Annotated in this window: 46 protein-coding genes, 1 tRNA gene, 1 rRNA gene and 1 pseudogene; 22 read left to right on the top strand and 27 right to left on the bottom strand. The window is 68.7% G+C overall.

Annotation, left to right across the window (positions count from 1 at the left end; genetic code table 11):
* Positions 1–120: 120 nt before the first annotated feature.
* On the bottom strand, positions 121–1332 hold the full coding sequence (locus tag MHN84_RS28340) for a low temperature requirement protein A (RefSeq protein WP_241207796.1): 1212 nt from the start codon (positions 1330–1332) through the stop codon (positions 121–123).
* A 104-nt stretch (positions 1333–1436) separates the two neighbouring features.
* On the opposite strand from MHN84_RS28340, the gene MHN84_RS28335 reads away from it, so the two are divergent.
* Complete coding sequence (locus MHN84_RS28335; RefSeq protein ID WP_241207791.1) at positions 1437–2153, top strand: 2-C-methyl-D-erythritol 4-phosphate cytidylyltransferase; 717 nt, start codon at positions 1437–1439, stop codon at positions 2151–2153.
* Here the strand turns inward: MHN84_RS28335 and MHN84_RS28330 are convergent.
* Complete coding sequence (locus MHN84_RS28330) at positions 2119–2796, bottom strand: 2-C-methyl-D-erythritol 4-phosphate cytidylyltransferase (protein ID WP_241207790.1); 678 nt, start codon at positions 2794–2796, stop codon at positions 2119–2121. The two genes, MHN84_RS28335 and MHN84_RS28330, sit on opposite strands and share 35 nt — an antisense overlap.
* 92 nt (positions 2797–2888) lie before the next feature.
* On the opposite strand from MHN84_RS28330, the gene MHN84_RS28325 reads away from it, so the two are divergent.
* Entirely contained in the window at positions 2889–4187 is a 1299-nt protein-coding gene (locus MHN84_RS28325; RefSeq protein WP_241207789.1) for an acyl-CoA dehydrogenase family protein, read from the top strand.
* A gap of 4 nt (positions 4188–4191) precedes the next feature.
* On the opposite strand, the gene MHN84_RS28320 is transcribed toward MHN84_RS28325, so the two are convergent.
* The 4 genes from MHN84_RS28320 to MHN84_RS28305 form a co-directional block, all read right to left on the bottom strand.
* Positions 4192–5337: a thiolase family protein gene (locus tag MHN84_RS28320; RefSeq protein ID WP_241207788.1), complete on the bottom strand. Its 1146-nt coding sequence runs from the start codon at positions 5335–5337 to the stop codon at positions 4192–4194.
* Between the two features lie 64 nt (positions 5338–5401).
* Positions 5402–5809 (bottom strand): Zn-ribbon domain-containing OB-fold protein, encoded by a 408-nt coding sequence (locus tag MHN84_RS28315; RefSeq protein WP_241207787.1) that lies wholly within the window; start codon positions 5807–5809, stop codon positions 5402–5404.
* The gene (locus MHN84_RS28310) at positions 5810–7018 is read right to left on the bottom strand and encodes a thiolase family protein (protein WP_241207786.1); all 1209 of its coding nucleotides are present in this window, start codon (positions 7016–7018) and stop codon (positions 5810–5812) included. It lies immediately after the preceding gene.
* Positions 7019–7033: 15 nt separating this feature from the next.
* Entirely contained in the window at positions 7034–9274 is a 2241-nt protein-coding gene (locus tag MHN84_RS28305) for an acyl-CoA dehydrogenase (RefSeq protein WP_241207785.1), read from the bottom strand.
* 116 nt (positions 9275–9390) lie between these two features.
* Here MHN84_RS28305 and MHN84_RS28300 point away from each other — a divergent pair, with 116 nt between their 5' ends.
* Genes MHN84_RS28300 through MHN84_RS28290 form a run of 3 tightly spaced genes read left to right on the top strand, consistent with a single transcriptional unit; the run spans position 9391 to position 12251 of the window.
* Positions 9391–9969, top strand: a complete 579-nt coding sequence (locus MHN84_RS28300; RefSeq protein WP_241207784.1) for a TetR/AcrR family transcriptional regulator — start codon at positions 9391–9393, stop codon at positions 9967–9969.
* Positions 9970–10008: 39 nt separating this feature from the next.
* Positions 10009–10455: an SRPBCC family protein gene (locus MHN84_RS28295; RefSeq protein WP_241207783.1), complete on the top strand. Its 447-nt coding sequence runs from the start codon at positions 10009–10011 to the stop codon at positions 10453–10455.
* Positions 10452–12251, top strand: coding sequence for a sulfatase-like hydrolase/transferase (locus MHN84_RS28290; protein ID WP_241207782.1), 1800 nt, complete (start codon positions 10452–10454; stop codon positions 12249–12251). The genes MHN84_RS28295 and MHN84_RS28290 overlap by 4 nt, the downstream gene beginning before the upstream one ends.
* On the opposite strand, the gene MHN84_RS28285 is transcribed toward MHN84_RS28290, so the two are convergent.
* On the bottom strand, positions 12234–12884 hold the full coding sequence (locus MHN84_RS28285; protein WP_241207781.1) for a TetR/AcrR family transcriptional regulator: 651 nt from the start codon (positions 12882–12884) through the stop codon (positions 12234–12236). The genes MHN84_RS28290 and MHN84_RS28285 overlap by 18 nt on opposite strands.
* A gap of 123 nt (positions 12885–13007) precedes the next feature.
* Here MHN84_RS28285 and MHN84_RS28280 point away from each other — a divergent pair, with 123 nt between their 5' ends.
* Positions 13008–13280: a WhiB family transcriptional regulator gene (locus MHN84_RS28280; RefSeq protein WP_241207780.1), complete on the top strand. Its 273-nt coding sequence runs from the start codon at positions 13008–13010 to the stop codon at positions 13278–13280.
* Between the two features lie 6 nt (positions 13281–13286).
* Here the strand turns inward: MHN84_RS28280 and MHN84_RS28275 are convergent, their stop codons facing one another.
* Positions 13287–14180, bottom strand: a complete 894-nt coding sequence (locus MHN84_RS28275) for an alpha/beta fold hydrolase (protein WP_241207779.1) — start codon at positions 14178–14180, stop codon at positions 13287–13289.
* A gap of 166 nt (positions 14181–14346) precedes the next feature.
* On the opposite strand from MHN84_RS28275, the gene MHN84_RS28270 reads away from it, so the two are divergent.
* Positions 14347–14589, top strand: a complete 243-nt coding sequence (locus MHN84_RS28270; RefSeq protein ID WP_241207778.1) for a hypothetical protein — start codon at positions 14347–14349, stop codon at positions 14587–14589.
* An 82-nt stretch (positions 14590–14671) separates the two neighbouring features.
* Here the strand turns inward: MHN84_RS28270 and MHN84_RS28265 are convergent.
* A tRNA-Leu gene (locus MHN84_RS28265) sits at positions 14672–14756 on the bottom strand.
* Positions 14757–14792: 36 nt separating this feature from the next.
* Between MHN84_RS28265 and MHN84_RS28260 the strand changes: the two genes are divergently transcribed.
* Complete coding sequence (locus tag MHN84_RS28260; protein ID WP_241207777.1) at positions 14793–15173, top strand: hypothetical protein; 381 nt, start codon at positions 14793–14795, stop codon at positions 15171–15173.
* Complete coding sequence (locus tag MHN84_RS28255; protein ID WP_241207776.1) at positions 15170–15514, top strand: DUF3817 domain-containing protein; 345 nt, start codon at positions 15170–15172, stop codon at positions 15512–15514. The genes MHN84_RS28260 and MHN84_RS28255 overlap by 4 nt, the downstream gene beginning before the upstream one ends.
* A 1-nt stretch (position 15515) precedes the next feature.
* On the opposite strand, the gene rdgB is transcribed toward MHN84_RS28255, so the two are convergent.
* The 11 genes from rdgB to clpS form a co-directional block, all read right to left on the bottom strand.
* Entirely contained in the window at positions 15516–16124 is a 609-nt protein-coding gene (gene rdgB, locus MHN84_RS28250; RefSeq protein WP_241207795.1) for an RdgB/HAM1 family non-canonical purine NTP pyrophosphatase, read from the bottom strand.
* Entirely contained in the window at positions 16121–16903 is a 783-nt protein-coding gene (rph, locus tag MHN84_RS28245) for a ribonuclease PH (protein ID WP_241207775.1), read from the bottom strand. Before rph ends, rdgB begins: the two co-directional genes overlap by 4 nt.
* Before the next feature lie 100 nt (positions 16904–17003).
* Positions 17004–17777, bottom strand: a complete 774-nt coding sequence (locus tag MHN84_RS28240) for a cyclic nucleotide-degrading phosphodiesterase (RefSeq protein ID WP_241207774.1) — start codon at positions 17775–17777, stop codon at positions 17004–17006.
* A gap of 58 nt (positions 17778–17835) precedes the next feature.
* Positions 17836–18666 carry a glutamate racemase gene (gene murI / locus MHN84_RS28235; RefSeq protein WP_241207773.1) on the bottom strand — a complete coding sequence of 277 codons (831 nt, stop codon included), beginning with the start codon at positions 18664–18666 and terminating at the stop codon, positions 17836–17838.
* A complete protein-coding gene (locus MHN84_RS28230) occupies positions 18663–19349 on the bottom strand; it encodes a rhomboid family intramembrane serine protease (RefSeq protein ID WP_241207772.1) in 687 nt (228 codons plus the stop codon). The genes murI and MHN84_RS28230 overlap by 4 nt, the downstream gene beginning before the upstream one ends.
* On the bottom strand, positions 19340–20302 hold the full coding sequence (locus MHN84_RS28225) for a cysteine synthase (protein ID WP_241207794.1): 963 nt from the start codon (positions 20300–20302) through the stop codon (positions 19340–19342). Before MHN84_RS28225 ends, MHN84_RS28230 begins: the two co-directional genes overlap by 10 nt.
* Positions 20299–20571 (bottom strand): MoaD/ThiS family protein, encoded by a 273-nt coding sequence (locus MHN84_RS28220; RefSeq protein WP_241207771.1) that lies wholly within the window; start codon positions 20569–20571, stop codon positions 20299–20301. The genes MHN84_RS28225 and MHN84_RS28220 overlap by 4 nt, the downstream gene beginning before the upstream one ends.
* 38 nt (positions 20572–20609) lie before the next feature.
* A complete protein-coding gene (locus tag MHN84_RS28215) occupies positions 20610–21026 on the bottom strand; it encodes a M67 family metallopeptidase (protein WP_308192997.1) in 417 nt (138 codons plus the stop codon).
* Between the two features lie 10 nt (positions 21027–21036).
* Entirely contained in the window at positions 21037–22071 is a 1035-nt protein-coding gene (locus tag MHN84_RS28210) for a P1 family peptidase (protein ID WP_241207770.1), read from the bottom strand.
* Positions 22071–22655: a DUF2017 domain-containing protein gene (locus MHN84_RS28205; RefSeq protein WP_241207769.1), complete on the bottom strand. Its 585-nt coding sequence runs from the start codon at positions 22653–22655 to the stop codon at positions 22071–22073. Before MHN84_RS28205 ends, MHN84_RS28210 begins: the two co-directional genes overlap by 1 nt.
* A 7-nt stretch (positions 22656–22662) precedes the next feature.
* Positions 22663–22965 (bottom strand): ATP-dependent Clp protease adapter ClpS, encoded by a 303-nt coding sequence (clpS, locus tag MHN84_RS28200; RefSeq protein WP_241207768.1) that lies wholly within the window; start codon positions 22963–22965, stop codon positions 22663–22665.
* A 53-nt stretch (positions 22966–23018) separates the two neighbouring features.
* On the opposite strand from clpS, the gene MHN84_RS28195 reads away from it, so the two are divergent.
* The 3 genes from MHN84_RS28195 (at position 23019) to MHN84_RS28185 (ending at position 27920) form a co-directional block, all read left to right on the top strand.
* On the top strand, positions 23019–24362 hold the full coding sequence (locus tag MHN84_RS28195) for a nicotinate phosphoribosyltransferase (RefSeq protein WP_308192996.1): 1344 nt from the start codon (positions 23019–23021) through the stop codon (positions 24360–24362).
* A gap of 4 nt (positions 24363–24366) precedes the next feature.
* On the top strand, positions 24367–26361 hold the full coding sequence (locus tag MHN84_RS28190; RefSeq protein ID WP_241207767.1) for an ATP-dependent DNA helicase: 1995 nt from the start codon (positions 24367–24369) through the stop codon (positions 26359–26361).
* Between the two features lie 110 nt (positions 26362–26471).
* A complete protein-coding gene (locus MHN84_RS28185) occupies positions 26472–27920 on the top strand; it encodes a neutral zinc metallopeptidase (protein ID WP_241207766.1) in 1449 nt (482 codons plus the stop codon).
* 26 nt (positions 27921–27946) lie between these two features.
* Here the strand turns inward: MHN84_RS28185 and MHN84_RS28180 are convergent, their stop codons facing one another.
* Positions 27947–30577 (bottom strand): glycosyltransferase family 1 protein, encoded by a 2631-nt coding sequence (locus MHN84_RS28180; RefSeq protein ID WP_241207765.1) that lies wholly within the window; start codon positions 30575–30577, stop codon positions 27947–27949.
* 206 nt (positions 30578–30783) lie between these two features.
* On the opposite strand from MHN84_RS28180, the gene MHN84_RS28175 reads away from it, so the two are divergent.
* Complete coding sequence (locus MHN84_RS28175) at positions 30784–32877, top strand: alpha-1,4-glucan--maltose-1-phosphate maltosyltransferase (protein ID WP_241207764.1); 2094 nt, start codon at positions 30784–30786, stop codon at positions 32875–32877.
* A 4-nt stretch (positions 32878–32881) separates the two neighbouring features.
* Positions 32882–35104 carry a 1,4-alpha-glucan branching protein GlgB gene (gene glgB, locus MHN84_RS28170; RefSeq protein WP_241207763.1) on the top strand — a complete coding sequence of 741 codons (2223 nt, stop codon included), beginning with the start codon at positions 32882–32884 and terminating at the stop codon, positions 35102–35104.
* Positions 35105–35196: 92 nt separating this feature from the next.
* On the opposite strand, the gene MHN84_RS28165 is transcribed toward glgB, so the two are convergent.
* The 3 genes from MHN84_RS28165 to MHN84_RS28155 all read right to left on the bottom strand — a co-directional run bounded on the left by MHN84_RS28165 (position 35197) and on the right by MHN84_RS28155 (position 37759).
* On the bottom strand, positions 35197–36102 hold the full coding sequence (locus tag MHN84_RS28165; RefSeq protein WP_241207762.1) for a tetratricopeptide repeat protein: 906 nt from the start codon (positions 36100–36102) through the stop codon (positions 35197–35199).
* 25 nt (positions 36103–36127) lie between these two features.
* Positions 36128–36514: a DUF3817 domain-containing protein gene (locus MHN84_RS28160; protein WP_241207761.1), complete on the bottom strand. Its 387-nt coding sequence runs from the start codon at positions 36512–36514 to the stop codon at positions 36128–36130.
* Between the two features lie 63 nt (positions 36515–36577).
* Positions 36578–37759, bottom strand: coding sequence for an acetyl-CoA C-acetyltransferase (locus MHN84_RS28155; protein ID WP_241207760.1), 1182 nt, complete (start codon positions 37757–37759; stop codon positions 36578–36580).
* Between the two features lie 93 nt (positions 37760–37852).
* Here MHN84_RS28155 and mce point away from each other — a divergent pair, with 93 nt between their 5' ends.
* Positions 37853–38326, top strand: a complete 474-nt coding sequence (gene mce, locus MHN84_RS28150; RefSeq protein WP_241207759.1) for a methylmalonyl-CoA epimerase — start codon at positions 37853–37855, stop codon at positions 38324–38326.
* Positions 38327–38338: 12 nt separating this feature from the next.
* Here mce and MHN84_RS28145 read toward each other — a convergent pair whose 3' ends face one another.
* A complete protein-coding gene (locus tag MHN84_RS28145) occupies positions 38339–38629 on the bottom strand; it encodes a hypothetical protein (RefSeq protein WP_241207758.1) in 291 nt (96 codons plus the stop codon).
* A complete protein-coding gene (gene nucS, locus MHN84_RS28140) occupies positions 38629–39300 on the bottom strand; it encodes an endonuclease NucS (protein ID WP_241207757.1) in 672 nt (223 codons plus the stop codon). The genes MHN84_RS28145 and nucS overlap by 1 nt, the downstream gene beginning before the upstream one ends.
* A gap of 46 nt (positions 39301–39346) precedes the next feature.
* On the opposite strand from nucS, the gene MHN84_RS28135 reads away from it, so the two are divergent.
* The 7 genes and pseudogenes from MHN84_RS28135 to MHN84_RS28100 all read left to right on the top strand — a co-directional run bounded on the left by MHN84_RS28135 (position 39347) and on the right by MHN84_RS28100 (position 48738).
* Positions 39347–40960, top strand: coding sequence for an adenylate/guanylate cyclase domain-containing protein (locus MHN84_RS28135; protein ID WP_241207756.1), 1614 nt, complete (start codon positions 39347–39349; stop codon positions 40958–40960).
* Between the two features lie 106 nt (positions 40961–41066).
* The gene (locus tag MHN84_RS28130; RefSeq protein ID WP_241207755.1) at positions 41067–42161 is read left to right on the top strand and encodes an acyl-CoA dehydrogenase family protein; all 1095 of its coding nucleotides are present in this window, start codon (positions 41067–41069) and stop codon (positions 42159–42161) included.
* 1 nt (position 42162) lies between these two features.
* On the top strand, positions 42163–43356 hold the full coding sequence (locus MHN84_RS28125) for an acyl-CoA dehydrogenase family protein (RefSeq protein WP_241207754.1): 1194 nt from the start codon (positions 42163–42165) through the stop codon (positions 43354–43356).
* A gap of 5 nt (positions 43357–43361) precedes the next feature.
* Entirely contained in the window at positions 43362–45707 is a 2346-nt protein-coding gene (locus tag MHN84_RS28120) for a CoA transferase (protein WP_241207753.1), read from the top strand.
* Between the two features lie 55 nt (positions 45708–45762).
* Positions 45763–46694 (top strand): annotated as a pseudogene (locus MHN84_RS29785) (LysR family transcriptional regulator).
* A 56-nt stretch (positions 46695–46750) separates the two neighbouring features.
* Positions 46751–48235: a DNA-3-methyladenine glycosylase 2 family protein gene (locus MHN84_RS28105; RefSeq protein WP_241207751.1), complete on the top strand. Its 1485-nt coding sequence runs from the start codon at positions 46751–46753 to the stop codon at positions 48233–48235.
* The gene (locus tag MHN84_RS28100; RefSeq protein ID WP_241207750.1) at positions 48235–48738 is read left to right on the top strand and encodes a methylated-DNA--[protein]-cysteine S-methyltransferase; all 504 of its coding nucleotides are present in this window, start codon (positions 48235–48237) and stop codon (positions 48736–48738) included. The genes MHN84_RS28105 and MHN84_RS28100 overlap by 1 nt, the downstream gene beginning before the upstream one ends.
* Before the next feature lie 73 nt (positions 48739–48811).
* On the opposite strand, the gene rrf is transcribed toward MHN84_RS28100, so the two are convergent.
* Positions 48812–48924, bottom strand: a 5S ribosomal RNA gene (rrf, locus tag MHN84_RS28095).
* Positions 48925–48931 lie beyond the last annotated feature (7 nt).

Genomic DNA, 48931 nt, shown 5'->3' with positions numbered 1-48931 from the left:
GACACCTCCGGGGCGTGTCAGGAGGTCCGCGCGCGTCAACATACGGACCCCAAAGAGATCGGTTACAGATCCCTTCCTGACACCTCCGGAGGCATTTGAGAAGGACTAACTCGATCTATATCAGCGGTTCTCCAGTGCGCGGGAGACCGCGGCGGCAGTGTGCCGGTGGCCCCGCAGCTCGTGCGCCACGACCGAGACGACCGGAGCGAGGGTGACGACGAGCAGGCAGTTGGCCATCGACACCCCGGCCGCCGCCAACACCACCGCCGCCGCCAGTACGGCTGCGGTCACCAGCATCACCGCGACGTGGAACAGCGCGAGGGTGCGCGTCAACACCGCTCCCAGCACGTAGATCATCAGCAGGTACACCCCGACCGGCACGACGACGGTCAGCACCGTGGCCACCGATCCGAGCTCCGTGTGGTGCTCGACGTAGTACGCCGCCACGTGCAGACCGGCGCCGGTGGCCACGATGGCTCCGAACACGATGATGTGCAGGTAGCCGAACCAGAACGAGCGCTCGCGGCGCACGTGCAGGATCTCGGCCTGCGGCAGCGCGAAGTAGGTCCACCACATGCCGAACGTCAATCCGATGCCGGCCACCGCGACGAACGCCGCATCGAACGTCCAGCCCTGTGCCTCCACCACGGCGGTCAGCGAGGCGACCGTGCCGACCACACCCTCGCCGAGCGCGATGATCGTGAACAACCCGTACCGCTCCACGATGTGGTGGGCGTGCCACGGCGTGCCACCGCGAGTCGACTCCGCCAGCACCGGGCCCATCAGCTCGACCAGCACCAGCGCGATGACGATCACGGCGGTGACGGCGAGCGATGTGTGGACGAAGATCGCGACGATCCAGCCCACCTGCGCGAGCGTGATCCACAGCGCATACGTCAGGCACGCGCCGCGGTGGGCGGGGTCCTGGCGCGCCGCGCGCAGCCACTGCGTCACCATCGCCACGCGCATCACGACGTAGCCCGCGACGACCACGGCGTTGTCCACGTGACCGCCGTGCTCGATCGAGCTGTACAACGCCGGAATCCCGAGCGCCAGCACGATCACCCCCACCATCTGCAGCATGGTGGTCAGGCGGTACACCCAGTCATCGGTGTCGAACGCCGAGGCGAACCAGCTGAAGTTGATCCACGCCCAACTCACCGCGAACGTCGCGAAGAAGAACGCTGCGAGCCCGGCGAGGACGTGGCCTGCGGCCAGCAGATGGGCGAGCTGCGAGGCCGCGATCCCGAACGCGACGACGAAGGTCAGGTCGAAGAGCAGCTCGAGCGGCGTCGCGGCGCGATGGGACTCGTGCGGATCGCGACCGATCATCTTCCGGGCGCGATGCGCCGCGGAGCTCGGCGCGTGCGGCTGTTCGGTCACCGGCTACCCCCTTCCGGGCTGGGTGTGGACCGTACCGGAGATACTGTGCCTCCATGGATTCCGACGCGGTGGCCGTGGTCCTGGCCGCGGGCAGCGGCTCCCGCGTGGGTGCCGACGGCAACAAGGCCTACCTGAGGCTGGACGGCCGCAGCATGCTGGTGTGGTCGCTGGACACGCTGGCCCGCATGCCCGAGGTGGCGCGCACCGTGCTGGTGTTCCGGCAGGGCGAATCGGACCTGGCGCGCAGCACCGTGGCCCGCGAATTGCCCGGCGCTGCTGTCGAGTTCGTGGAGGGCGGACCGACCCGGCACCAATCCGAGCTGAATGTGCTGCGCCACCTGGCCGGTGACATCGAATCCGGTGCCGTCGACGTGGTGCTGATCCACGATGCCGCCCGCCCGCTGGCCGACGCGGGCATGTTCGCCACGGCGATCACTCTGGCCCGCGGCGTCGGCGGAGCGCTGCCCACCGTCGCGGTCACCGGTCTGGCCCGCGTGCGAGACGGCGTGGTGCGACCGCTGACCGAGGCGGTGGTGCGGGTGCAGACCCCTCAGGCGTTTCGCGCGCGCGAGGTGCTCGCCGCCTATCGGTGCGCCGAGCGCGACGGCTTCGAAGGCACCGACACCTCGTCCTGCGTGGAGCGCTACACCGACGTCGCGGTGCACACCTTCCCCGGCAGCGCGGCGAACCTGAAGGTGACCTATCCGGGCGACGTCGCGGTGGCCCATCACCTGCTCACCGCGCAGAACCGGACTGCCGGCTCGCCATGACGGCCGCGAGATAGTCGGCGTCGCGAGGCAGCTCGACACCGAACGCGTGAGGGTCGCCGGTGACGAGGTGGAGCGTGGCGTGGGCGGACAGCACAGCGTCGAGGTCGTCGAACCGGTCGGCCGCGACGCCGGACACGGCGCGTCGCAACACGTCGGCGGCGAACCCGCGCGGGTACTGCACCACCTCCAGTTCCGCGCGATCCAGTGTCGCCACGATGACGCCGTCGTCGTCGACGGCCTTGATGCTGTCGGTGACGGGCCGAGCGGGCGCCACCCACTGCGCGCCGTCATGCAGCGCCGCCACCAGCCGGTGCACCACCTCGGGGTCCACCAGCGGCCAGCCGACATCGTGGACCAGAACGTCCCCGGCGGCAGCAGCCTGCTCCAGCGCCGCCGCAACACAGCCCGCGGCGTCCCCGGGCGCCGCCGCTGCAACCACTGATACCTGCGAAAACCCTTGCGCATCAAGCAGTTCGCCGACCGGCTCCGCCAGCGCGGGCGCGGCAGCGACCACGACGGTGGCGACCTCGGCCAGCGCTCGCACCACCCGGATCAGTGCGGACTCGCCCGCGATCGGCGTCAGCACGGTATCGGCCCGATCGGCCACAGACGCCGGCACGGGAACGATCGCGGTCAGGTCCACGCGGCCGAGGCTATACCGAATGACCCGAAAACGCTCCGCCGCCAGCACCACGCGGACAGGGTGAGGTGAGCGCACCGCGACGAGGAGGCCGCATGTGGGATTTCGCTACCGACCCCGATTATCAGGAGCTGCTGGATTGGGCGGACGCCTTCGTCCGCGACGAGGTCGAGCCCCTCGATCTGGTGTGGCCGCACCTGCAGTACACCCCGCTGACTGCGGCGCGCCGCACCGTCGTCGACGACCTCAAACGCCGGGTGCGCGCGAAAGGGCTGTGGGCGACGCATCTGAGTCCGGACCTCGGCGGGCAGGGCTACGGCCAACTGAAGTTGGCGCTGCTCAACGAGATCCTCGGGCGCTCGGCCTGGGCACCGGTCATCTTCGGGTGCCAAGCCCCCGACACCGGTAACGCGGAGATCCTCGCGCACTACGGCACGCCCGAACAGAAGGAGCGCTACCTGCGGCCACTGCTCGACGGCGAACTGTTCTCGAGCTACTCGATGACCGAACCGCAGGGCGGCGCGGACCCGACGCAGTTCACCACCCGCGCGGTTCGCGACGGGGACCACTGGGTGATCAACGGCTGGAAGTACTTCTCCTCCAACGCCGCCACCGCGTCGTTCCTGATCGTGATGGTGGTGACGAACCCGGATGTGAGTCCATACCAGGGCATGTCGATGTTCTTGATCCCAACCGACACCCCCGGAGTGGACATCGTCCGCACCGTCGGCCTGCACGGTGAACCCGACGGTGAGGGCAGCCATGCGCTGATCCATTACCGCGATGTGCGCGTGCCGGATTCAGCGCTGCTCGGCGGCGAAGGACAGGCCTTCGTGATCGCCCAGACCCGGCTGGGCGGCGGCCGCATCCACCACGCCATGCGGACCATCGGGCTGGCCCGCAAGGCCATCGACATGATGTGCGAGCGCGCCCTGAGCCGCCGGACCGCGGGTGGTCTGCTGGCCGACAAACAGACCGTGCAGGCCTACATCGCCGACAGCTACGCACAATTGCTGCAGTTCCGCCTGCTGGTCCTCTACACGGCATGGCAGATCGACAAGTACAACGACTACAAGGTCGTACGCAAGGACATCGCGGCGGTGAAGGTCGTGATGCCGACGGTGCTGCACGACATCGCCTGGCGTGCGATGCAGGTGCACGGCGCACTCGGGGTCAGCAACGAGATGCCGCTGCTGTCCATGGTGACCGGCGCCGCGGTACTGGGACTGGCCGACGGTCCGACCGAGGTGCACAAGACCACGGTGGCCAAACAGGTGTTGCGGGCCTACTCCGCCAGCGACGACGTGTGGCCGTCAGAGTGGTTGCCGCGCAAGCGTGACGCGGCGCGGGCGCGATTGGCCGAACACCTCGAACGCGACATCGGCAACCAGTGAACGATCACGCCACGAGTTCGACGACGGTGGCGTTGGCGGTGCCCCCGCCCTCACACATCGTCTGCAAACCGTAGCGAATGTCGTTGTCGCGCATGTGGTGGATCATCCGCGTCATCAACACCGCGCCCGACGCGCCCAGCGGGTGACCCAGCGCGATGGCACCACCGAGCGGGTTGAGCCTGGCCTCGTCGGCGCCGGTGTCGGCCAGCCACGCCAGGGGCACCGGCGCGAACGCCTCGTTGACCTCGAACACCCCGACGTCGCCAAGGTCGAGGCCGGCCTTGTGGAGGACCTTCTCCGTCGCCGGGATCGGCGCGGTCAACATCAGCGTCGGATCCGCCCCGGTCACCGCGCCGGCGCGATAGCGCACCAACGGCGTCACACCCAGATTCACCGCGTACTCCGCGGTCGTCACCAACAGGGCGGCCGCCCCGTCGGAGATCTGCGAGGAGTTGCCGGCGTGGATCACCCGGTCGTCGGTGAATGCCGGCTTCAGCGCCGCCAGTTTTTCCACGGTGGTGCCGCGCCGGATACCCTCGTCGGCGGTGACGACGTCGGTGCCGGTGAAGACCGGCACGATCTGGTCAGCGAAGGCACCGTTGTCCTGGGCGGTGGCGGCCAGGTCGTGCGAGCGCGCGGAGTATTCGTCGAGTCGTGCGCGCGACAGGTTCCACCGGCGGGCGATCATCTCCGCCGAGAGGCCCTGGTTGAACGAGAAGTCGTCATATCGGGCAAGCACTTTGGGCCCATAGGGCATGCCGCTGGCGCGCGCTGCACCCAGCGGAACCCGGCTCATCACCTCGACTCCCCCGGCGACCACCAGATCCTGCTGGCCTGACATCACGGCCTGCACCGCGAAATCCAGCGCCTGTTGGCTGGATCCGCAGGCCCGGTTCACCGTCGTGCCGGGTATCCGCTCGGGCCAGCCCGCCGCCAGCACCGCGAACCGCCCGATGTTGCTCGACTGGTCACCGACCTGCGACACGCAACCCCAGATGACGTCGTCGACGAGCTCGACATCGACCGCCGTCCGTTCGAGCAGTTCGTTGAGCACGAGCGCCGACAGATCTGCCGCGTGTTGCTCGGACAATCCGCCGTTGCGCTTACCGACAGGTGTGCGCACCGCTCCGACGATGACGGTCTCGCGCATGGACTCCGCTCCCCTCTGGGCGAGGACACCGCCCGTGCGAGTTCGGCTCGAAATTACACGGCGGTCAGGCCGGTTCGTAGCGCAACATCGTGATGTCGTGCTCGGGGTAGTCACAGAACACCGGACGGACCCGCATGCCAATGGTGATGTCGGCCGGCTCGACGTGGACCAGCTCGGTCGAGAACCGCGGTCCCTCATCCCATTCCACGATCGCCAGCAGCTGGGGAACTGCGCCGGCGAAATGCGGTCCCACGGGTCGGCGCGCGACCGTGTAGGTGTACAGCGTTCCCATTCCCGAGATCTGGCGCCATTCCAGATCGTCGGCGAGCGTGCGCGGGGCCCGCACACGCGGGTAGAACACATACGACTGAGCCGACGGCGAGTACTGGATCACCACCCGGCGTTCGGCCAGCGCGTCCCAGAAGGGTGCCGTGGTGGGCGTCTTCACCGGCATCGGCCGCTCGAGGTTCATCTAGTCTCCCTCCAGTACGAGGGTGGTCTGCTCGGAGAGGATCCCGCCGTTGCCGGACACGAACGCCCGGTGGCAGTCCGCCACCTGCGCCGCCCCGGCACGACCCATGATCTGCCGGGCGGCATCGCACACGTGGTGCATCCCGCCTGCGTTGCCCGCCTGGCCGAACCCGAGTTGGCCGCCGGCGGTGTTGACCGGAAAGTCGCCACGGAAGGTCAGGTCGTGCTCGGTGACGAACTGCATGCCGGCGCCCTTGGCGCAGAAGCCCGCGTCCTCGAGGCTCAGCAGCACCGTGATCGTGTAGCAGTCGTAGATCGAGACCATGTCCATCTGCGCGCGGCTCAGACCCGACATCGCGAACGCGGTCTCTGCGGCGCGGATCATCGGTGTGTGCAACAGGTCGTCGGCATAGGTGGGTGTCTTGTGCGGGACCTGCTCGCCGAACCCTTTGACCCACACGGGCCTCCGGGTCGCACGGGCGGCCACCTCGGCGCCGGTCACCACCACGGCGGCCCCGCCGACGCAGGGCATCACGATCTCGAGCATGTGCAGCGGATCCGCGATCACCGGGCTGGCGAGCACATCCTCGATCGACAGCGGAACGTCCCGCCAGATCGCTCCGACGGTGTGGTTGGCATTCACCCGCTGGTCGACCACGATCTTGGCCACGGCGCGTTCGTCGTAACCGTAGATCGACGCATAGCGCTGAGCGACCTGACCGTATGGCCCGTTCTGTCCGACGTTGCCGTACGGGATCTCGAACTCGGCTTGCGGGGAACCGTACTGATTGCTCGACGCACCGAAGAACACCGCATCGGTCAGCGGCCGCGGCCGCCGCAGCGAAGTCGGCGTCAGATATCGCGCCGGGATCGCACAGACGACGACGTCACAGATGCCGAGCTCGATCGCCGCGGCCGCGCGCCACACCATCGCCACCGCGCTGGCCCCGCCGAGATCGACGAGCTCGGCGAAATTCGCACGCACGCCCAGGTATTCGGCGATCGTCGACGGTACGAAGATCTCCGACTCGGCGAGATTGGTGGTGACGATGCCATCGACGTCCTCACCGGACAAGCCCGCGTCGGCCAGCGCCGCCGCGGCCAATTCCGCCCACTGCTCGATCATGAAGGGAGCCACGCCCGCCGACTTCAGCCGCTCGGGTGGCAGCTCGACGTAACCGACGATGGCCGCCTCGCCACGTAGACCCATGTGCGCTCCTGTCGATCAGGGTCGGGGTAGCCCGAGAATGAACTGGGCGATGATGTTGAGCTGGATCTCTTTGGTGCCCCCACCGATCAACTCGGCAGGCAGGTGGAAGTACTGCTCGATCAACGGCACACCGTCGGCTTCGCCGCTCTCCAGCAACCCTGCGGGAGCCGATAATTCGAGGGTCGCAGCGAAGGTTCGGCGCAACATGACGTTCATCGCGACCTTGGCGATGCTCGATGCCGGACCGGGTTCCTGCCCGTCGAGCAGCCGCATCAACTCGCGCACGGCCAGCACCTTGATCGCGATCGCGAACGCGTCGGCGTCGCCGAGCGCGGTCAGCACCTGGACGTGCTCCGGCCCGCCGCGGCCGGCCAGGTCACGCAGGATGGCGGCCCGGTCGTCCTTGATGTAGGCGCTGATCGCCACCCTCTCCTGGGCCATGGTCGCGATGGCGAGACGCCAGCCGTCTGTGGGGCCGCCCAGCAGCCGGTCGTCGGGCACGAACACATCGGTGAGGAAGACCTCGTTGAAATGTGCCTCACCGGTCGCCTGGCGGATCGGTTGCAGATCGATGCCCTCGGAACGCATGTCGACGATGAAGTAGCCGATGCCCCGATGCTTGGCGGCGTCGGGGTCGGTGCGCGCCAGCAGCGCCCCGTAGTCGGCGGTGTGCGCCGAGGACGTCCAGATCTTGTGTCCGGTGATGCGCCAACCGCCGTCGACCTTGGTGGCGCGCGTCGTGAGCGCCGCCAGATCAGAACCCGCACCGGGTTCGCTGAACAACTGGCACCAGCCCAGTTCGCCCCGCAGCGTCGGCGGGATCAGTTCCTGCGCCACATGCTCGGGCGCCGCGCTGATGAGCGAGGGCACGATCCACTCGGCGATGCCCAGTGAAGGACGCACCAGCGTGGGCCGCTTCGCGAACTCCTCGTCGAGGATCAGCTGTTGCCGGGTGGTGGCATCGACACCCCATGGCCGGGGCCAGTGCGCGGCGATCAGTCCCGCATCGGCGAGCAGGTTTCGCTGCGGCCCTGTGGCGAGATTCGGGTAGTCGCCCTGCCGTCCGGGCTGATCGTTGCGCAAGGCGGCGGCCTCGTCGAGCACCCCGGCCGCGAAAGCGCGGAAGTCGGCGTCGAGGTCACCGAGTCCTACCGAGATGTCCCGGTTCTCGGTGCGTGTCAGGGCGCCGAGCTGATACGCATGACGGCTGATCGGGCCGACCGAGGCGGCCAGGCTGGTGGCTTTGCGCCAGTACAGGTGCAGGTCGTGTTCCCAGGTGTAGCCGATCGCGCCGAACATCGTGAGCGCGTCGAGCACCAGGCCCGGGGCGGGCCCGATCGACATCAGAGCGGCCGCCGCACACGCGATCCTGTTCTGCGTCAACGACTCTGATGCCGAGCGGGCGGCATCCCAGGCGGCCGCGGTCGCGAGTTCGCTGTGGACCAGCAGCATGGCCGCCTGGTGCTGCAGCGCCTGGAACGCACCGATCGGCTTGCCGAACTGTTCGCGGGTGCGCAGATGCTCGGTCACCGCGGTCACGCACCACCCGATGAGCCCGGACGCGGCCGCCGCGGTCAACGCGAGCGACAGGCATTGCGCTCTGAGGTCGTCGATTCCCGTGAGACGGCTACGCGCCGGGCAGGCGTAGCGGTCGAGCCGAAGCACGCCCACGTCGACGGTCTTGTCGGTGCCGTCGAGCGGCGTGACGTCGGCGCCCGCGGCCGTCGGATCGACGAGCAGCCACAGCGTGCGGCCCGCCGAATGCGCGGTCACGAGGACGACCTGCGCCGAGCAGATACCCGGGACGGCCGTCGTCGTGCCGCTCAGCGACCAGCCGTCGTCGGTGGCCGTCGCCCGCAGCACGTCGCGGTCGACGACTACTGCCGCGGAAGTTCCCTGCGCGAGCCGGCTGATGAGCTCGCGTGCGGCCGGCTCGTCGTCGGCGAGCGTGGCGATCGCGCCCGCGACGACCGTGGCAAGAACCGGGCCAGGGAGCATCGCGGTGGCGGCGGCCTCGACGACACAGGCGGCGTCGGTCACCGAGCCCCCTCCGCCACCGAGCTGCTCGGGCAGATGTACGGCGTGGAATCCGTTGGCGGTGAATCGATCCCACCATTCTGGCAGGCTGCCGGCGGTGAGCGAGCCGAAGGCGGCGCGCGTCTTGTCGATCGGCGCATGCCGCGCCGCGAAGTCGGTGACTGCAGCGGCGAGCTGCGCCTGTTCCGGGGTCAGGCCGATCGACGGTGCCGGTGTCACTGCCCTCACCCCTCGTCGACGTCACGTTTCACGAGACGCAACGTCTCGTCTTGTGGGACACTACGGGCACGACCCCAGCCTGTAAAGACGACGGGAGGTCGGACAGGAGGACGGCCATGGCCACGACGACGGCGAACGCACCACGGCGACGCAGCGAGAAGTCACGCCAGGCGATCGTCACGGCAACGCGGGAACTCCTGCTGCTGCGCGGCTTCGACAGACTGACCATCGAGGCGGTGGCGGCCCGCGCCGGCGTCGGCAAGCAGACCATCTATCGCTGGTGGCCGAGCCGGCACGCCCTGGCCGCCGATGTGATCCTCGCCGACGCCGACCGCATCCTGCGCCCGGTACCCGCCACCGCAGACGTCGTGGCGGACGTCTGCGTGTGGGCCGTCGAACTCGCCGCGGCACTGACCACGGCTCGGGGGAACGCGATGTTGCGTTTCCTCACCGTCGCCGGCATCGAACATCCCGAGACCGCGCAGCGGCTGCGGGCGGGGTTCACCATCCCCTTGCATGACGCCGTCCGTGATCGTCTCTGCGGCGCCGGCTTCGGCGAGTCATCGGTCGCCGATGCCACCGACGCCATCGTCGGCGGCATCGTCCACGCCGTGCTCACACAAGGACGGGCATTCCCTACCGACCGCGCGGAGTCGCTCACGCGAATGGTGCTCGCCGGGCTCACCGCACGCTGATCTCCCACGCCGGCGGGCGCCAGCGACGATGATGAACCCATGACCGAGCTCAGCCGCGAGCGGACGGTCGCCGCGCCCGCAGCCCAGGTGTGGGAGCTGCTGGCCGATTTCGGCGGCCTGGCCCGGTGGGCCTCCGGCGTCGACCACTGCTGCATGCTGCGCGACACGGACGGACCGCCACGGGTGGGTTCACAGCGTCGCGTGCAGATCGGTCGCAACGCCGTACTCGAGACGATCAACGAATTCGCGCCGCCTCTCGCGCTGGGGTACACGATCGATGGCGTCCCCCGGCGCTTCTCGGCGGCCCACAGATGGGTGCTGCACCCACGCGACGACACAACCGTGGTCACGGTGACCTGCTCGGTCTCCACCACCACCCCGCTGATTCGCCCCGTCGCCGAACGCGCGCTGGCCCGTCACCTGGCTCAGCGTTGCGAAGCGCTGCTGCAGTCCTTGGCCCGCACAACCGAGAGGATCCCGTCATGACACCAGGGCGCCCGGACATCGTGATCGTCATGACCGACGAGGAGCGGGCGGCGCCACCCTACGAACCAGCCGAACTGGGCGCCTGGCGCCGCGAGATGCTGCCCGGTCGCGCCTGGTTCGATGCCCACGGCGTGCAGTTCCTCCGCCACTACACGGGTTCACTCGCGTGCGTGCCGAGCCGGCCGACGATCTTCACCGGGCAGTATCCCGATCTGCACGGCGTCACCCAGACCGACGGGATCGGCAAGGCGCACGATGACTCCCGCCTGCGGTGGCTTCGTCCCGGTGAGGTCCCGACGCTCGGCAACTGGTTTCGCGCAGCCGGTTATGACACCCACTACGACGGCAAGTGGCACATCTCGCACGCCGATCTCGTCGACCCCGAAACAGGTGGCGCGCTGGCCACCAACGACTCCCACGGCGTGGTCGACCCGCACGCCGTTGCGCGGTACCTGGAGGCTGATCCCCTTGCCCCGTATGGCTTCTCCGGGTGGGTGGGCCCAGAGCCCCACGGTGCCAAGCTGTCCGACGCCGGCATTCGCCGCGACCCGCTGATCGCCGATCGCGTGGTGGCATGGCTGGAGGACCGCTATGCACGGCGACGACGCGGCGACGCGGCCGCCCTGCGCCCGTTCCTGCTCGTCGCGAGCTTCGTCAACCCGCATGACATCGTGCTGTTCCCCGCGTGGTCGCGGCGCAGTCCGCTACGTGCGTCCCCCCTCGATCCCCCACCCGTACCGCCTGCACCCTCTGCCGACGAGGACCTGTCCGCAAAACCCGCGGCCCAGATCGCTTTTCGGGAGGCCTACTACTCCGGCTACGGCCCCAGCAGGGTGATCGAGCGCACCTACGAACGCAACGCGCAGAGCTACCGCGATCTGTACTACCGTCTGCACGCCGAGGTCGACGACCCGATCGACCGGGTCCGCCGCGCGGTCACCGACGGTGGCTCCGACGACGCGGTACTGGTACGCACCGCCGACCACGGTGATCTGCTGGGTGCGCACGGTGGGCTGCACCAGAAGTGGTTCAACCTGTACGACGAGGCCACGCGCGTCCCGCTGGTCATCGCCCGCGTCGGGCGCCGGTCGACGACAGCTCGTACCGTGAGCGCGCCCACGTCCCACGTCGACCTGGTGCCCACTCTGCTCGCCGCCGCCGGCGTGGACGTGCCGGACACTGCCCGGGCACTCGCCGAGTCGTTCACCGAAGTGCACCCGTTGCCCGGCCGGGACTTGATGCCGGTCGTCGACGGCGCCGACGCCGACAGCGACCGCGCGGTGTACCTCATGACACGCGACAACGTCCTGGAAGGCGACACCGGAGCGTCGGGCGTGGCCCGCATGCTGAGGCTGACGTCTGCCGTGCCCCGACCGCTGCGCATCCGGATCCCGGCCCACACCGCCGCCAACTTCGAAGGCCTGGTGCTGCGCGTCGACGAGGACATCGCGCCGAACGGGGCAGGCCACCTGTGGAAATTGGTCCGCTCCTTCGACGATCCCGCCACGTGGACAGAGCCGGGAGTGCGGCAGCTGGCGACGACCGGCATCGGCGGGCCCATGTACCGATCGGACCCGCTCGACGACCAATGGGAGCTCTACGATCTGGACGCCGATCCCACCGAGGTGCACAACCGGTGGACCGACGACGGCCTGCTCGAGCTGCGTACCTACCTCAGGACCCAGCTCAAAACCGTTCGCGCCGAGGCAGTCCCGGAAAGAAACCAACCGTGGCCGTATGCCCGGCGTCGGCCGCCGGAACGTCGGCGTCCGGGTCGTCTACTCCGTCGGCGCTGAACCGTCCGGCCGCTCCGACTCCGGCACGAACAGACCGTCGCGCAGCAGTGTGTCGACAGCCCGTTGCCACCGTTCGAGCTGTACCGGTTGCGTCAGCGGCGCGGGAAGATGCCGATCGATGTGCGAGCGGAGGCTGATGGCACCCAGGGCCAGCACGATGCCGTTGATCGCCGCCCAGGTCACGTCGACGTCCGGGCGCACCTCGCCGCGGTCCATGCGCTGCTGCCACCGCGCCACACCCACGCCGATCAGAGCGTCGAAGAGCCGGACTCCGACGGGGCTGCCGTCGACCAGCGCCCGGCTCAGATAACCGGCCACGTCTGGATAGTCGGCCATGATCGCGGTGACGCGTCCGCCGATTTCCGCGACTGAATCGACAGGGGGTTCCGGCAGCGGTCGCGCCATCGACGACACCACGAGTTCGAGGACGAACTCGTCGACAGCAGCGATCAGACCTGCCTTGGTGGCGAAGTGATGCTGCACCAGACCGAGTGACACACCGGCGGCGGCGGCCACCCCCCGCATCGTGGTCGCGCCGGTCCCGCTCTGGGCGAAACTACGCAGCGCGGCCTGCCGAATTCGCTCGATGTTGCGGGGCTCGTCGGATCTTCCGCCGCGCGAGTCAGAGGCCACGACGTAACCGTAGACAACTGCGCCCACGGGCGGGTGCCACCATACAAATGTATCGTCATTGCCATACATGCGTATCGTCGTCAGCAACGGGGAATACGTGAGGGCGAGAAAAGGGGTGTGGCCATGAATCCGTTGTCGATCGAGGAAGTGCCGTGGACCGCGCCGTGCACGCGCGATCCCGACCGGTGGACCACCGCCACCGACGAGGGCGCCAAAGAGTTGTGCCGGTCGTGCCCGCGCAGGTGGCAGTGCGCTCGTGAGGCGTGCCTCACGCCGGGAGCCGTCGGTTTGTGGGCGGGCATCGTGTTGCCCGAAGGCGGCCGCAACCGGCAGTTCGCGCTCAAGCAGCTGCGTTCACTCGCCGAGCGCAACGGACACCCCGTCCGTAAACGCTGAACCCGATCACCTCAGGTCGGAGGACTCCAGGGAGGGGGAATCGACCGGCTCGTCAGGTTCTGCGGTGGCCCCGATGAAGTCGTCGATCAGTTCGATGACGGCGTCGGGCTCCTCGACGTGCGGGAAGTGCCCGACCCCGTGGAGCACCTCGAGCCGGCAGGCCGGCCGGAGCTCTGCCAGCGCATGCCCGTGCTCGACGGGGATGATCCGGTCGTCGTCGCCCCAGATCACCAGAGTCGGCAGCTCTGAGGTGAGGTACAGCCTGTTCAACGCGCTGACCGCCTGGCCGCGATAGTCGACCACCGACCGCAGAGTGCGCAGGAATGCCTGCCGGGTCTGCGCCTCCGACAGCGATGCGTACGCGCTCCACATCTCGGCGCCGCGTGGCGAGCGAATGCTGTGCGCCGAGAACCAGCCCCGGATGGCGTTGCCCACCCGCACCACCGGCGGAGGCGCGATGACCGGCAGGAGTAGCTCCGCCCCCGGCGCGGACAACAGCCGCAGTGTCCATCCAACGTCCTGACCCAATCCGCCGCTGCTGATCAGAATCAACCGGCGGCAGTACTCGCGATGCTGGTAGGCGAACTGCATAGCGACCCCGCCGCCCAGCGACTGACCGACGACGGTGGCGTGAGAGACGCCGAGCTCGTCGAGAAAATCGCGCAGACCCACAGCGAAGGCACCCAGCGAGTAGTCGCTGCGGGGTTTCGCGGACTGGCCGTGGCCCAGCAGGTCGGGGGCGATGACGCGGTATCGCTTGGCCAACCGCGGGATGACGGACCGCCAGGTGTCCGAGCTGCCCGCCATTCCGTGGATGAGGAGCAGCACCTCCTCACCGCTGCCCTCGTCCCGGTAGGCGAGCCGATCGCCGTGCAGATCCATGAACTTCACGTCGCTCATGAGAAGAAAGTTCCCCTGTCCGCGGGCATCATGCGACCCGTCGTCGCAGAACACACTCTCATGGCGCAGGGGTGACCACAGTCACGCTAAGTCAGGTTTTCCCACATTGACGAGCGGGTAACTTTCCGTCGACACGCTGGGATGCCGGCAGCCGGAGGAGGAAGTCATGGCCACGAGGCCCGAAAACGTCAGTAAAGACGACCCTTTCAACGAGGCCGTGGCCACCACCGGGCTGTTCCTGCTGATCTCGGCGATCATCGCGCTCGCGTTCGCTCTCGGCAGCTGGAGTCTGTCGGAGCCGTTGTTCGCTTTGCTGTCCGGAGCCGTCGCGTTGCTCAGTTTCGCAGCCAGCATGTTCTGCTTCACGTCCCAGGCGAGTGAGCCTGCGCCGGTCGAGGTCTCTGCCTGATTCGGCCGGCTGAGTCCCTGGTGTGCGTACAGCGCTGAGTTCGGGGTGATTCGACGCTCTGGACGCACACCAGCACCAGAGTTGGTGCGCGAGGGGGGACTTGAACCCCCACGTCCTAAGGACACTGGAACCTAAATCCAGCGCGTCTGCCATTCCGCCACTCGCGCATGAGCCTGACGATCGTAACGCGGTACCGTTGAGCGGTGTCCACTACGCGGCGTAGGAGGCCGGCGCTCATCCTGCTGACGATCGCTGCTGCCTCGGGCTGCCTCGCGTTGGCGTGGTGGCAGTGGACACGCTTCGAATCGACCTCCGGCGACTTCCAGAACCTGGGGTACGCGCTGCAGTGGCCGGCGTTCGCCGGCTTCTGCATCTACGCCTACTACAAGTTCGTCCGCTACGAGGACGCGCCGCCCGCCCCGCAGAACACGCAGACGCCCACTGAGATCCCGGCGGGCCTACTCCCCGAGCGACCGAAGGCAGCGCCGATCGAAGCCGATGTGACGCTGCGCGAATACAACGCATATCTCGCAGAACTCGCCAGAAGCAATGGCGACGACAAGACGACAGGAACCGGTACGTGACCGCACCCGAATCCCCCTCGCCGCTCGCATCCGTCGAGACCGTCCGCAAAGCCCTGACGGGCTACCGGGTCATGGCGTGGGCGACCGGTGTCTGGCTGATCGCCCTGTGCTACGAGATGGTGATGAAGTACGGCTTCGGCGACGACTCGCTGGGCTGGATCGCCGTCGTGCACGGCTGGGTGTACTTCGTGTACCTGCTCTTCACGGCCAACCTGGCGGTGAAGGTCCGCTGGCCAATCGCCAAGACCGTCGGCATCCTGCTGGCGGGCACGATTCCACTGGTCGGCATCATCGTCGAGCACTTCCAGACGCAGAACATCAGGGCCCAATTCGGGCTCTGACTCAGACCAGCGCGCGCAGCGACGGCAACAACGCGGCCAGCGCGCGCCCTCGGTGCGACGCCGCGTCCTTCTCCTGCGGAGTCAACTGGGCAGCTGTGCGCTCCGAACCGGCCGGCAGGAAGACCGGGTCGTACCCGAAACCCCCGGCGCCGCGCGGTTCGGGCGCCACGGTGCCACGCCACTCGCCGCGCACCACCACGGCGTCGGCGTCGCCGGGACCGTGGACCAACGCACAGGCCGAGACGAACGCCGCCCCGCGGCGCTCGTCGGGGACGTCGGCCAGCTGACCGAGCAGCAGCGCGGTGTTGGCGGCGTCGTCGCCGTGCCGGCCTGACCACCGCGCGCTGAGCACGCCGGGCATGCCGTTGAGCGCGTCGACTTCGATACCGGAGTCGTCGGCCACTGCAGGCAGGCCCGTCGCGGCGTGAGCGTCCCGCGCCTTGGCCAGCGCGTTGTCCTCGAAGGTCGCGCCGGTCTCGGGGGCCTCGTCGAACGCAGGAACGTCGGCCAACGACAGCAGTGACAGACCCCTCACCCCCGCGGCATCGAGCACCCGCTGGAGTTCGGTCAGCTTCTTGGGGTTGCGAGTGGCAACCAGCAGCCGGGTCAGCTTCCGAACGCCTTCTTCGCGGGCTCGCCCGTTTCCGGCAGCGTTCCCGGATACGGCAACTCCAGCGCCTCACGCTGGATCACGAACAGTTGGTCGCAGGCCGCCATCGCCGCGTCGAGCATCTTGTCCAGAGTCGAGCGGGGGAACGTAGCGCCCTCCCCGGTGCCCTGGATCTCCACCAACGTGCCGGTGTCGGTCGCGACGACGTTCATGTCCACCTCGGCGCGGGAATCCTCGGTGTAGGGCAGGTCGACCCGGATGCGGCCGTCGACGACGCCGACGCTCACCGCGGCGATCGCACACGACAGTGGCCGCGGGTCCTTCAGCTTGCCGGCAGCGGCCAGGTAGGTCACCGCATCCGCCAGGGCGACGTAGGCGCCGGTGATGGCCGCGGTGCGGGTGCCGCCGTCGGCCTGCAGCACGTCACAGTCGATCGCGATCGTGTTCTCCCCCAGCGCGGCCAGGTCGATGCAGGCGCGCAGCGAGCGCCCGACCAGCCGGCTGATCTCCTGGGTGCGGCCACCGACGCGGCCCTTCACCGACTCCCGGTCGGACCGGTCGTGCGTGGCCGCGGGCAACATCGCGTACTCCGCAGTCAGCCAACCCTGACCGGAACCCTTGCGCCAGCGCGGAACACCCTCGGTGACACTCGCAGTGCACATCACCCGCGTCTGTCCGAACTCGACCAGCACCGATCCCGCCGGATGCGTGGTGAAACCGCGGGTCAAAGTGACCGGGCGGAGCTCGTCGTCGAGCCGGCCGTCTTCTCGTCTGGACACGGGCCAACCCTAGCGGGTCGTCATGACAGCGCCGAGATCGACGTACAGGCGGGCACGTCTCGCACTTTCCCACCCGAACGTCGGTTTGGGCGGAAGAAAATCAGGCGCGGGTGATGTCGAACGCCTCGTTGGCGACGACCGCGTGCACCGGCCCGTCGAACTCGGCCTTGGCCTCGCTGATGACGTCTTCGCGCGACGTCCACGGCGGGATATGGGTCAGCAACAGTTCGCCGACGCCCGCGTTGGCCGCGGCGCGACCCGCTTCGGTGCCCGACAGGTGCAACCGCGGGGGACGGCTCGGATCGTGCGTCCAGGACGCCTCACACAGGAACACATCCGCGTCGCGCGCCAGGTCGATGAGCGCGTCGCAGTAGCCGGTGTCCCCGCTGTACACCAGCGTGGCGCCGGACGGATCGGTGATGCGCATGCCGTAGGACTCCGTGGGATGACACACCAGGCGGGGCACGATCGTCAGCGACCCGATCTCGACGGCCTGGTTGTCCACGAAATGCCGGATGTCGAAGATGTCGCTGAAGTCGTCGATCTCCCCACCCTCGGGCGACGACGCCGCTCCCAGCCGCGCCCAGGTGTTGGCTGGCCCGTACACGACCCCCCGCTCTGTGGCCGGGCTCGGGTGATACCGCCGCCACACGAACAGCCCGGGCAGATCCAGGCAGTGATCGGCATGCAGATGCGAGAGCAGGACGTGCACCGAATTCGGGTCGGCGTAGCGCTGCAGCGCACCGAGGACCCCTCCGCCGAAGTCGAGAACCAGCGGCGGTGTGTCGGGTGCGGTCACTAGATAACCGGACGCGGGCGAATCGGGACCGACCACACTGCCGGAACACCCCAGTACGGTGACTCGCACGCCCACTAGCTTGCCATGCCCGCCAGCGCCACGCGGAAAACATCGCCGCTTTGCGCGACCGAGATCATGTCCTGCTTCGGGCGTGACCGTGCACATGGCGCACACCGTCGAGGGTGGGCCCCAAGAAGCGCGCCGCCAACCGCGTGAACGCCTCCGGATCGCCCGTCGCCTCGAACACCCGGCGCGGCGCGGGACCCCCGTCAACGGGGTGCGGGCGCAGCAGATCGCGCTCGGTGAGCACCCGCAGCAGGTCCTTTGCTGTCTCTTCGGCGCTCGACACCAGTGTCACGTCCTGGCCCATCGCCAGCTGGATCAGGCCCGACAGCATCGGATAGTGGGTACAGCCCAGCACCAGCGTGTCGACCTGTGCCTGCTGCAGCGGTTCCAGGTATCCCTCGGCCAGGCCGAGCACTTGCCGACCGCTGGTGACGCCACGCTCCACGAAGTCGACGAAGCGCGGGCACGCCACCGAGAACACCTCGAGATCGCGGGCGGCGGCGAAGGCGTCCTGGTAGGCGCCGGACGCGATGGTCGCCGCGGTGCCGATGACCCCCACCCGGCCGGTGCGCGTGGTGCTGACCGCGCGCCGGACTGCCGGCAGGATCACCTCGACGACCGGGATCGGCGCATACCGCTCCCGCGCGTCTCGCAGGCACGCCGACGACGCGGTGTTGCACGCGATCACCAGCGCCTTGATGCCCCGCTCGGCGAGGTTGTCGCCGATCGCCAGAGCATGCTCACGAATTTGCGGCACCGTGAGCGGACCGTAGGGACCGTTGGCCGTGTCACCGACGTACAGGATCTCCTCGTCGGGCAGCTGATCGATGATCGCGCGGGCCACGGTCAGACCGCCGACCCCGGAATCGAAGATGCCGATCGGCAACTCCGCGCTCATCGGGAGAGGTAGGGCGGAGCGGGGGCGCCCTTGCCGACCGCGCGCGTGCGCCGTTCCGGGCCGGACAACAGGTACGCAGCGAGCACCCCGGCGAGCGCACCGCTGAGATGGCCCTGCCAGGAGACGCCGAGCGTGCCGGGCAGGACGCCGAGCAGCACACTGCCGTAGAAGAAGAGCACGACGATCCCGACGACGATCTGCCACACCTTGCGGGTGAAGAAGCCGAACACGATCAGGAAGGTGAGCCAGCCGAAGATCAGGCCGGACGCCCCGATGTGGTTGGTCTCGCAGCGCACCCCGACGTAGGGGCACTGGGCGCCGACGTTGCCGATCAGCCAGGTACCGAGCCCGCCGACCAACCAGATGATCGCGGTGGCGAACACGAAGCGAGACAGCCCGGCCAACGTCATCAAGAACCCGAGCACCAACGCCGGAACGGTGTTGGCCATCAGGTGTTCCCAATTGGAATGCAGCAGTGGGGCGAACAGGATGCCCGCCAGCCCGTCTGTCTCCAGTGGTCGAATCCCGTTGCTGTCCAACCGATGCCCGCTCACTGCATCGAAAGCCTCGATGACCCAGAGCAATACGACGAACGACACGATGGTGACCCCGCCGACGAGCCAGGCGGGGCGCTCCCGCCCCGCGGTCGGGCCGGGACCTCCACCGGTGCCCGTCACGCCCATAGTTGCCCTTCCAGCGCATCTTCTGCGTCGTCCAGGCTACCGGCGTACGCACCGGTCGACAGATATTTCCACCCGGCATCGCACACGGTGAACGCGATGTCCGCGCGCTCCCCCGCCTTGAGGGCCTTGCTCGCCATACCCAGCGCCGCGTGCAGGATCGCACCGGTGGAGATACCCGCGAAGATGCCCTCCACCTGGATCAGCTCACGGGTACGGCGCACCGCGTCGTAGGAGCCGACCGCGAAGCGGGTGGTCAGCACGTCGGGATCGTAGAGCTCCGGGATGAAGCCCTCGTCGATGTTGCGCAGCGCGTACACACCCTCCCCGTACCGCGGTTCGGCCGCGACGATCTGGACTCCCGGCACGTTCTCGCGGAGGAAGCGGCCCGTACCCATCAGCGTGCCGGTGGTACCGAGGCCCGCCACGAAGTGGGTGATCTCGGGCAGGTCGGCCAGCAGTTCGGGCCCGGTGCCCTCGTAGTGCGCGGCGGCGTTGGCCGGGTTGCCGTACTGGTAGAGCATGACCCAGGAAGGATTCTGCGCGGCAAGCTCTTTGGCGTGCGCGACGGCGGTGTTGGAACCGCCCTCGGCCGGAGAGTAGATGATGCGCGCGCCGTAGAGTTCGAGCAGCTGGCGGCGCTCGATCGAGGTGTTCTCCGGCATCACGCAGATCATGTTGTAGCCCTTGAGCAGGGCCGCCATCGCCAGCGAGATGCCCGTGTTGCCGCTCGTCGGTTCGAGGATCGTCGCGCCGGGGTGCAGGCGGCCGTCACGCTCTGCCTCTTCGATCATGCGCAGCGCCGGGCGGTCCTTGATAGAGCCCGTCGGATTGCGGTCTTCGAGCTTGGCCCACAGCCGGACGTGCGGATCGCCATCCCAGGCCGGCGAGAGCCGCGGCAACCCGACCAGCGGCGTGCCGCCGAGCGCTTGGAGCAGGGAGTCGTACCTCATCAGCCTCCCGCCACGGCAGGCAGGATCGTCACCGAATCCCCGTCGGAGATCGCCGTGTCCAGGCCGCCGGAGAACCGCACGTCCTCGTCGTTGACGTAGATGTTGACGAACTTGTGCAGCTTGCCGTTGTCGACGAGGCGCTCGGTGATCCCCGAGTAGTTGGCTTCCAGGTCGTCGATCACCGCCTGCAGGGTGGCACCGGACGCCGACACCCGCTTCTCGCCGCCGGTGTGGGTGCGCAGGATCGTCGGGATGGACACGGTGACGGACATGGCGAGACTCCTCGGTTGGGGGATCGGGTCTGGGCTGGCTACTGGTACTGCTCGACTACGGTGACGGGTTCTTCGGTGACCACACCGTCCACGATGCGGTAGCTGCGCAGCTCGTGCTCGTCGGGGTCACGCGTGGACACCAGTACGTAGTGGGCGTCGGGCTCGGAGGCGTAGGAGATGTCGGTGCGGCTCGGGTAGGCCTCGGTGGCGGTGTGCGAGTGGTAGATGACGATGGGTGCCTCGTCGGCGTCGTCCATGGCTCGCCAGACCTTGAGCTGTTCGCCGGAGTCGAACCGGTAGAACGTCGGCGAGCGCTCGGCATTGACCATCGCGATGAACCGCTCGGGCCGATCGGAACCCTCGGGTCCGGCGATCACCCCGCACGCCTCGTCCGGGTGGTCGGCGCGCGCATGGTCGACCATCGCCGCCACCAGGTCAGCACGAATCGTCAGCACCCGCTCTCCTTCATTCGAACGCTCCGGGCAACAGCCCGCGGTAGGTCGGTATTCCGGCGACCTCACCGGCGGCCAGCACTCCGGCCAGCACCGCGCTGGCCAGCACATCGGCCGCGGCGGCGCCCACCGCCGTCATCAGTGGCACCTCCGGGGACATCGATGCCGGGATCGTCGGGTCGGGTTCGACGTCGACGGCGCCGGTGGCCAGCGCGAACACCGTGTCGCCGTCCAGCGGAGTGTGGCACGGCCGGATCGTGCGGGCCAGGCCGTCCTGCGCGGCGACGGCGACGCGGCGGCAGGCCGCCTTGCTCAGCGCGGCATCGGTGGCCACCACGGCGATCGTGGTGTTGAGCGGACTCAGCTCGCCGTGCCGGTCGGCGTAGGCGGCAATCTGGTCGGCGGGCGGCGCCACCAGGCCGAACTCCTCGATGTGGCCGGCCTGCCACGGCAGTCCGGTGTCCGGGTCGACGACGTCGCCGGCGGAGTTGACGACGACCAGCGCGCCGACGGTGACGCCGATGTCGAGGGTCACCGACGCGGTTCCGACCCCACCCTTGAGCACCCCCGCTCGCGCGCCGACGCCCGCGCCGACGGTGCCGATCGCGACCTCGGACGTCGCCTCGGCCGCCGCGCGGTAACCGAACTCCGCGGTCGGCCGGCACTGCCAGCCGCCCACCGGCAGATCGAAGATCACCGCGGCGGGCACGATCGGCACCACCCCGCCGCCGCCGGCACCTGTCAAGGCCACGCCGCGCTGCCGCTCCTCCAGCCACGTCATGACACCGTCCGCGGCGGCCAGCCCGAACGCGCTGCCGCCGGTCAGGACCACCGCATCCACGTGCCGCACCGAATTGCTCGGGTCCAGCAGGTCGGTCTCACGGGTGCCCGGCGCGCCACCTCGGCCGTCGACCGCGCCAGTCGTGCCGGGCGGCGTCAGCACGACGGTGGTGCCGGTCGCCCACCCGGAACCGAGTTCCGCGTCGGGGTCGATCGCGTGGTGGTGTCCAACGCGGATGCCGGCGACGTCGGTGATCGTGCCCGGCATCAGCGACCCGTGCCCATCAGGCTCACCACCAGGTAGTCCTGCAGCACGGTCAGCCACTGGTACACATCGAGGTGCCCGGCCATCGGATGGTCGCCGGGAAGCCGGTCGGGCCCTTCGGGGCCGATCTCGAGCATCGTGCCCAGCGCCAGGCGTACGTCGTTGACCGCCGACGCCCATGCCTGGGCATCGTCTTCGGACAGCTCGAACTTTCCACCACCGGGGGGCATCGTGGCGAGCAGACGTTCCGCGGCCGCACGCTTGGCGTCGATGATCTCGGGCTCGTGCAGGCTGCGCAGTGCGCTGTTCAGACTCTCGGCCGGACCCGAACCGGCGGGATGCTCGGTCGCCGGCTTGTAGAAGTCCGGCAGCAAACGCTTCATCGTATCGTCCTGCGGCGCAGTCGAATTGCCTGTCCTGATGCCGGTGATCTCGGCGAGTTCGTCGACCGGTGCCGAGGCGGCCCGCTCGTCGAGCATGTCGCGAAGCGACGTCACCAAACTGGACAGCAGGTCGGCCTCGTGGGCGGCCAGCGCCGACCGGAACCTCGGGCCGTCACCGCCGTCGACCCTCTTCCATTTACGCACAGCCGGGTCAGCGGTCCTGCTGCAGCGTCGCCCACAACCCGGCGGCGTGGAGCTTGGACACGTCGACCTCCATGGATTCCCGGGTGCCGGCGGAGACCACGGCCTTGCCCTCGTTGTGCACCTGCAGCATCAGTTTGGTGGCCTGCGGCTCGCTGTAGCCGAACAGCTTCTGGAACACGTAGGTCACGTACGTCATCAGGTTCACCGGGTCGTCCCACACGATCGTGACCCACGGGGTGTCCGCCGCCGCGTCGGAGCTCACCTCACGCTCTTCGCGGGTATCCGGTCGTGCCTTCGCCGGCGTCACCATGCCGGCAAGAATACCGGGACCGCGCCCCTGCCCCGAACCGATACGGTTGGGCGGTGACCTCGTCGCCGGAGAACCCGTCTGCGCGCCCCTCACCGGCCCTGCTGACCGACAAGTACGAGCTGACCATGCTCGCGGCCGCACTCAAGGACGGCACCGCCCACCGCCGCACCTCGTTCGAGGTGTTCGCCCGGCGGTTGCCCGACGGCCGGCGCTTCGGCGTCACCGGCGGGACGGGCCGTTTCCTGGAAGCGTTGCCGCAGTTCAGGTTCGGCGAGGCTGAACTGGCCGCACTCGAAGAGTTCTGCGACGCCGACACGCTCGCCTATCTCGCCGACTACCGCTTCAGCGGGGACGTCGACGGCTACCCGGAGGGCGAGCTGTACTTCCCGGGCTCCCCGGTGCTCTCCGTGCACGGCACGTTCGCCGAGTGTGTGCTGCTCGAGACGCTGGTGTTGTCGATCTTCAACCACGACACCGCGATCGCCTCCGCGGCGGCGCGCATGGTCAGTGCCGCGCAGGGCCGCCCGCTGATCGAGATGGGGTCGCGCCGCACACACGAGGCCGCGGCGGTCGCCGCGTCGCGGGCCGCCTACCTGGCCGGGTTCACCGGATCGTCGAACCTGGAGGCCGAGCGCACCCACGGCGTACCCGCGCTCGGCACCAGCGCCCACGCGTTCACCCTGCTGCACTCGGCGGCCGGCCAATCCGCGTCCGACGGGGAGAAGGCGGCGTTCCGCGCGCAGGTCGACGCACTGGGGGTCGGGACCACGCTGCTGGTCGACACCTACGACATCACCGCCGGCGTCGCCAACGCGATCGAGGCCGCCGGCCCCGAACTGGGTGCCGTGCGGATCGACTCGGGCGACCTGGGCGTGCTGGCCCGCCAGGTGCGGGCCCAGCTCGACGGGCTCGGCGCCACCGGCACCAAGATCGTCGTCTCCGGCGACCTGGACGAGTTCGCGATCGCCGCGTTGCGGGCCGAACCGGTCGACCTGTACGGGGTGGGCACGTCGGTGGTGACCGGGTCGGGTGCGCCGACCGCCAGCATGGTCTACAAGCTCGTCGAGGTCGACGGTCTGCCGGTGGCCAAGCGCAGCAGCCACAAGGAGTCCCACGGCGGCCGCAAACGGGCCGTGCGGCTGGCCAAGGAGTCCGGCACGATCGTCGAGGAAATCGTCCACCCCCACCAGGAGGAGCCCGACGTGCCGTCCGATCTGGTGGCCCGCCCGGTGACGACGCCGATGGTGCGCGACGGACGCACCGTCGCCGATCTGTCGCTCGCGGCTGCCAGAGAGCGCGTGGCGCAGGGCCTGCTGAGCCTGCCGTGGGACGGGTTGAAGCTGTCGAAGGGCGAACCAGCGATCCCGACCCGGATGATCGCCCCGCGCGGACGGTAGGACGGTGAGCACCCGGCCCGGCGAGGTCGCCGAACTTCTCGCCGCCGCCGTCTCCACCCTCGGCGGCGCACATCGCGAGGGACAGGTCGCGATGGCCGAGGCCGTTGCCCAGTCGTTCACCACCGGGGAACACCTGGCCGTGCAGGCCGGCACGGGAACCGGCAAGTCACTGGCTTATCTGGTGCCCGCGATCGCGCACGCACTGGCCGACGAGCGGCCCGTGGTCGTGTCCACCGCGACCATCGCGCTGCAACGCCAGCTCGTGGACCGCGATCTGCCCCGCCTCGCCGATTCGCTGACGCCTCATCTCCCCCGGCGCCCGGAGTTCGCGCTCCTCAAGGGCCGCGGAAACTACCTGTGCCTGAACAAGATTCACAACGGATCCGGAACCGAGGTAGGTGATGATCAGCCTCAAGACCAGCTGTTCAACCCTGCGGCGTCCACCGCACTCGGCCGCGACGTCGCCCGGCTCACCGAGTGGTCGTCGGAGACGCAGACCGGCGACCGCGACGACGTGGTGCCCGGGGTGCCCGACCGCGCCTGGGCGCAGGTCAGCGTCTCCGCGCGCGAGTGCATCGGGGTGTCGCGATGCCCCTTCGGCACCGACTGCTTCGCCGAACGGGCGCGTGACCGGGCCGCCGACGCCGACGTCGTGGTGACCAATCACGCGCTGCTGGCCATCGACGCGATCGGGGACGCCAACGTGCTTCCCGAGCACGACCTCCTCGTGATCGACGAGGCCCACGAACTGGTGGACCGTGTGACGGGGGTGGCGACGGCCGAGCTGTCGGCGACATCGCTGGGGGTGGCGCAGCGCCGGGCTGCGCGGGTGGTCGATGCCGAGCTCGCCGAACGCTTCGAGGCGGCCGCCGCCACGCTGTCGTCGGCGCTGTTCGACACCCGGCCGGGCCGCATCGACGTTCTCGACGAGGAGCTCGGCAGCTATCTGAGCGTGCTGCGCGACAGTGCGAGCCGGGCCCGCACCGCGGTCGAGACGGCGCCCAACGATCCGAAAACCACCACCGCACGCGCCGAAGCCGCGACCGCGCTCGGCGATGTCGCCGACACGGCTGCCCGGATCCTCGCCTCGTTCGTGCCCGCGATCCCGGATCGCACCGACGTCGTCTGGGTCGAACACATCGAGGACGCCCGCTCGGGCAATCGCACACTGCTGCGCGTCGCCCCACTGTCGGTCGCCGGGTTGCTGCGTGCGCGCCTGTTCGGGCCCACGACCGCGGTGCTCACCTCGGCGACGTTGACGGTGGGCGGAGACTTCGACGCGATGGCCGCGGCGTGGGGGCTCGCCGACACGCCGGACGCCGAGGTCCGCTGGCGCGGACTCGACGTCGGCTCGCCGTTCGATCACGCACGGTCGGCGATCCTCTACGTCGCCGCGCATCTGCCGCCGCCCGGGCGCGACGGCGTCGGCTCGGCAGAACAGCTCGATGAGATCGCCGGCCTGATCGAGGCGGCCGGCGGTCGCACCCTGGGTCTGTTCTCGTCGATGCGCGCTGCGAGAGCCACGGCCGAGATCATGCGCGGCCGCCTTGTGACCCCGGTGCTGTGTCAGGGCGAGGACAGCACCGCCGCGCTCGTCGCGCGCTTCGCCGCCGACGAGCAGACCTCGTTGTTCGGCACCCTCTCGCTGTGGCAGGGCGTCGATGTCCCCGGCCCGTCGCTGTCCCTGGTGCTGATCGACCGGATCCCCTTCCCCCGACCCGACGATCCGCTGCTGACGGCTCGCCAGCGTGCCGTCGCCGCGCGAGGCGGCAACGGCTTCATGGCGGTCGCCGCCAGCCACGCGGCGCTGCTGCTGGCCCAGGGCGCCGGCAGGCTGCTGCGCCGCGTCGACGACCGCGGGGCGATCGCCGTCCTCGACTCCCGGATGGCGACCGCCCGCTACAGCGGCTATCTGAGATCGTCGCTGCCGCCGTACTGGGCGACCACCGACGGTGACGCGGTGCGCGCGGCGCTGCGGCGGCTGCACGGAGGCGACTGACCCGAGGTTGATCGACTACCCGGCAGCGGACGAGCCGGGTCACTATTCTCGACCTCGCAGGTGGCCGGCGTCTTCGCGGCGGGCCGCGGTACGACCCGAAAGGCGGCAGCATGGGTCCGTCGACGACACCGCGTTCGATCCTGGGCGTCGTGACGGCGGTCAGTGCCGTGCTGTGTGTCGCCGCCTGCGCGACGAGCGTGCAGGGCAACGCCGTATCGGTGTTCAGCGATCCGTTCTCGGTCGCCGGGATGCCCGCCACCGACGGACCGACGGGCCTGCGCCCCAACGCCGAAGGACCGAGCCGCAGCGTCGACGGCACCGACGGCGGCGAGATCGACAATCTGGCCGCGAGCGCGGTCAGCGACGTCGAACAGTACTGGGAGAGCGCCTATCCCGAAACCTTCGACGGTGGCTTCCGCCCCGTCAAAGAGCTCATCTCCTGGGATGCCGGCGACTTCGGCGGGACGTTCTGCGGTGAGGACACCTTCGGTCTGGTCAACGCCGCCTACTGCTATCCCGACAGGACGATCGGTTGGGACCGCGGCGACTTGCTGCCCACCCTGCGCCGCGCCCACGGCGACATCGGCGTGGCCATGGTCCTGGCACACGAGTACGGCCACGCGGTCAGCCGCGCGGCCAAACTCACCACCAGCAGCACCCCGACGCTGGTCGCCGAGCAGCAGGCCGACTGCCTGGCCGGCGCCTACATGCGCTGGGTCGCCGAAGACCAGTCTCCGCGCTTCTCCCTGAGCACCGGCGACGGGCTGAACAACGTCCTGGCCGGCGTCATCGCGTTCCGCGACCCGCTGCTGCGTGAGGGAGATCCAGAGGTCGGCATCGACGAACACGGATCGGCGTTCGAACGCATCTCGGCATTCCAGTTCGGCTTCACCGACGGCCCGTCGGCGTGCGCGGGGATCGACATGCGCGAAATCGGCCAGCGCCGCGGCGACCTTCCGGTCCTGCTGCCCGAGGAGGGGTCCGGCGAGTTGGCGATCGACGAGAGTTCGGTGCGCTCGATCGTCGACGCGATGGGAATCCTGTTCTCTCCCAAGGTGCCTCCCGTGCTGAGTTTCGACTCCACGGCAGCGGGCACCTGCGCCGACGCACGCCCCAGCCCACCTGCGTCGTACTGCCCGGCCACCAACACCATCGTCGTCGACCTGCCCGCGTTGGCGGCACTCGGCGCCCAGGACGCCGAAGGTGGGCTGGCCGCAGGCGACAACGTCGCGTATTCGGTGCTGGTCTCGCGCTACATGCAGGCGATCCAGCACGAGCACGGCGGCGTGGCACTCGATGACGCCGAAGCCGCGCTGCGCACCGCATGCCTCACCGGGGTCGCGACGGTCAAGATGTCCAAACAGGTCACCACGCCCGACGGCTCGACGATCGCACTGACCGCCGGCGACATCGACGAGGCGGTGTCGGGCCTGCTCACCAACGGGTTGGCCGCCAGCGACGTCAACGGCGAATCCGTCCCCTCGGGATTCTCTCGGATCGACGCGTTCCGCGTGGGTGTGCTCGGTGATGCCGAGCGGTGCTTCGCGCGCTTCCGCTGATCTCCCCCAGCGATACCCCCCGAAGATCAGCCCGCCAGCGTCACCAGACCCAGCTCGTTGTCACCCGCCAGCAGCCGATGGTGGGGCAGCACGCGCACGGTGTAGCCGACCGGACCGGTCACCGGCAGCGGCGTGCTGGCGGTGAAGATTTCCTCGCCACCGTCGGACACCCCCGAGTGCGTCATCGGGACCGTCACCGGATCGATCAGTGCGTCACCGGCATCCACGCGCCCGAGCACCGCCTGCACCGTCACCTCGTCGGGTCGCAACCCCTCCAGGCACACCCGCGCGGTCAGCGTCAGCTCCGAACCCAGCAGCGGCGTGTCGGGCAGCCCGTAACTGTCCACCTCGACGATGCGAACCTCCGGCCACGCCTTGTGGACTTTCTCCCGATACAGCGCGAGTTCCCGCGCCGCGCCGAACGGCCCGTCGGTGGTGTCCCCCGGCTCGATCGACTGCCGCAGGGCGCGGGCCGCAGGCAGGTAGTAGCGCTCGGTGTAATCCCGCACCATCCGCGATGCGAGCACCTTCGGCCCGAGCACCTGCAGGGTGTGGCGCACCATCTCGACCCAGCGGGTCGGCACCCCCCGCTCGTCGCGGTCGTAGAACTTCGGCGCCACCGCGCGCTCGAGCAGGTCGTACAGCGCGGCCGCTTCCAGGTCGTCGCGTCGGTTCTCGTCGGCCAGTCCGTCGGCTGTCGGTATCTCCCAACCGTTTTCACCGTCGTACCATTCGTCCCACCACCCGTCGCGAATCGACAGGTTCAGTCCGCCGTTGAGCGCACTCTTCATTCCCGACGTGCCGCAGGCCTCCAGGGGGCGCAGCGGATTGTTCAGCCAGACGTCGCAACCGTGATACAGCGTGCGGGCCATCGACATGTCGTAGTCGGGCAGGAACGCGATGCGATGCCGGACGTCGGCCTGATCGGCGAACCGGACCACCTGCTGGATCAACGCCTTGCCACCCTCGTCGGCCGGGTGCGACTTACCGGCCACGATCAGCTGCACGGGACGCTCGGGGTCGAGCAGGAGCCGCCGCAGCCGCTCGGGGTCACGCAGCATCAGAGTCAGGCGCTTGTAGGTCGGCACCCGGCGCGCGAATCCGATCGTCAACACGTTCGGATCGAAAGCTGTTGCGATCCAACCCAGTTCGGCCTCGGCCGCACCACGCTCCAACCACGAGCGGCGCACCCGGTCCCGGACGTCGTGCACCAGCGCTTCACGCAGCTGCGAACGGATCCACCACAGGTGACCGGGGTCGACTTCGTGCAGCCGCTCCCACGTCTCGGGTTCCTGCAGCGAGCTCAGATCCTGGCTGCCGAGCAGTTCCCGGCCGAGCTCCAGCCACTGCGGCGCCGCCCACGTCGGGGCGTGCACGCCGTTGGTGATGGAGCCGATCGGCACCTCGGCCGGATCGAATCCCGGCCACAGGTTGCTGAACATGTCGCGGCTCACACGGCCGTGCAGCAGCGACACCCCGTTGGCACGCTGCGCCAGCCGCAACCCCATGTGGGCCATGTTGAACTTCGTCGGATCGTCCTCGGCGCCGAACGCCAGGATGCGTTCGACCGGGACTCCCGGCAGCAACCGTGAACTGGCTCCTCCGGGGTCGGGACCGAAGTACCGCTGCACCATCTCCACCGGGAACCGGTCGATACCGGCGGGCACCGGCGTGTGGGTGGTGAACACCGTCGACGAGCGCACGACGGTCAGCGCGGTGTCGAAGTCGAGCCCCGCCTCGATCAGCTCCCGGATGCGTTCGGCGCCGAGGAAGCCGGCGTGCCCCTCGTTCATGTGGAAGACCTCCGGCGCGGCCAGCCCCTCGATCTGCGTGAACGCCCGGATCGCGCGCACGCCGCCGATACCGGCGAGCAGTTCCTGCCGGATGCGGTGCTCCTGGTCGCCGCCGTAGAGCCGATCGGTCACCGAGCGCAGCTGGTGGTCGTTCTCGGGGATGTCGGAGTCGAGCAGCAGCAGCGGTATGCGGCCGACCTGGGCGATCCAGATCCGCGCGAACAGCTGGGCGGAATCGGGCAGCGCCAGACTGACCAGCACCGTCTCGCCCGAGGTGTCGGTGAGCAGACGCAACGGCAGGCCCTGGGGGTCGAGCAGCGGGTAGCTCTCGTGTTGCCAGCCGTCGGCCGTCAGCGACTGCCGGAAATAGCCGGACCGGTAGTAGAGCCCGACCGCGATCAGCGGCAGGCCGAGGTCCGACGCCGACTTCAGGTGGTCGCCGGCCAGGATGCCCAGACCCCCGGAGTAGTTCGGCAGCACCTCGGCCACCCCGAACTCCATCGAGAAGTACGCGATGCCGTTGGGCAGCACGGCGCCCTCTCCGGAATCCCGGCCGCCGGCCTGGGCAAGCTGCTGGTACCACAGCGGACGGCTCAGGTAGTCGTCCAGATCGGCGGCGAGGGCACCCAGCCGCTGGACGAAATGCTCGTCCTCGGCCAGCGCCTCGAGCCGGTCGGGGCTGACGTGACCGAGCATCGCCACCGGGTCCCCACCGACGAGTTTCCACAGCTCCGGATCGATCGTCTGGAACAGATCCTGGGTCGGTTTGTCCCATGACCACCGCAGATTGATCGAGAGCCTTTCGAGGGCTTCCAGCGGATGCGGGAGGTGGGCGCGGACGGTGAACCGACGAAGAGCTTTCACGCGTGCTGACCTTACTGCCGCAGCCCCCGCCCATGGGTGACGTGCTGCACTTCGACACTCCCGCGGGGTTGGAGCTGACACTACGGTGGGTATAGGCGCGCTGAAGGCGCTCGACGAGCTGTGAACCAGACCATCCAACGACGGCGCGCGGCAGGGTCCACAACTGCAGGGCGCGCTGGACATGCAACGCGTGAGGGAGTGTGTGAGTGACCGCCGGTCGTATCGAGATCGATGACGTCGCACCTGTGGTGTCTGGCGGGCGATTCCCCGCCAAGGCGGTGGTCGGCGAGGTGGTTCCGGTGACCGCGACGGTGTGGCGCGAAGGCCACGACGCGGTCGCCGCCACCCTGGTCGTCCGCTACCACGGCACCACCTACCCCGCCCTGGCCGACGAGCCGCCGGGCCGGACGAAGACCACCGAGGCGGTCCCGATCGACGAGGTTGTCACGCCGTCGTCGGCGCGCATCCGACCCGCCGCATTGCCGATGTCCGCAGGCCGCACGCCCGACGTGTTCCACGGCCAGTTCACCCCGGACGCCGTCGGTCTCTGGACATTCCGCGTCGACGGCTGGGGCGACCCCATCGCGACCTGGCGTCAGCACGTGATCGCCAAGCTCGACGCCGGGCAGAGCGAGGGCGAACTGTCCAACGACCTGCTCGTCGGCGCCAAGCTCCTCGAGCGCGCGTCCACCGGCGTGCCCCGCCAGATGCGCTATCCGCTGATGGAGGCCGCAGAACGGCTGCGCACGCCGGGTGATCCGTTCTATCGGGCCGGCGCTGCGCTGTCCCCCGAGGTGACCGAGCTGGTCGAGCAGTACCCGCTGCGGGAACTCATCACCCGCGGCGAGGCGTACGGCATCTGGGTGGATCGGCCGCTGGCGCGGTTCAGCTCCTGGTACGAGTTCTTCCCGCGCTCCACGGGCGGCTGGGACGACTCCGGCAATCCGGTGCACGGCACGTTCGCGACGGCGACCAAGGCGCTGCCGCGGGTCGCGCGCATGGGCTTCGACATCGTGTACCTGCCGCCCATCCACCCGATCGGCAAGGTGCACCGCAAAGGCCGCAACAACAGCGTCACCGCCGGCCCCACCGACGTCGGTTCGCCGTGGGCCATCGGCAGCGACGAGGGCGGCCATGACGCCGTCCACCCCGATCTGGGCACGATCGACGACTTCGACGACTTCGTCGCGGCGGCGCGCGCCGAAGGGCTCGAGGTCGCTCTCGACCTGGCGCTGCAGTGCGCACCCGACCATCCGTGGGCCAAAGAGCACCCGGAGTGGTTCACCGTGCTGCCCGACGGCACGATCGCATACGCCGAGAACCCGCCGAAGAAGTACCAGGACATCTACCCGCTGAACTTCGACAACGACCCGGCCGGCCTCTACGACGAGGTCCTGCGCGTCGTCAAGTTCTGGGTGTCCCACGGCGTCAAAGTGTTCCGCGTCGACAACCCGCACACCAAGCCGCCGAACTTCTGGGCCTGGCTGATCGGCGAGGTCAAGAACACCGACCCCGATGTGCTGTTCCTCGCGGAGGCGTTCACCCGTCCGGCGCGGTTGTTCGGGCTGGCCAAACTGGGCTACACGCAGTCCTACACGTACTTCACCTGGCGCACCGCGAAGTGGGAGTTGATCGAGTTCGGGCAATCCATCGCCGAACACGCCGACTACGCCCGGCAGAGCCTCTGGACGAACACCCCGGACATCCTGCACGCCAGCCTGCAGCACGGCGGGCCCGGCATGTTCGCTATCCGGGCCGCGCTCGCTGCGACGATGAGCCCGACGTGGGGTGTGTACTCGGGCTACGAGCTGTTCGAACACCGCGCCGTGCGTGAGGGCAGCGAGGAATACCTCGATTCGGAGAAGTACGAGCTGCGGCCGCGCGACTTCGACGCCGCCCTCGCCGACGGCGAATCACTGGAACCGTTCCTGACCCGCCTCAACGAGATCCGCCGGCTGCATCCGGCCCTGCACCAGCTGCGGACGATCCGTTTCCACCACGTCGACAACGACGCCCTGCTGGCATACAGCAAGTTCGATCCCGTCACGGGCGACCAGGTGCTCGTCGTCGTGACGCTCAACCCCTTCGGCGCCGAAGAGGGCACGGTGTGGTTGGACATGGGCGCATTGGGAATGGATCAGCAGGAGCGCTTCTGGGTGCGCGACGAGATCACCGGGGAGGAATACCAGTGGGGCCAGGGCAACTACGTGCGACTCGAGCCCGCCCGGGCGGTGGCACACGTGCTCAACATGCCCCAGATCCCGGCCGACCAGCGATTGAACCTACTACGTAGGGAGTGACGAGATGCCCAAAGCGTCGAAGACGACCAAAGAGATCGACAGCCCGAATCTGCGGCCGCACACCGCCGATCTGAACCGACTGCTCGCCGGCGAACACCACGACCCCCACTCGGTCCTGGGCGCCCACGAGTACGACGACCACACCGTCATCCGGGCTTATCGCCCGCATGCCGTGACCGTCGCCGCCCTCATCGGCGGCGTGCGCTATCCGCTGCAGCACATCGAAGCCGGGCTGTTCGCGGTCGCGGTGCCGTTCACCGATCTGATCGACTACCGGCTCGAGGTGGACTACTCGGGCGAGGAGTCCGGGTTCGTGCACACCGTGGCCGATCCGTACCGTTTCCTGCCGACGCTGGGCGAGGTCGACCTCCATCTGTTCGCCGAGGGCCGCCACGAGCGGCTCTGGGAGATCCTCGGTGCGCATCCCCGCGCTTTCGAGACCCCCGACGGCGTGGTCAGCGGCGTGTCGTTCGCCGTGTGGGCGCCGAATGCCAAGGGCGTCAGCGTGATCGGCGACTTCAACCACTGGGGCAACGAGGCGCAGATGCGGGTGCTCGGCTCCACGGGCGTGTGGGAGTTGTTCTGGCCGGCCTTCCCCGAGAACGGCCTGTACAAGTTCCGGGTGCACGGCGCCGACGGCGCGGTCACCGAGCGCGCCGACCCGATGGCGTTCGCCACCGAGGTCCCACCGCAGACGGCGTCGAAGGTGTTCGCGAGCGACTACACCTGGGCCGACGACCAGTGGATGGCCGACCGGGCGCTGCGCAACCCGGTGTTCGAACCGATGAGCACCTATGAGGTACACCTGGGCTCCTGGCGGCCGGGGCTGAGCTATCTCGAACTCGCAGAACAGCTCACCGCCTACGTGGTCGAGCACGGCTTCACCCACGTCGAGATGCTGCCCGTCGCCGAGCATCCCTTCGGCGGATCGTGGGGCTATCAGGTGACCTCGTACTACGCCCCGTCATCGCGATTCGGTACGCCCGACGAGTTCCGCCACCTGGTGGACACGCTGCACCGCGCCGGTATCGGCGTGATCGTGGACTGGGTCCCCGCCCACTTCCCCAAGGACGCGTGGGCGCTCGGCCGGTTCGACGGCACAGCGCTCTACGAACACGGCGATCCCCGTCGCGGCGAGCAATTGGACTGGGGCACCTACGTATTCGACTTCGGTCGAGCGGAGGTGCGGAACTTCCTGGTGGCCAACGCGCTGTACTGGCTGCAGGAGTACCACGTCGACGGGCTACGGGTGGACGCCGTCGCCTCGATGCTCTACCTCGATTACTCCCGGCCCGAGGGTGGCTGGACGCCGAACGTCTACGGCGGCCGGGAGAACCTGGAGGCCGTGCAGTTCCTGCAGGAGATGAACGCCACGGTCCACAAGATCAACCCGGGCATCGTGACGATCGCCGAGGAATCCACGTCATGGCCGGGTGTCACTCGGCCGACGAACCTCGGCGGACTCGGCTTCTCGATGAAATGGAACATGGGCTGGATGAACGACACGCTGGAGTTCATCAAGCGTGATCCGATCCACCGCAGCTTCCACCACGGCGAGATCACGTTCTCGATGATCTACGCGTTCAGCGAGAACTTCGTGCTGCCGATCAGCCATGACGAGGTGGTGCACGGCAAGGGCACGCTGTGGGGCCGGATGCCCGGCAATGACCACATGAAGGCGGCCGGGATCCGCGGGCTGCTGGCCTACCAGTGGGCGCATCCCGGGAAACAGCTGTTGTTCATGGGACAGGAGTTCGGTCAGCGGGCCGAATGGTCCGAGGAGCGTGGCGTCGACTGGTGGCAGCTCGACGAGCAGGGCTTCTCCGACGGCATCCTGCGGATGATGACCGACGCGAACGGCATCTACCGCAGTCGCCGCGCGCTGTGGTCGCGCGACACCAGGCCCGAGGGATACTCCTGGATCGATGCCAACGATTCGGCGAACAACGTGCTGAGCTTCCTGCGCTTCGGCGACGACGGCTCGATGATGGCCTGCGTGTTCAACTTCTCGGGCTCCGAGCACAGCAGCTATCGGCTGGGCCTGCCGCATGCCGGGCGCTGGCGCGAGGTGCTCAACACCGACAGCGACAACTACCACGGGTCCGGCATCGGCAACTACGGTGCGGTCGAGGCGACCGACGAGCCGTGGCACGGACGCCCCGCATCGGCGGTCATGGTGCTGCCGCCACTGGCGGCGCTGTGGTTCGAGCCGGAACAACCCGCCTGATTGTCGGCCGTATTCTTCCGGCGAGCAGACGCAACCTCGAGTGTTTCGAGCCCTGATTCACTCGAGGGTGCGTCTGCTCGCGGGACAAAAAGTCAGTAGAGGGCGTTGGCCAGGTTGCGTCGGCCGGCGACGACCTCGGGGTCGGCGGGATCGAACAGGTCGAACAGTTCGATGACCCGGGTGCGCGCCCGGCTGCGCTCGTCGCCCGCCGTCCGCTTGATCAACCCGATGAGCCGATCGAAGGCCGCGGTCACGTCCTGATTGAGGATCTCCACGTCGGCGGCGGCCAGTGCTGCGTCGACGTCGGTCGGGTCAGCATCGGCGCGCGCCACGGCATCCTGCGGATGTGTCGTGGCCCGCTGCAGAAAATCGATCTGCCGCACCGCGCCTTTGGCCTCCGCATGCTGCGGATCGGACTCCAGAATCGCTTGGTAGGCGCTGCGGGCCGCATCGAAATCGCCTTGGTCGAGCAGTGCGCGCGCGTTGTCGAGCACCGGATCGGCCTGCTCGCCGTCGTCGGAACCGGGGCCGCCGCTGAGCTTTCCGGCCGTGGCGTCGAGCAGCGAATCGACCCAGCGCCGAAGTTGGTCGGGCGGCTGCATGCCCTGAAAGCTCGACAGTGGCTGGCCGGCGGCCAGTGCGACCACGGTCGGAACGGCCTCGACGCCGAACATCTGCGCCACCCGGGGCGTCGTGTCCACGTTCACGGTGGCCAGCGACCACTTCCCACGGTCGGCTCCGGCCAGCTCGCCCAGGATGCCGGCCAGCTGGACGCTGGAGTCACTGCGCGGGGACCAGAGCAGTACGACGACGGGCACTTCGTTGGATCGCACGAGCACTTCGGCCTCGAAGTTGACCTCGGTCACCTCCACCCCGCCAGGCGCGCCTCCCGACGGCGCGGAGCGGGCGTCGGCACCGGTGGCCGGGCGCTGCTTGAGTGCTGACAGATCGACGGCGCCCGCCAGGGCAGGCGAGATGCGGGGTCCAGGACGTGTCACAGAGCCAAGTCTGTCACGACTCTCCTCAGGTGGTTTCCGGCGCCGTCCGTCCTGCCTGTCCGCCGCCCACGGCGACGGATCGTGACCCGGCCACATGGCCCATCCGACCGGTCCGATCAGCCCATATGAGGAAAATCACACTGCCCAATGGCACGATGCTGCCCAGCAACGCCAGCAACCAGGTGCCGGGGCGCCACCTGAGCGCCAGACCGGTGAGCACCGCCGCTGCGACGAAGGCGATGAACACGCCGCCGTGGATCGGACCGAAGATCTTCACACCGACCTCGGTACGCGGTGTGCCCAGGTACTTGAAGTACATGCCGGCCAGCAGGCCGATCCAGGACAGTGCCTCCGCGAAGGCGATGAGCCGGAACCACGCCGCGGCACTGCGGACGTCGAATGCGCGAGTCATGGCGCCATTGTGCCGCAGGGCCGCCCCAGCTACTACAGAGTGTCGTTGTGGGCGCCGTCGTCGTCAGGGCCGGCGCAGGATCAGCGCGTCACCCTGTCCGCCCGCACCGCACAGGGCGGCCACCGCGTAACCGCTGCCGCGGCGAGCCAGCTCCAACGCCGCGTGCAGCGTGATCCGCGCACCGGACATACCGATCGGGTGACCGATGGCGATGGCACCGCCGCTGCGGTTGACCTTGTCCGGGTCGACGCCCAGTTCCTTGGTCGAGGCCAGTGCGACCGCGGCGAACGCCTCGTTGATCTCGATGACGTCGAGCTGGTCGAGCGAGATGCCCTCCTTGGCGATCGCCTTCTTGATGGCGTTGGCCGGCTGGCTCTGCAGCGTCGAATCCGGGCCCGCGACCACACCGTGGGCGCCGATCTCGCACAGCCAGGTCAGACCCATGTCCTGCGCCTTCGCCTTGCTCATCACCACCACGGCACATGCGCCGTCGGAAATCTGGGAGGCCGAACCCGCGGTGATGGTGCCGTCCTTGCGGAACGCCGGGCGCAGACCCGCCAGGGACTCGACGGTGGTGTCGGCGCGGACTCCCTCGTCTTCGGTGAACTCGATCGGGTCGCCCTTGCGCTGAGGGATCGCGACGGGAACGACCTCGTCGGTGAAGACGCCGTCCTTCCAGGCCCGGGCTGCTTTCTGATGGGAGTTCGCGGCGAATTCGTCCTGTTCGGCGCGGGTAAACTTGTCGACGTCGTTGCGTTGCTCGGTCAGGGCGCCCATCGGCTGGTCGGTGAACACGTCGTGCAGCCCGTCGTAGGCCATGTGGTCGAGCGCGGTCACGTCGCCGTACTTGTAGCCCGACCGGCTGTGCATCAGCAGGTGTGGCGCCTGTGTCATGGACTCCTGGCCGCCGGCCACCACGACGTCGAATTCGCCGGCCCGGATGAGCTGATCAGCGAGCGCGATCGCGTCGATGCCCGACAGGCACATCTTGTTGATGGTCAGCGCCGCGACGTCCCAGCCGATGCCGGCGGCGACGGCGGCCTGACGCGCCGGCATCTGACCCGCGCCGGCGGTGAGCACCTGACCCATGATCACGTACTCGACAGCCGAGGCGGGCACGCCGGCCTTCTCGAGAGCACCGCGGATCGCGACGGCGCCGAGATCACTGCCGGAGAAGTCCTTCAGCGAACCCATCAACTTGCCCACCGGGGTACGCGCCCCAGCAACGATCACCGACGTCGTCATGACTACCTCCACCTGAGTTTCGAGCGGCTGCCAAGAGGCTATCCGCAGTGACCGATCTATTCGAAACCGATCTTGTTAGGTAACTTCGCTGTTATGACCGCCGAGCAGACTGACGCCCGTCCTGTACTGGCCACCGCGCTGGTCACCGCCATCGACCACGTCGGTGTCGCCGTGCCCGATCTGGACGCGGCGATCAGGTGGTACCACGACCATCTCGGCATGATCGTGCTGCACGAAGAGGTCAACGAGGAGCAGGGCATTCGCGAGGCGATGCTGGCTGTGCGGGGTGCGCCGGTCGGAAGCACCCAGATCCAGCTGATGGCGCCGATCGACGACGAGTCGACGATCGCGAAGTTCCTCGACAAGCGCGGGCCCGGCCTGCAGCAGTTCGCGTACCGGGTCAGCGATCTCGATGCGCTCAGCGATCGACTGCGCGAGCAGGGCGTCCGGTTGATCTACGACGCGCCGCGACGCGGTACCGCGAATTCGCGGATCAACTTCATCCACCCCAAGGACGGCGGCGGCGTTCTGATCGAGCTCGTCGAACCGGCCACCGGTTCGCACTGACACACCCGCTGATCAGGACCAGCGTCGCGTGGGCCCTCGGGTCGCGCGATGCGTCCAGCACGGTGTGTGCCAGTGCCGGCGCTCATCGACACTCGCCTCCCCCGCATCCGCCCGCCACACCACCACATGGGCGGTGGCCGGTCGGATCTCGTGATCGCAGCCCGGGCAGCGGTACACCTTGACCGCCCTCGCTGCTGGCACCGACCGCACCTCGTAGTCGTAGCCGTCGGGGCCCGTCTCGATCCGGCGCGCAGCGGGTAAAGGTGTGTGGCGCCGTGGTTTTCGCGCCGGGCGCCGGCCCATCAGAACAGCCGGAACTCGTCGTTGTCCATCCCGCGCATCTTGTCGTAATCCAGCGTGAGACAGCGGATTCCGCGATCGGTCGCGAGAGTACGGGCCTGCGGTTTGATCTGCTGAGCGGCGAACACCCCGGCCACAGGCGCCAGCAGCGAGTCCCTGTTCATCAGCTCGAGGTATCGGGTGAGCTGCTCGACACCGTCGATCTCACCGCGGCGCTTGATCTCCACGGCCACCGAGCGGCCCTGCTCGTCGCGGCACAGCAGGTCGACCGGTCCGATCGGGGTCATGTACTCCCGTCGCACCAGCGTGTATCCGGCGCCGAGCAGCTCCACGTGCTCGGCCAGCAGAGCCTGCAGGTGCGCCTCGACGCCGTCTTTCACCAGTCCCGGATCGACGCCGAGCTCGTGGCTGGAGTCGTGTTCGATCGCCTCCACGGTGATGCGCAGCTGCTCCCCCGCCTTGTTCTCGACCACCCACACCGGCGTCTCGCCGTCGGACTGCTCGGAGACCCAGCACGGCGGCGACATCCAGTTCAGCGGCTTGTAGGCACGGTCATCGGCGTGCACGCTCACCGAACCATCGGACTTGAACAACAGCAGTCGTTTCGCCGACGGGAGATGAGCGGTGAGGCGGCCGACGTAGTCGACGGTGCAGTGGGCGATCACGAGACGCACCGAACCACCATAGATGGCCGCGTCACTCACTAGGCTGACGCAACATATGAACGCCACGACGAGCGTGCCTCACCGGTTGGGCAAGGTGCTGGAACGGGTGACCCGGCAGAGCGGTCGGTTGGGCGACACCCCCGACTACGGCTCCTGGTTGCTGGGTAAACCCGACGAGAACCAGGCGCGGCGTCGCATCCGCATCCAGATCATCCTGACGTTCTTCCTGCTGTTCACCAACATCCTGGGCATCGGGGTGTCGCTGCTTCTCAACACCGTCGCCATCCCGGTGCCGAGCGTGTTCACCGATGCACCCGCATGGTTGACGTTCGGTGTAGTGCCCGCGTACCTCTTCGTGGCGCTGATCCTCGGCACGGTGTGGATCACGGCCCGAACCGTGAATTCGCTGCGGTGGGCGCTCGAGGAGCGCACACCCACCCGGGAGGATCAGCGCAACGTGTTCCGCGCGCCGGCCCGCGTCGCGAAGAGCGCGCTCATCCTGTGGGGAGTCGGCACCGCATTGCTGACGCTTCTGTACGGCCTGCAGGATTCCGCGTTCATCCCGCGGTTCCTGTTCGCGGTGGGTTTCCCGGGGATCGTCGTGGCGACAGCGTGCTACATGATCACCGAGTTCGCGCTGCGGCCCGTCGCCGCCCAGGCGCTCGAGGCGGGCCGCCCGCCGCGCCGGCTGACGCACGGCGTGATGGGGCGGACGATGACGGTTTGGCTGCTGAGCTCCGGAGTCCCCGTGCTGGGCATCCTGCTGCTCGCGATCTTCGCGCTGTCGCTGAGCAACCTCTCCAGCACCCAGTTCGCGGTGGCGGTGATGATCATCGCGCTGGTCGCGTTGATCTTCGGGCTCATCCTGATGTGGCTGCTCTCCTGGTTGATCGCCACCCCGGTGCGGGTGGTGCGGTCAGCGCTCAAGCAGGTCGAGGACGGGGATCTGGACTGCAACCTCGTGGTGTTCGACGGCACCGAACTCGGTGAGCTGCAGCGCGGTTTCAACGCCATGGTGCACGGTCTGCGCGAGCGGGAGCGGGTGCGCGACCTGTTCGGGCGCCACGTGGGCCGGGAGGTCGCACTGGCCGCCGAGAAGCAGCAGATCGAGCTGGGCGGCGAGGAGCGCTATGCCGCCGTCATCTTCATCGACATCATCGGGTCGACGAAGCTGGTCACCAGCCGGCCTGCCGTGGAGGTGGTCGAGCTGCTCAACCGGTTCTTCGACGTCGTGGTCGACGAGGTCGACAAGCACCACGGGCTGGTGAACAAGTTCGAGGGCGACGCCGTGCTCGCGGTGTTCGGCGCACCGGTGCCGCTGGAGAATCCCGAAGCCGAGGCGCTGGCCGCGGCGCGCGCGATGGCGCGCCGGCTGCGCGCCGAAGTGCCGGAATGCGACGCCGGCATCGGGGTCGCGGCCGGTCAGGTCGTGGCCGGCAACGTGGGCGCCAAGGAGCGGTTCGAATACACGGTGATCGGCGAGCCGGTCAACGAGGCGGCGCGGCTGTGCGAGCTGGCCAAGAAGGTCGACGGTCATCTCGTCGCGTCGTCGGACGCGGTGACGAAGGCGACCGAGGACGAACGTGAGCGCTGGACTCTCGGCGAGACGGTGACCCTGCGGGGACACTCCGAGCCCACCCGCCTGGCCACGCCGGTCGGTGAGCCCTGATCGGTTCGCATGTCTCGATGCGACATCCACCGGTGTCGGGATCGGTGATGGACAGCGAGCAGGCGGACCCCCACGATGGTGGGCGCGACCCGAGGGAGGCGTTGAGATGACGTTGGATGTGGCCGAACTGGCTGAGCTCTCCGCCGCGGTCAGCGACCTGTTGGCCGACAAATGCACCGAGGCCGACGTGCGCCGCGTCATGGACTCCGAGGACGGGTTCGATCGCGCGCTGTGGGCGCGGCTGGCCGACCAGGGTGTGCTCGGCATGCTGGTCGGAACCGAGGTCGGCGGACTCGGCTTCGGCACGGCCGAACTCGAAGCAGTTGCTGAACAGACCGGCGCGGTCCTGCTGCCCGCCCCGTTCATCTCCAGCGCCGTCCTGACCGTGGCGCTCGTCAACGCCGCGGGCACCGACGAGGACAAAGCCCGGCTGCTGCCGTCGCTGGCCGACGGTACGACGATCGGCACGGTGGCGGTGACCGGCCCGGCCGGGTCGTGGGAGCCGGGCGGCGTCGACGTGCGGGCGGCCTCCGACGGCACCCTCACCGGCTCCGCGCACTACGTCACCTGGGGACATGTCGCCGACGTGGTGCTGGTCGTCGCACGGACCGACGACGGGATCGGGGTGTTCGAGGTCGAACCCGCCGCACCGGGGTTCGAGCGCCGCGCCGCAACGGTTTTCGATCAGACCGTTCGGCTGTCGACGATCACGTTGGCAGGCACGCCGGCCAGAAGGCTGGGCGCCGCCGGGTGGGAGGCGGTGAGCGACGCGCTGGACCACGCGATCATCGCATCGGCGGGTGAGCAGGTCGGTGGCGCACGGCACATCTTCGAGATGACGGTCGACTACCTGAAGACCCGCATCCAGTTCGGGCGGCAGATCGGCAGCTTCCAGGCGCTCAAGCACATGGCCGCGGATCTGCTCCTGGACCTGGAGAACGCCACCTCCGCCGCCCGCCACGCCGCCGCCGAGCACGCCGATGGCAGCGAGAATGCCTCCGGTGCAATCGCGTTGGCAGGATTCGCGTGCGCCGAGGCCTATCAGACCATCGCGCTGCAGGCCATCCAGATGCACGGCGGGATCGCCTTCACGTGGGAGCACCCCGCGCACCTCTACCTGCGGCGCGCCCGCACCGGTCTGCACCTGTTCGGCGGCACCCGCCTGCATCGCGAACGCTACCTCGTCTCGAAAGGCGCCTGAGATGACCGACGAGACGTCACCCGACGCTGACGAGCTCCGCGTCGAGGTTCGAGAGTGGTTGCGCGACAACTGGTCCCCGTTGCCCGCAAGCAGCGACCCGTGGGTGAGTTCGCCGGAACGCATCGCGTGGATGGAGAAGGTGCTCGACGCCGGCTACGCGGTGCCGACATATCCGATCGAGTGGTTCGGCCGTGGCTATCCCAACAGGCTGGCCGCCGTGATCGCCCAGGAGTTCGCCGCCGTCAAGGCGCCGGGCTCTCGGCAGGACAGGTACAACATCGCGGCCAACACCGTGCTGGCGCTGGGCACCCCGCGTCTGCGTGAGGAGCTGTTGCGGGACTTCCTCGTCGAGCGCGCCCGCACGTGCCTGCTCTACAGCGAACCCGGCGCCGGTTCCGACCTCGCCGCGGTGCGTACGACGGCGGTCCGCGAAGGCGACCAGTGGATCGTCAACGGTCAGAAGGTGTGGACCTCGGGCGCCCAGACCGCCGAGTACGCGCTGCTGTTGGCCCGCACCGATTGGGAGGTACCCAAGCACAAGGGACTCAGCCTGTTCATCCTGCCCATGAAGCAGGCCGGGATCGACGTGCGCCCACTGGTGCAGATCACGGGCGAGACGCACTTCAACGAGGTGTTCATCACCGATGCGCGCGTGTCCGACGACTACCTGCTCGGCGGGCAGGGCAACGGGTGGCGCGCACTGCAGACCGCACTGGCCTATGAGCGTTCGATCATGGGAGACGGCAACCGTGGATCGCGGAACCGCACGGCGGACAGCCTGATCGAGTTGGCAAGAGAGAACGGCGTTCTCGGCGATCAGGCGCTGCGTCATGAGTTGGCATCGGCGTTGGCCATGCGGGAACTCAACCGGCTCAACAATGAGCGCGCCAAAGCAGCGGCGACCCAGGGCACGTCCAGCTCCATCATGTCCCTGGGCAAGCTCGCGATGTCGCGGATCCTGCACACGGAGGCAGCACTCAAGACCCAGATCATCGGGGCTCAGGCCCTGCTGGCAGGCGCAGAGCACCCCGTGGCCGACGACGTGAACTTCCTGACGCTCAACGCGTTCTTCACCTCGATCGGTGGCGGCACCGACCAGATCCAGCGCAACATCATCGGTGAACGGGTGCTGGGATTGCCGAAGGAGCCCGACCCCGACCGCGACATACCGTTCCGGCAGGCTCGCCGAAGCTGACCGACATGCGCACCGCTGCCTACGATCCGCCGCTGGCGGGACTGCGGATCGTGGACGCCTCCAGCGGCCCGATGACCGCGATCGGGCGCCTCTACGCCGACCTGGGGGCCGAGGTCATCGTCCTGCAGATGCCGGGCGTCACCGTCGACGAGCCCGTCGGTCCCCACGTCGCGTCGGTACCGGTGCAGACCGCGATCGATCGCCACGGACTGCCCACCGTGCACATCGATGGGTCGGAAGCGTTGCGCCGCAAGCAGTTCGACGACCTCGTCGCCGACGCCGACATCTTCATCGAGAGCACCCGTCCGGGGTCGGACGCGGAGGCGGCCCTCTCGATACACGCGGTGCGAGCCCGGCACCCGGCGTTGGTGATCCTGTCGCTCAGCGATTTCGGCCGCGACAACGACTGGGCGCACTGGCGGGCCACCACACCGGTGTTCCACGCACTCAGCAGCGAGCTGTCCCGCTCCGGCATTCCCGGCCGCGCCCCGCTGATCCCGCCTGTCGAGCTGCCCTATCAGGTGGCCGCCGCCCAAGCCGCGGCGATCACACTCGCCGTGTTCCTCGATCGATTACGCACCGGCGACGGCGATCTCATCGACTTCGCGGTGCTCGACGGCGCGATGCAGACGCTGGACCCCCCGTTCGGGACGGCCGGCAGCGCATCGGCCGGTGTCGCGCTGAGCGCCCAGCAGCGCGACTGGAACGCCGAGCGGCAGCGCTATCCGATCTTCGCCTGCAGGGACGGCCACGTCCGCATCTGCATCCTGTCGAAACGCCAGTGGCGCGGCATGTTCGCGTTGATGGGCAGCCCGCAGGAGTTCGCCGACCCGTCCTACGACAAGCTCGGCAAACGCTTCCACTCACCCCAGCTGCAGGAGGCGATCGAACGGTTCTGCGCTGACAAGACCCGCGCCGAACTCGAGGAGCGCGGGCAGGCACATGGCGTGCCGACCGCCGCGGTCCTCACGTTGCCCGAGGCACTGGCCGCCGACCATTTCACCGCCCGCGGCTTCTTCCGCGATGTCGAACTGGCGCCGGGTGTGGTGGCGCCGATCCCGGCCGGCGTCTGCGAGATCGACGGTCACCGCGCGACCGCAACAGAACAGCGTCGGCAGGAGCGCATCGCGTCCGCACCGATCCTCGGCGCGCGGCAGCGCCCGGGCCGAGGCCTGCCGCTCGAGGGTCTGCGTGTCCTGGACCTCGGCGTGATCGTGGTCGGCGCGGACACGGGGCGCTTCTTCGGCGACCTCGGCGCCGACGTCGTGAAGATCGAACACTCGGCGCACCCCGACGGCTTGCGCCTGGGCAAACCGACTTCGATGACCCAGCCGTACGCGGCCGGACACCGCAACAAGCGCTCGATCGGGATCGATCTGCGCTGTGACGAGGGCCGAGCGCTGGCGCACCGGCTGGTGCAGTGCAGCGATGTCGTGCTGACCAACTTCAAACCCGGAGTGGCCGCGGCGCTGGGCATGGACCACGCGACACTGCGTGAGATCAACCCCGAGATCGTGGTCGTCGACAGCTCGGCGTTCGGCCCGACCGGACCGTGGGCCGCGCGGCTCGGCTACGGGCCGCTGGTCCGGGCCGCGGTCGGGTTCACCGATCTGTGGGTGTACCCCGGTGAACCCGACACGTTCTGTGACACCGTCACCGTCTACCCCGACCATGTCGCGGCCCGCATCGGGACCGTGGCAGCACTGGCCCTGCTGATCCGCCGGGAGCGCACCGGACACGGTGGCGCCGCGAGCATTTCGCAGGCCGAGGTGATGCTCACCCATCTCGCTGCCGACATCGCCGCCGACGCCCTGCGACGCTCCGGACACGTCGACACCGGCCCGACACCACCCGACGAGCTGTCGGGTGTGTACGCGGCCGCAGGCGACGACGAGTGGGTGGTGGTGACGCCACGTACCGACGACGACGTGGCCGCACTGGCCTCGGCCGTCGGCGCCCCCGGCGCCACGGGGCGACGGCTCGACGACGCGTTGCGGACGTGGACGGACCGCAGATCGAAGACGGACGCGATGGCGGAGCTCCAGGGCGCGGGCGTCCCTGCCGGCGCGGTGCTGCGCGCCGACGAAGTGCCCGGCTTCGGGTATTACCGGCAGCGGCGGATGTTCCGCGAGGAGCTGCACCCGTTCGGGCCTGCACCGTTCGTGCTCGAGAACGTCCAGATCCACAGCGCCCATGTGGCAGATCCGCCGTTGGGGCAGGCACCGCTTCTCGGTGAGCACACCGCTGAGATCGCCACTGAACTCCTCGGCCTCGATCCGGCGCAGATTGCCGCCTTGCACGACCGGGGCGTGCTGGAGACTCCCCACATGGACACCGCTGCCCCACGGTGACGGGGTGGCCGCGGCGATCTCGTAGCATGCCCGTAGGTCTTTCGACGGGCAGGGAATGGACATCGACTTCACCAGGCTCAGGTACTTCGTCGCCGTCGCCGACGAACTGCATTTCGCGCGGGCCGCCGACACGTTGATGATCACCCCTCCTCCGCTGAGCAAGCAGATCAAGTTGCTCGAAAAAGAGCTCGGGGGTGAGCTTTTCGAGCGCGGCTATCACGACGTACGCCTGAGCCCCCTGGGGCAGCGGCTCATCGGGCCTGCGCGGGAGATCTTGCGTCAGGTCGAAGACTTCAAGGCAGCGGCCGTGCAAGGGGTGCGCGGGCCGGCTCCGCTCCGGGTCAGCGCCACGGCGTACGCGCCGTCGGATCTGCTCAGTCAGCTGGAAGCGGTGATCGCCGGCTGCCCGAGCCCGGTCGAGTTCAGCATGCCCGGCTCCGCTGCGGAGGTGACCGCGACGCTGATCGCGGGGCGCGCGGAGCTCGGCGTGATCCATCTGCCCGCCACCGACAAACGCCTGCGTCCCGGGTCGTCGCCAGCTATCGGGGCGGGATCGCCGTGCGCTTCGACGACCCGTTGGCAGACAGAGATGTCGTGGCAATCGAGGAGCTGCGTGACCGCGACGTCGCCATCGACTTCGCGCGGCCGAACCCCGTGGTGCTGGCCGGGCTGACCCGACGCCTCAACCGCCGCGGCGTCCATCGGATCGTGCGCACCACGAACCGCCGTGGCGGCGAAGTCGAGATGGCCACCCAGGTCTTCAACCGGCACCTGGTCGCGGTGGTGAGCTATGCCCCCGACTCCTTCATCGGCAAGATCTTCTCGCCGCCCGAGTTCGCGCTGATCCCCATCGACGAGAACAGTTGGGCGCCCGCGGAGATCGCGTTGGCATGGGTGCCCGAGCGGCTGGGGGAACGGCTGGGTGATGTGGAGCGGATGGTCGAGCGAATCGCCGACCGGATGGGCCCGGTGCGCCGCCACGCCTGAACTGCGATGTCGCTTTTCCGCTAGTTCTCTCGTGGGCCGCGTGTCATTGTCGAGGTATGCACTCCGACTTCGACCGCTGTTACCGCGCCGTCCAGGCCAAGGACGCGCGGTTCGACGGCTGGTTCGTCACCGCGGTGCTCACCACGAAGATCTATTGCCGGCCGAGTTGCCCCGCTCGACCGCCGTTCGCCCGTAACGTTCAGTTCTTTCCCACCGCCGCGGCGGCGCAGCGAGCGGGTTTCCGTGCGTGCAAGCGATGCAGGCCCGACGCCTCACCGGGATCACCGGAATGGAACGTCCGCGGGGACATCGTGGCGCGGGCGATGCGCCTGATCGCCGACGGCACGGTCGATCGCGACGGCGTCGGCGGACTGGCAGCGCGGCTGGGCTACACAGTGCGGCAGCTGGAACGCCTGATGCAGGCCGAGGTCGGGGCAACGCCGCTGGCTCTCGCCAGAGCACAGCGCACTCAGATGGCGCGGGTGCTCATCGAGACCACCGACATGCCGTTCAGCGACGCCGCGTTCGCCGCCGGGTTCGCCAGCATCCGACAGTTCAACGACACGGTCCGTGAGGTCTGTGATCTGACACCGACCATGCTGCGCCGGCGCGCTCGCGATCGGTTCGGCGACGATGCGGGCGGCCGCGGCGTGCTGTCGCTGAGATTGCCGGTGCGGACACCATTCGCCTACGAAGGGGTCTTCGGTCACCTCGCTGCGACCGCGATACCGGGCGTCGAGGAGACACGCGACGAGACGTACCGGCGCACCCTGCGACTGCCCCATGGCAGCGGCATCGCCGAGCTCACCCCACATCCCGATCACGTCCGGTGTCTGCTGCGGCTCGCGGACTTCCGCGATCTGCCGGCCGCGATCGCACGCTGTCGCCGCCTGCTGGATCTCGACGCCGATCCCGAGGCCGTCGTCGACGCGCTCAGTCACGACGAGCGGATGGCCGCGGTGGTCGCGAAGGCACCGGGACAACGCATTCCGCGAAGTGTCGACGAGCACGAACTGGCGTTGCGCGTGGTGTTGGGGCAGCAGGTCTCGACAGCGGCCGCGCGAACCCATGCGGCTCGATTGGTTGCGGCCTACGGACATTCGGTCAGCGACCCCGGCGGGAGTCTGACCCATACGTTTCCGTCGACCGAGGACCTCAGCGACATCGACATGCGCCATCTGGCGGTGCCGAAAGCGCGTCAGCGCACCGTGACGGCGTTGATCGACGCTCTGGGAAGTGGTGCGCTGGTGCTGGACGCGGGAACCCCGTGGGATCGCGGTCGGGAGCAGATGTTGGCGCTGCCCGGCATCGGGCCGTGGACGGCCGAGATGATCGCCATGCGCGGCCTCGGCGATCCTGATGCGTTTCCGGCAACGGATCTCGGCGTCCTGGTCGCTGCCCGTCGTCTCGGGTTGGCCGAGGATGCGAAGACTCTCACCGCATCCAGTGAGCGCTGGCGACCGTGGCGTTCCTATGTGACACAACATCTTTGGACAACGCTCGAGCACTCGGTCAATCAATGGCCGCCGAAGGAGAAATGATGGAGAGCATGAAGTACCGCACTGTGGAGAGCCCCATCGGCGTGCTCACACTCGCCGGCGTGGGACAGCGATTGCGGCATGTGCGGATGGTCGAGCAGACCTATGAACCGAACCGGGACGGTTGGGAACGAAGCGATGACGCGTTCGCCGACGTCGTCCAGCAACTCGACGAGTACTTCGGCGGTGAGCGGCAGGACTTCGATGTGGAGCTGGACCTGGTCGGCACCGCGTTCCAGCGCACGGTATGGGCTGCGCTGCAGACGATCCCGTACGGAGAGACGCGGTCATACGGCGAGATCGCCGCACAGATAGGAGCACCCGGAGCGTCTCGGGCCGTCGGACTGGCGAACGGACACAACCCGATCAGCATCATCGTTCCGTGCCATCGGGTCATCGGCGCCAACGGCAGCCTCACCGGGTACGGCGGTGGACTCGACCGAAAAAAGTTGCTGCTCGGTATGGAGAAGAGGTACGCGCCGGCCGGCGCCACCCTTTTCGATTGAAGCCCATTGAAGTCATGGAGCACAAATGCCTGTGCCCCCCAACAGAATTGGGGGGCACAGGTCTTAAATGTGTGTTCGGCGGTGTCCTACTTTTCCACCCGTGTGGGTAGTATCATCGGCGCTGGTAGGCTTAGCTTCCGGGTTCGGGATGGGTCCGGGCGTTTCCCTGCCGCTATGGCCGCCGTAACTCTAT

Source organism: Mycobacterium sp. PSTR-4-N (genome assembly GCF_022348085.1).
Lineage (GTDB): Bacteria > Actinomycetota > Actinomycetes > Mycobacteriales > Mycobacteriaceae > Mycobacterium.
Note: the sequence above shows the minus strand (reverse complement) of the source record. Positions and strands in the feature narration are given on the sequence as shown.

What these genes read in the sequence shown, in the direction of transcription:
- MHN84_RS28220 (WP_241207771.1), bottom strand. Translation starts at nt 20,571, where the DNA reads ATGTCCGTCACCGTGTCCATCCCGACGATCCTGCGCACCCACACCGGC.
- MHN84_RS28120 (WP_241207753.1), top strand. Translation starts at nt 43,362, where the DNA reads ATGCGCACCGCTGCCTACGATCCGCCGCTGGCGGGACTGCGGATCGTG.
- MHN84_RS28105 (WP_241207751.1), top strand. Translation starts at nt 46,751, where the DNA reads ATGCACTCCGACTTCGACCGCTGTTACCGCGCCGTCCAGGCCAAGGAC.
- glgB (WP_241207763.1), top strand. Translation starts at nt 32,882, where the DNA reads ATGCCCAAAGCGTCGAAGACGACCAAAGAGATCGACAGCCCGAATCTG.
- mce (WP_241207759.1), top strand. Translation starts at nt 37,853, where the DNA reads ATGACCGCCGAGCAGACTGACGCCCGTCCTGTACTGGCCACCGCGCTG.
- MHN84_RS28270 (WP_241207778.1), top strand. Translation starts at nt 14,347, where the DNA reads ATGGCCACGAGGCCCGAAAACGTCAGTAAAGACGACCCTTTCAACGAG.
- MHN84_RS28340 (WP_241207796.1), bottom strand. Translation starts at nt 1,332, where the DNA reads ATGATCGGTCGCGATCCGCACGAGTCCCATCGCGCCGCGACGCCGCTC.
- MHN84_RS28125 (WP_241207754.1), top strand. Translation starts at nt 42,163, where the DNA reads ATGACCGACGAGACGTCACCCGACGCTGACGAGCTCCGCGTCGAGGTT.
- MHN84_RS28325 (WP_241207789.1), top strand. Translation starts at nt 2,889, where the DNA reads ATGTGGGATTTCGCTACCGACCCCGATTATCAGGAGCTGCTGGATTGG.
- MHN84_RS28135 (WP_241207756.1), top strand. Translation starts at nt 39,347, where the DNA reads ATGAACGCCACGACGAGCGTGCCTCACCGGTTGGGCAAGGTGCTGGAA.
- MHN84_RS28295 (WP_241207783.1), top strand. Translation starts at nt 10,009, where the DNA reads ATGACCGAGCTCAGCCGCGAGCGGACGGTCGCCGCGCCCGCAGCCCAG.
- MHN84_RS28315 (WP_241207787.1), bottom strand. Translation starts at nt 5,809, where the DNA reads ATGAACCTCGAGCGGCCGATGCCGGTGAAGACGCCCACCACGGCACCC.
- MHN84_RS28280 (WP_241207780.1), top strand. Translation starts at nt 13,008, where the DNA reads ATGAATCCGTTGTCGATCGAGGAAGTGCCGTGGACCGCGCCGTGCACG.
- MHN84_RS28290 (WP_241207782.1), top strand. Translation starts at nt 10,452, where the DNA reads ATGACACCAGGGCGCCCGGACATCGTGATCGTCATGACCGACGAGGAG.
- MHN84_RS28145 (WP_241207758.1), bottom strand. Translation starts at nt 38,629, where the DNA reads ATGGGCCGGCGCCCGGCGCGAAAACCACGGCGCCACACACCTTTACCC.
- MHN84_RS28130 (WP_241207755.1), top strand. Translation starts at nt 41,067, where the DNA reads ATGACGTTGGATGTGGCCGAACTGGCTGAGCTCTCCGCCGCGGTCAGC.
- MHN84_RS28100 (WP_241207750.1), top strand. Translation starts at nt 48,235, where the DNA reads ATGGAGAGCATGAAGTACCGCACTGTGGAGAGCCCCATCGGCGTGCTC.
- murI (WP_241207773.1), bottom strand. Translation starts at nt 18,666, where the DNA reads ATGAGCGCGGAGTTGCCGATCGGCATCTTCGATTCCGGGGTCGGCGGT.
- MHN84_RS28300 (WP_241207784.1), top strand. Translation starts at nt 9,391, where the DNA reads ATGGCCACGACGACGGCGAACGCACCACGGCGACGCAGCGAGAAGTCA.
- MHN84_RS28230 (WP_241207772.1), bottom strand. Translation starts at nt 19,349, where the DNA reads ATGGGCGTGACGGGCACCGGTGGAGGTCCCGGCCCGACCGCGGGGCGG.
- MHN84_RS28310 (WP_241207786.1), bottom strand. Translation starts at nt 7,018, where the DNA reads ATGGGTCTACGTGGCGAGGCGGCCATCGTCGGTTACGTCGAGCTGCCA.
- MHN84_RS28275 (WP_241207779.1), bottom strand. Translation starts at nt 14,180, where the DNA reads ATGAGCGACGTGAAGTTCATGGATCTGCACGGCGATCGGCTCGCCTAC.
- MHN84_RS28155 (WP_241207760.1), bottom strand. Translation starts at nt 37,759, where the DNA reads ATGACGACGTCGGTGATCGTTGCTGGGGCGCGTACCCCGGTGGGCAAG.
- MHN84_RS28335 (WP_241207791.1), top strand. Translation starts at nt 1,437, where the DNA reads ATGGATTCCGACGCGGTGGCCGTGGTCCTGGCCGCGGGCAGCGGCTCC.
- clpS (WP_241207768.1), bottom strand. Translation starts at nt 22,965, where the DNA reads ATGGTGACGCCGGCGAAGGCACGACCGGATACCCGCGAAGAGCGTGAG.
- MHN84_RS28320 (WP_241207788.1), bottom strand. Translation starts at nt 5,337, where the DNA reads ATGCGCGAGACCGTCATCGTCGGAGCGGTGCGCACACCTGTCGGTAAG.
- MHN84_RS28210 (WP_241207770.1), bottom strand. Translation starts at nt 22,071, where the DNA reads ATGCCGGGCACGATCACCGACGTCGCCGGCATCCGCGTTGGACACCAC.
- MHN84_RS28185 (WP_241207766.1), top strand. Translation starts at nt 26,472, where the DNA reads ATGGGTCCGTCGACGACACCGCGTTCGATCCTGGGCGTCGTGACGGCG.
- MHN84_RS28160 (WP_241207761.1), bottom strand. Translation starts at nt 36,514, where the DNA reads ATGACTCGCGCATTCGACGTCCGCAGTGCCGCGGCGTGGTTCCGGCTC.